49 protein-coding genes and 3 pseudogenes (1 of these 52 cut by a window edge) are annotated in these 57,671 nt (G+C 58.9%); 16 read left to right on the top strand and 36 right to left on the bottom strand.

What is annotated here, in order from left to right:
* The 3 genes in view from rfbD to rfbC are tightly spaced (at most 5 nt apart) and all read right to left on the bottom strand, a layout consistent with a single transcriptional unit that may run on beyond the window.
* On the bottom strand, positions 1–170 hold the beginning of the coding sequence (gene rfbD, locus V1278_RS15870; RefSeq protein WP_334381459.1) for a dTDP-4-dehydrorhamnose reductase. The gene continues 745 nt to the left of window position 1, outside the view; only the first 170 of its 915 coding nucleotides appear in the window; it begins with the start codon at positions 168–170; its stop codon lies off the left edge, out of view.
* Positions 167–1,237 carry a dTDP-glucose 4,6-dehydratase gene (gene rfbB, locus V1278_RS15865; protein WP_334381458.1) on the bottom strand — a complete coding sequence of 357 codons (1,071 nt, stop codon included), beginning with the start codon at positions 1,235–1,237 and terminating at the stop codon, positions 167–169. The genes rfbD and rfbB overlap by 4 nt, the downstream gene beginning before the upstream one ends.
* Positions 1,238–1,242: 5 nt before the next feature.
* The gene (rfbC, locus tag V1278_RS15860; RefSeq protein ID WP_334384187.1) at positions 1,243–1,806 is read right to left on the bottom strand and encodes a dTDP-4-dehydrorhamnose 3,5-epimerase; all 564 of its coding nucleotides are present in this window, start codon (positions 1,804–1,806) and stop codon (positions 1,243–1,245) included.
* 197 nt (positions 1,807–2,003) lie between these two features.
* Here rfbC and V1278_RS15855 point away from each other — a divergent pair, with 197 nt between their 5' ends.
* The 4 genes from V1278_RS15855 (at position 2,004) to kdsA (ending at position 6,910) form a co-directional block, all read left to right on the top strand.
* Positions 2,004–3,320, top strand: coding sequence for a glycosyltransferase family 2 protein (locus V1278_RS15855; protein ID WP_334381457.1), 1,317 nt, complete (start codon positions 2,004–2,006; stop codon positions 3,318–3,320).
* Between the two features lie 60 nt (positions 3,321–3,380).
* Entirely contained in the window at positions 3,381–4,748 is a 1,368-nt protein-coding gene (locus V1278_RS15850; protein WP_334381456.1) for an MBOAT family O-acyltransferase, read from the top strand.
* 2 nt (positions 4,749–4,750) lie between these two features.
* Positions 4,751–5,950, top strand: a complete 1,200-nt coding sequence (locus tag V1278_RS15845) for an alginate O-acetyltransferase AlgX-related protein (RefSeq protein WP_334381455.1) — start codon at positions 4,751–4,753, stop codon at positions 5,948–5,950.
* Positions 5,951–6,025: 75 nt separating this feature from the next.
* A complete protein-coding gene (gene kdsA / locus V1278_RS15840; RefSeq protein ID WP_442893650.1) occupies positions 6,026–6,910 on the top strand; it encodes a 3-deoxy-8-phosphooctulonate synthase in 885 nt (294 codons plus the stop codon).
* Between the two features lie 62 nt (positions 6,911–6,972).
* Here kdsA and V1278_RS15835 read toward each other — a convergent pair whose 3' ends face one another.
* Both V1278_RS15835 and V1278_RS15830 read right to left on the bottom strand, forming a co-directional pair.
* Positions 6,973–7,980, bottom strand: a complete 1,008-nt coding sequence (locus tag V1278_RS15835; protein ID WP_334381454.1) for a KpsF/GutQ family sugar-phosphate isomerase — start codon at positions 7,978–7,980, stop codon at positions 6,973–6,975.
* Between the two features lie 155 nt (positions 7,981–8,135).
* On the bottom strand, positions 8,136–8,978 hold the full coding sequence (locus V1278_RS15830; RefSeq protein WP_334381453.1) for a class I SAM-dependent methyltransferase: 843 nt from the start codon (positions 8,976–8,978) through the stop codon (positions 8,136–8,138).
* Between the two features lie 275 nt (positions 8,979–9,253).
* Here V1278_RS15830 and V1278_RS15825 point away from each other — a divergent pair, with 275 nt between their 5' ends.
* Together V1278_RS15825 and V1278_RS15820 are read left to right on the top strand one after the other, a co-directional pair.
* A complete protein-coding gene (locus tag V1278_RS15825; protein ID WP_334381452.1) occupies positions 9,254–10,228 on the top strand; it encodes a glycosyltransferase in 975 nt (324 codons plus the stop codon).
* A 31-nt stretch (positions 10,229–10,259) separates the two neighbouring features.
* The gene (locus V1278_RS15820) at positions 10,260–11,324 is read left to right on the top strand and encodes an NAD-dependent epimerase/dehydratase family protein (RefSeq protein ID WP_334381451.1); all 1,065 of its coding nucleotides are present in this window, start codon (positions 10,260–10,262) and stop codon (positions 11,322–11,324) included.
* 15 nt (positions 11,325–11,339) lie between these two features.
* Here the strand turns inward: V1278_RS15820 and V1278_RS15815 are convergent, their stop codons facing one another.
* The 5 genes from V1278_RS15815 to V1278_RS15795 form a co-directional block, all read right to left on the bottom strand.
* Entirely contained in the window at positions 11,340–12,341 is a 1,002-nt protein-coding gene (locus V1278_RS15815; RefSeq protein ID WP_334381450.1) for a class I SAM-dependent methyltransferase, read from the bottom strand.
* Positions 12,338–14,578: a hypothetical protein gene (locus tag V1278_RS15810; protein WP_334381449.1), complete on the bottom strand. Its 2,241-nt coding sequence runs from the start codon at positions 14,576–14,578 to the stop codon at positions 12,338–12,340. The genes V1278_RS15815 and V1278_RS15810 overlap by 4 nt, the downstream gene beginning before the upstream one ends.
* Positions 14,579–14,748: 170 nt before the next feature.
* Positions 14,749–16,071, bottom strand: coding sequence for an ABC transporter ATP-binding protein (locus tag V1278_RS15805; protein ID WP_334381448.1), 1,323 nt, complete (start codon positions 16,069–16,071; stop codon positions 14,749–14,751).
* The gene (locus tag V1278_RS15800) at positions 16,071–16,877 is read right to left on the bottom strand and encodes an ABC transporter permease (protein ID WP_334381447.1); all 807 of its coding nucleotides are present in this window, start codon (positions 16,875–16,877) and stop codon (positions 16,071–16,073) included. The genes V1278_RS15805 and V1278_RS15800 overlap by 1 nt, the downstream gene beginning before the upstream one ends.
* A 108-nt stretch (positions 16,878–16,985) precedes the next feature.
* Positions 16,986–17,750: a TylF/MycF/NovP-related O-methyltransferase gene (locus tag V1278_RS15795; RefSeq protein ID WP_334381446.1), complete on the bottom strand. Its 765-nt coding sequence runs from the start codon at positions 17,748–17,750 to the stop codon at positions 16,986–16,988.
* 521 nt (positions 17,751–18,271) lie between these two features.
* Between V1278_RS15795 and V1278_RS15790 the strand changes: the two genes are divergently transcribed.
* Complete coding sequence (locus V1278_RS15790; RefSeq protein ID WP_334381445.1) at positions 18,272–18,892, top strand: class I SAM-dependent methyltransferase; 621 nt, start codon at positions 18,272–18,274, stop codon at positions 18,890–18,892.
* Between the two features lie 184 nt (positions 18,893–19,076).
* Here V1278_RS15790 and V1278_RS15785 read toward each other — a convergent pair whose 3' ends face one another.
* Positions 19,077–20,006, bottom strand: a complete 930-nt coding sequence (locus V1278_RS15785; protein WP_334381444.1) for a glycosyltransferase family 2 protein — start codon at positions 20,004–20,006, stop codon at positions 19,077–19,079.
* A 556-nt stretch (positions 20,007–20,562) separates the two neighbouring features.
* Positions 20,563–23,664 carry a M10 family metallopeptidase C-terminal domain-containing protein gene (locus V1278_RS15780; protein WP_334381443.1) on the bottom strand — a complete coding sequence of 1,034 codons (3,102 nt, stop codon included), beginning with the start codon at positions 23,662–23,664 and terminating at the stop codon, positions 20,563–20,565.
* A 441-nt stretch (positions 23,665–24,105) separates the two neighbouring features.
* On the opposite strand from V1278_RS15780, the pseudogene V1278_RS15775 reads away from it, so the two are divergent.
* Positions 24,106–24,401, top strand: a pseudogene (locus V1278_RS15775) (CoA transferase); the annotation flags it as partial.
* Between the two features lie 35 nt (positions 24,402–24,436).
* Here the strand turns inward: V1278_RS15775 and V1278_RS15770 are convergent.
* From V1278_RS15770 to V1278_RS15760, 3 genes are read right to left on the bottom strand one after another with little or no spacing between them, the layout of a single operon-like run.
* Positions 24,437–25,537: a DegT/DnrJ/EryC1/StrS family aminotransferase gene (locus V1278_RS15770; protein ID WP_334381442.1), complete on the bottom strand. Its 1,101-nt coding sequence runs from the start codon at positions 25,535–25,537 to the stop codon at positions 24,437–24,439.
* An 11-nt stretch (positions 25,538–25,548) separates the two neighbouring features.
* Entirely contained in the window at positions 25,549–26,016 is a 468-nt protein-coding gene (locus tag V1278_RS15765) for an acyltransferase (protein ID WP_334381440.1), read from the bottom strand.
* The gene (locus V1278_RS15760; protein WP_334381439.1) at positions 26,013–27,074 is read right to left on the bottom strand and encodes a Gfo/Idh/MocA family protein; all 1,062 of its coding nucleotides are present in this window, start codon (positions 27,072–27,074) and stop codon (positions 26,013–26,015) included. Before V1278_RS15760 ends, V1278_RS15765 begins: the two co-directional genes overlap by 4 nt.
* Positions 27,075–27,334: 260 nt before the next feature.
* Between V1278_RS15760 and V1278_RS15755 the strand changes: the two genes are divergently transcribed.
* The 3 genes from V1278_RS15755 (at position 27,335) to V1278_RS15745 (ending at position 30,836) form a co-directional block, all read left to right on the top strand.
* Positions 27,335–27,856 carry a D-glycero-alpha-D-manno-heptose-1,7-bisphosphate 7-phosphatase gene (locus V1278_RS15755; protein WP_334381438.1) on the top strand — a complete coding sequence of 174 codons (522 nt, stop codon included), beginning with the start codon at positions 27,335–27,337 and terminating at the stop codon, positions 27,854–27,856.
* A 505-nt stretch (positions 27,857–28,361) separates the two neighbouring features.
* Positions 28,362–29,273 carry an NAD-dependent epimerase/dehydratase family protein gene (locus V1278_RS15750; protein ID WP_334381437.1) on the top strand — a complete coding sequence of 304 codons (912 nt, stop codon included), beginning with the start codon at positions 28,362–28,364 and terminating at the stop codon, positions 29,271–29,273.
* A gap of 219 nt (positions 29,274–29,492) precedes the next feature.
* Positions 29,493–30,836, top strand: a complete 1,344-nt coding sequence (locus V1278_RS15745; protein WP_334381436.1) for a hypothetical protein — start codon at positions 29,493–29,495, stop codon at positions 30,834–30,836.
* 7 nt (positions 30,837–30,843) lie between these two features.
* Here the strand turns inward: V1278_RS15745 and V1278_RS15740 are convergent, their stop codons facing one another.
* The 8 genes from V1278_RS15740 to V1278_RS15705 all read right to left on the bottom strand — a co-directional run bounded on the left by V1278_RS15740 (position 30,844) and on the right by V1278_RS15705 (position 38,891).
* The gene (locus tag V1278_RS15740; RefSeq protein WP_334381435.1) at positions 30,844–31,788 is read right to left on the bottom strand and encodes a glycosyltransferase family 4 protein; all 945 of its coding nucleotides are present in this window, start codon (positions 31,786–31,788) and stop codon (positions 30,844–30,846) included.
* Positions 31,789–32,018: 230 nt separating this feature from the next.
* Positions 32,019–32,948, bottom strand: coding sequence for an NAD-dependent epimerase/dehydratase family protein (locus tag V1278_RS15735; protein WP_334381434.1), 930 nt, complete (start codon positions 32,946–32,948; stop codon positions 32,019–32,021).
* A complete protein-coding gene (locus V1278_RS15730; protein WP_334381433.1) occupies positions 32,945–33,763 on the bottom strand; it encodes a class I SAM-dependent methyltransferase in 819 nt (272 codons plus the stop codon). Before V1278_RS15730 ends, V1278_RS15735 begins: the two co-directional genes overlap by 4 nt.
* 60 nt (positions 33,764–33,823) lie before the next feature.
* Positions 33,824–34,891, bottom strand: coding sequence for a glycosyltransferase family protein (locus tag V1278_RS15725; protein ID WP_334381432.1), 1,068 nt, complete (start codon positions 34,889–34,891; stop codon positions 33,824–33,826).
* Between the two features lie 5 nt (positions 34,892–34,896).
* A complete protein-coding gene (locus tag V1278_RS15720; protein ID WP_334381431.1) occupies positions 34,897–35,487 on the bottom strand; it encodes an acyltransferase in 591 nt (196 codons plus the stop codon).
* A gap of 1 nt (position 35,488) precedes the next feature.
* Positions 35,489–37,324 (bottom strand): asparagine synthase (glutamine-hydrolyzing), encoded by a 1,836-nt coding sequence (gene asnB / locus V1278_RS15715; RefSeq protein ID WP_334381430.1) that lies wholly within the window; start codon positions 37,322–37,324, stop codon positions 35,489–35,491.
* Between the two features lie 3 nt (positions 37,325–37,327).
* Positions 37,328–38,431 carry a lipopolysaccharide biosynthesis protein gene (locus V1278_RS15710; protein WP_334381429.1) on the bottom strand — a complete coding sequence of 368 codons (1,104 nt, stop codon included), beginning with the start codon at positions 38,429–38,431 and terminating at the stop codon, positions 37,328–37,330.
* The gene (locus V1278_RS15705; RefSeq protein ID WP_334381428.1) at positions 38,406–38,891 is read right to left on the bottom strand and encodes a hypothetical protein; all 486 of its coding nucleotides are present in this window, start codon (positions 38,889–38,891) and stop codon (positions 38,406–38,408) included. The genes V1278_RS15710 and V1278_RS15705 overlap by 26 nt, the downstream gene beginning before the upstream one ends.
* Before the next feature lie 427 nt (positions 38,892–39,318).
* Between V1278_RS15705 and V1278_RS15700 the strand changes: the two genes are divergently transcribed.
* From V1278_RS15700 to V1278_RS15690, 3 genes are all read left to right on the top strand, one after another.
* Positions 39,319–40,512 carry a CaiB/BaiF CoA transferase family protein gene (locus tag V1278_RS15700; RefSeq protein ID WP_334381427.1) on the top strand — a complete coding sequence of 398 codons (1,194 nt, stop codon included), beginning with the start codon at positions 39,319–39,321 and terminating at the stop codon, positions 40,510–40,512.
* A gap of 253 nt (positions 40,513–40,765) precedes the next feature.
* Positions 40,766–41,242, top strand: a complete 477-nt coding sequence (locus V1278_RS15695) for a type II 3-dehydroquinate dehydratase (RefSeq protein ID WP_334381426.1) — start codon at positions 40,766–40,768, stop codon at positions 41,240–41,242.
* Positions 41,243–41,257: 15 nt separating this feature from the next.
* Positions 41,258–41,902: a hypothetical protein gene (locus V1278_RS15690; protein WP_334381425.1), complete on the top strand. Its 645-nt coding sequence runs from the start codon at positions 41,258–41,260 to the stop codon at positions 41,900–41,902.
* Positions 41,903–42,034: 132 nt separating this feature from the next.
* On the opposite strand, the pseudogene V1278_RS15685 reads toward V1278_RS15690, so the two are convergent.
* The 6 genes and pseudogenes from V1278_RS15685 to V1278_RS15660 form a co-directional block, all read right to left on the bottom strand.
* Positions 42,035–42,320, bottom strand: a pseudogene (locus V1278_RS15685) (tripartite tricarboxylate transporter permease); the annotation flags it as partial.
* A 297-nt stretch (positions 42,321–42,617) separates the two neighbouring features.
* Entirely contained in the window at positions 42,618–46,364 is a 3,747-nt protein-coding gene (locus V1278_RS15680) for an Ig-like domain-containing protein (RefSeq protein WP_334381422.1), read from the bottom strand.
* A gap of 779 nt (positions 46,365–47,143) precedes the next feature.
* A complete protein-coding gene (locus V1278_RS15675; RefSeq protein ID WP_334381421.1) occupies positions 47,144–48,655 on the bottom strand; it encodes a tripartite tricarboxylate transporter permease in 1,512 nt (503 codons plus the stop codon).
* A gap of 36 nt (positions 48,656–48,691) precedes the next feature.
* Complete coding sequence (locus V1278_RS15670) at positions 48,692–49,234, bottom strand: tripartite tricarboxylate transporter TctB family protein (RefSeq protein WP_334381420.1); 543 nt, start codon at positions 49,232–49,234, stop codon at positions 48,692–48,694.
* Positions 49,235–49,294: 60 nt separating this feature from the next.
* Positions 49,295–50,398 (bottom strand): S-methyl-5-thioribose-1-phosphate isomerase, encoded by a 1,104-nt coding sequence (mtnA, locus tag V1278_RS15665; RefSeq protein ID WP_334381419.1) that lies wholly within the window; start codon positions 50,396–50,398, stop codon positions 49,295–49,297.
* A gap of 41 nt (positions 50,399–50,439) precedes the next feature.
* The gene (locus tag V1278_RS15660) at positions 50,440–51,315 is read right to left on the bottom strand and encodes an S-methyl-5'-thioadenosine phosphorylase (protein WP_334381418.1); all 876 of its coding nucleotides are present in this window, start codon (positions 51,313–51,315) and stop codon (positions 50,440–50,442) included.
* Between the two features lie 91 nt (positions 51,316–51,406).
* Between V1278_RS15660 and V1278_RS15655 the strand changes: the two genes are divergently transcribed.
* On the top strand, positions 51,407–52,057 hold the full coding sequence (locus V1278_RS15655; RefSeq protein WP_213284853.1) for a class II aldolase/adducin family protein: 651 nt from the start codon (positions 51,407–51,409) through the stop codon (positions 52,055–52,057).
* A 75-nt stretch (positions 52,058–52,132) separates the two neighbouring features.
* On the opposite strand, the gene V1278_RS15650 is transcribed toward V1278_RS15655, so the two are convergent.
* Both V1278_RS15650 and V1278_RS15645 read right to left on the bottom strand, forming a co-directional pair.
* Positions 52,133–53,080, bottom strand: a complete 948-nt coding sequence (locus V1278_RS15650; RefSeq protein WP_442893760.1) for a Bug family tripartite tricarboxylate transporter substrate binding protein — start codon at positions 53,078–53,080, stop codon at positions 52,133–52,135.
* A gap of 818 nt (positions 53,081–53,898) precedes the next feature.
* Entirely contained in the window at positions 53,899–54,405 is a 507-nt protein-coding gene (locus tag V1278_RS15645; RefSeq protein ID WP_334381416.1) for a hypothetical protein, read from the bottom strand.
* Between the two features lie 126 nt (positions 54,406–54,531).
* Here V1278_RS15645 and V1278_RS15640 point away from each other — a divergent pair, with 126 nt between their 5' ends.
* The gene (locus V1278_RS15640; RefSeq protein WP_334381415.1) at positions 54,532–55,059 is read left to right on the top strand and encodes a hypothetical protein; all 528 of its coding nucleotides are present in this window, start codon (positions 54,532–54,534) and stop codon (positions 55,057–55,059) included.
* Between the two features lie 772 nt (positions 55,060–55,831).
* On the opposite strand, the pseudogene V1278_RS15635 reads toward V1278_RS15640, so the two are convergent.
* From V1278_RS15635 to V1278_RS15615, 5 genes and pseudogenes are all read right to left on the bottom strand, one after another.
* A pseudogene (locus V1278_RS15635) lies at positions 55,832–56,104 on the bottom strand (DNA cytosine methyltransferase); the annotation flags it as partial.
* Positions 56,105–56,326: 222 nt separating this feature from the next.
* Positions 56,327–56,557, bottom strand: coding sequence for a hypothetical protein (locus V1278_RS15630; RefSeq protein WP_334381414.1), 231 nt, complete (start codon positions 56,555–56,557; stop codon positions 56,327–56,329).
* Positions 56,554–56,877, bottom strand: a complete 324-nt coding sequence (locus tag V1278_RS15625) for a hypothetical protein (protein WP_334381413.1) — start codon at positions 56,875–56,877, stop codon at positions 56,554–56,556. The genes V1278_RS15630 and V1278_RS15625 overlap by 4 nt, the downstream gene beginning before the upstream one ends.
* Complete coding sequence (locus V1278_RS15620) at positions 56,877–57,074, bottom strand: hypothetical protein (protein WP_334381412.1); 198 nt, start codon at positions 57,072–57,074, stop codon at positions 56,877–56,879. The genes V1278_RS15625 and V1278_RS15620 overlap by 1 nt, the downstream gene beginning before the upstream one ends.
* Complete coding sequence (locus V1278_RS15615; RefSeq protein WP_334381411.1) at positions 57,071–57,442, bottom strand: hypothetical protein; 372 nt, start codon at positions 57,440–57,442, stop codon at positions 57,071–57,073. The genes V1278_RS15620 and V1278_RS15615 overlap by 4 nt, the downstream gene beginning before the upstream one ends.
* Between the last annotated feature and the right edge of the window lie 229 nt (positions 57,443–57,671).

Here is a 57,671-nt window from a genome sequence, read left to right as displayed (position 1 = left end):
GAAGGTCGAAGCCTGTCGATTGCAACGCGAACAGCGGCAGCATCGCTGATATCGACATCCTCGTGCGTGAAGCCAACGACAGGCAAGCCGATCGACGGTTGCCTCAGCAGTTCGCGGCCAACCTGCCCCGCCGCGCCAAAAACGGCTACCGGTCCGACAAGACGACTCATGGTGTTGCGGCGGACTCGAGCACGCCTAGCCGCGCGTTGTCGTATCCCCGCGCGCGAACCCGCTCACACCAGTCATGGTTAGCCAGATACCATTTCACCGTGCGACGCAATCCCGACGTGAGGGTTTCGAGGGGCTTCCATCCCAGTTCGCGGCGGATTTTGTTGCAATCGATGGCGTAGCGAAGATCGTGCCCCGGACGATCGCTAACGAAAGAGATCAGATCGGCATGGTTCCGGTGCAGCCGATTGGGGATCAGATCGTCGAGGATCGAGCACAACGACCGAACCAAGTCGATGTTCGTGCTCTCGGCGTTGCCGCCTATGTTGTATTTTTCTCCGGGGCGTGCGCGGTTAAGGACAAGCCAAAGCGCCCGTGCATGATCGTCGACAAACAGCCAATCCCGTACATTCATTCCGGTGCCATAAACAGGCAACGGCCGACCACGCATGGCGTTGGTGACCATCAGTGGAATCAGCTTTTCGGGATGCTGATAAGGTCCATAATTGTTGGAGCAATTTGACATCACCACCGGCAGACCGAACGTATGATGCCAGGCTCGAGCCAGGTGATCCGCCGAGGCCTTGCTCGCGGAGTAAGGCGAGTTCGGAGCGTAAGGTGAGTCCTCGCCAAATGCACCTTCCGCTCCGAGCGTTCCGAAGACCTCATCGGTTGAGACGTGATGGAAACGGAAATGCTCCCGGCGCGCCGGCGGCAACCGCTCGAAATATCGACGCGTTGCCTGAAGGAGCTTAAACGTCCCGACGATATTGGTCTCGACGAACGCCTCGGGGCCGTCGATCGATCGATCGACGTGCGATTCTGCGGCGAGATGCATCACGGCGTCCGGCTGCTGCTCACGAAAGATACGGTCGATGGTCTCTGAGTCACAAATGTCGGTATGCTCGAAGCGATAACGATTGCTCGCCGTAAGCGACGCAACTGCTTCGGGCGATGCGGCATACGTCAGCCTGTCGATATTAACAACCTCTGCGTCAGTGTCCTCGATCAGAAGCCTGCATACGGCAGAGCCTATGAATCCTGCGCCCCCTGTGACCAGTATTTTCATGAGATTCAATTGCGATAAACGAAGGGATCAGCTAGATCGCGAAAGCGCGGTAACGCCAGGTCTTTTTCGGTAATCACAGCAGCGTCAGCTTCAACCGGCCATTTTATGCCAAGATCTGGATCGTTCCATAACACACCACTATCGAGCTTCGGGGCATATGGCGCGGAGACTTTGTAAAGCACTGACGTATCGGGCTCGAGCGTGCAAAAGCCATGAGCGAAGCCTTCGGGGACATAGAGTTGGCTCCACGAATCGCGGCTCAACTCCACCGCGACATGGCGGCCATAAGTTGGCGAACCCCGTCGGCAATCCACAACCACATCCAGAATTCGTCCTGCGAAAACCATCACGAGCTTGGCCTGAGCGGCCGGCGGAAGCTGGAAATGCAGCCCGCGAACAGTGCCCCTGGCGAGAGAGAAAGAATAGTTGTCCTGAACGAAATTCGTCATGACACCGGCTTCGCGCAACGCCGCGCTGTTATAAGTCTCGGAGAAAAATCCTCGCTTGTCGGCATGCCGACGAAGACCAAGGAGTTTCACGTCAGGAACTTCAAGCGTCGCAATTTCCATCACGAAGACAGCCTCAGCGGTTGCAATACTCCGATTGACGGAAAGCACAACTTTCGTTTATCACCAAACCCTTGAACGGGATCAACTCCGCCGCCGGGCTCCCAGATTCTCGAAGGACCGGGGCGGCAGCGGCATGCCGGGCCCGCGCTTCCGACCGACGAACTAACCCATTCCGCTGTCCGAATCAACAGAGTCCAATGAAAAGCCAACTCCGCCGGGTCATAGTCGGCAACGTCGCGTACGCTGTTGAAATCGATCCCGCATATCCGCTGACGGCGGGATGGCAAGTCAGTCTACAAGAGGCCTGTCGCGCCCATCCCGCCGCACTGGTTTGGGACGACCTTATCGTCAAGAAACGGCGGGGGTTTCGTCCCGAGGCGTTTCGGCTCGTGTGGCCAAGGCCAGACAAGCTTTTCTATCAGCAGGTCAATCACGCCGGGCGTTGTGCGGTTCGCGCAGACTTTGTCGGAGATGAAGCGCCGGGAGCCACGTCGCGGGCGCTATTGAGAATCATCGATGAGGAGCGGCCTATCGCATTCTGCTCCGACATTCTTCGCTTCACCCGCTCCGTCAAATCGTCAGTCTACAATCCGATCGCGCCGCCCCCCGCACCGTCCGCACGGGCCGATAAGATATCGGTGATCATCAATTATCGCGATCAGCCGGAGCTGATGGAAGCATGCCTGGAGAGTCTTGCGAGTCAGAGGTTGCGCAGCCGGCTCGAAGTGCTGTTGATCGACAATCAATCGTCCCCCGACAGTCTTGCGCGCATTGCATCTTCAGCGACACGTCTGCTGTCGGCCAAAGCGGAGGTTTGCCATATCCGCTACGACAAGCCGTTCAATAAATCGGCGCAGGATAATCTGGGCGTAGAGACCGCTTCGGGCGACGTGACGGTGATGATGAACAACGATGCCGCCTTCACTCATCTCGATGCGCTGCAAACTATCTCCGATTGGGCCGCCACTCCCGGCGTGGCTTCAGCCGGTCCATTGTTCACCGGCGAAGGCGGACGCCTGGTTTCGTCGGGCGTATTTATACGGCCGGCGCAGAAGAGCAGCCACACCATCATTCGAGAAAATGAACTCGTCACGTTTGCGTCGACCGTTCATTACTCCGCCGGAAGCAGTTTCGGATGCGCTGCTGTTTCCAAGGCGGCTTGGGCCAGCGTCGGCCCTCTCGACACCGAAACCTTCCGCTCGCAATACAACGATGCCGATGTTTTCATTCGCGCGCTACGGTTGGGACTGAAGCACGTGTATGTCGGCTCGGTCACCTGCCATCATGAACCCGGCCGCTCGGAAGCGCGCACCAAGCAGCTTATACAGAATCTCCTGAGGCAACTGATGGAACGTCATCCGGATGCCGCCCAATACGCCGGTACGGATCCCGATCTGATCAAGTATGGGGCTCTCCCGCAATTTGAGAGTGCCAGGGCGAATGCCTGGATGACACTTGTTCACAAGACACGGCAATTGGGCCGCTTGGCTCGCACAATTGGCGGCCGGACTTAACCCGTGGTCTTCAGCTCCGTCACGTTTCTGTTTTACTTCCTGCCGCTCCTGCTTCTCGCCGTGGCATTCACGCGCTCGGTGTCCGCGAGCAATATGGTACTTCTTGTTTTCAGCGTCGCTTTTTATGCCTACGGCGAATTCGACAAGGCATACATCGTCTTCCTTGTCATAGTCGTCAGCTTCCTGTCGGGCCTCGCGATGCAGGAAGCAAGCCTGTCTCGCAGACGCGCGGCATTGGTGGCGGGCATAGCGATCAATCTTACAATCCTGGGCTATTATAAATACTCCGGCTTCGTGCTGACTAACCTGTCGGAAGTTGTTTCGCTTCCGTTCGTTGTGAGTCACGTCCAACTTCCGCTAGGCATTTCGTTCTTTGTCTTTCATGCGATTTCCTACATCGTCGACATCCACCGGAAGGTGGCACCCGCACAACGTCGGTTCCATGTCTTTACGCTCTACATTGTTTTCTTCCCTCAGCTCATTGCGGGTCCGATCGTTCGTTACCATGAGATCGCGGAACAATTTCTGACCCGGCGGATGAGCTGGCAGGATTTCAGCATCGGCGCTTCACGATTTGTGATCGGGCTGGGCAAGAAGACGCTGATCGCAAACCCACTCGCGGTCCCGGTCGATCAGATTTTTGGATTGCAGCAGTCGCAGCTCAGTTTCGAATTGGCGTGGCTGGGTGCTATACTATACGCGCTTCAGCTTTACTTCGACTTTTCCGGATATAGCGACATGGCGATCGGCCTCGCGCGCATGTTCGGATTTCGTTTCCCGGAGAACTTCAACTATCCTTACGTCGCGCAGTCGATCCAGGAATTCTGGAGGCGCTGGCACATATCTCTTTCAAACTGGTTTCGGGACTATCTCTACGTTCCCTTGGGAGGCAACAGGGTATCGCCCGGGCGTACTTACCTGAACCTGCTGATTGTTTTCTTCCTGTGCGGACTTTGGCACGGAGCCTCCTGGAATTTCGTCGTCTGGGGCCTTTGGCACGGACTTTTTCTCATTCTGGAGCGATCATTCTTGTCGGCCGTGTTGCAGCGTACCTGGCGCGGACTGCGTCACGGCTATGCGATGCTGGTCGTCTTGATCGGATGGGTGTTCTTCCGGGCGGACGATCTGCCGCAGGCCTTCAGTCTGATCTCCCACATGTTCAACTTCGCAGAGTTCCGAGGAAACCTGTATCCGCTGGAGGCCTATTTCACCACCGAGATCCTGGTCTTGACGCTGCTGGCCATCGTGTTCAGCGCGCCCCTCGTTCCCTATATGTCCGCGGCGATCGAGCGCTTGCGGCAAGTTTCGCGGCTATCCTGGGGTGTCGCTCGTGCGGCGCAGGTGGCCTTGTCGATATCCTGCTTCGTGCTGTCGAGCATGGCGGTAACTGCCCAAACCCATAATCCATTTCTTTACTTCCGGTTCTGAACATGACGCTTCATGACCGACCGAGGGGGCGCGCCTCTGATTTTAGCGGATTGTTTGCCGCCGCGTTCGTGATCATGATCGCAACGCCGCTTGTGATCCATTGCTGGCAAGGCTCCGCGGCCGTCTTGCGCGACGAAAAGCGAAACGCCGCGGCATTTCCGTCTCTGCCGGGGAAGGACCGTCCCGTTCGGACCTTCGTGCGCGAATTGGATGCATACCTGAAAGATAACTACGGGCTGCGAAACTGGCTGCTCTCTTCCTACAACGTGGTTAAGTATCGCGTGTTCGGCAACTACGACACCGGATCTGGCCGCGCATTATTCGGCAAGAACCGCTGGATGTACTACACGCAATTTGAACAGATAGACGCGTACCGCGGGCGCTACGTCGTACCTGAGAGCCACCTTAAGGAAGTTGCCGATGGTCTCAAGCGCCAATACGACGCTGTCACGTCGCGGGGAATGACTTATGCCGCTGTCATTGCTCCAAACAAGCAATCGATCTATCCGGAAAATCTGCCAGACTGGGCGCAGCGGTCCTTGGGGTCGAGTGCGACCGATCAGATCCTGGCATATGTTAAGCAGCAATACCCCGAAATCATCGTCATCGATACCCGCGATGGCGTTCGCAACGCGAAGCACCTCGCCCCCTTGTTTGTTCCGACCGATATCCATTGGACCATGCAGGCGGGCTATTTCGCCAACGCAGAAATCATTACGTCGCTGCAAAAAGCAAACGTCAATATCCCTGATCCATCTCCCTGGTCGGAATATGCGGTCACCCCGCAGCAGGACGTCGGCGGTGACCTCAGCGCGCTAATCAGTTTGAGAGCACACCTGAAGGAAACAATTTACGCGGTGACGAAAAGCGGCGGCTTCCGCAGCCGAAGGGATCCGACAAGTCCCTATATGCAGTTTCCTACCCTGGATTCGTTTCATCCGACCTTTGTGTACAAGATCGACGATGACAGGCTGCCCAGGGTGCTGGTATTTCGCAACAGCTTCTTCACGTCGCTCATGCCATTTTTCTCGGAGCATTTTCGTGAAACGATTATCTTGTGGCGTGACTTCGATACCGCCTATATTGACAAAGTTCATCCGGATATCGTGGTCCGTCAGTTCTTCGAAATGGAATTGTTTCAGCCTTCGCCGGAGACGCTGAAACAGTTCGTGGAGCGGCCTAGGTCCAGCGAGAGCCGCTGACTTGCTTTGAGTCACTGCGGGACTTTTCAGGGATTGGTGCCTGTAGCCTCTTCAGGCATGGTTCGGGTACAAACAATGGAAAACATTTTGAACATCACTCCTACAGCCGCACCGGCAGTCGCCGCTGGCACGGTCAAATTCGGCAATGACCTACCGATGTCGGTCATCGCCGGCCCTTGCCAGCTCGAGAGCCGCGCACATGCGCTCGAGGTTGCCGGCGCCCTGAAGGAGATCGCGACGCGGCTGAAAATCGGGCTCATCTACAAGACCTCTTTCGACAAGGCCAACCGCACCAGCGCATCGGCTGCGCGCGGCATCGGACTGAAACAGGCGCTGCCAATCTTCGCCGAAATCCGCGCCTCGCTTGGACTGTCCGTACTCACCGACGTCCACGAGGTTTCACAATGCGCCGAGGTGGCGCAGGCCGTGGATGTGTTGCAGATCCCGGCCTTCCTGTGCCGGCAGACCGATCTCCTGTTGGCAGCCGCGGCAACCGGCAAGGTCGTTAACGTCAAGAAGGGGCAGTTCCTCGCACCGTGGGATATGGCCAACGTCGTCGCTAAGATCACGAGCGCAGGCAATCGCAACGTGCTGATCACCGAGCGCGGCGCGTCCTTCGGCTACAACACGCTTGTGTCGGACATGCGGGCACTGCCGATCCTTGCGCGGACCACCGGTGCCCCCGTCGTTTTCGATGCCACGCATTCGGTGCAGCAGCCCGGCGGCAAGGGCACGTCATCCGGCGGCGAGCGCGAATTCGTGCCGGTGCTTGCGCGGGCAGCGGTCGCGGTCGGAGTCGCCGGCGTGTTCATCGAAACCCATCCCGATCCCGATCATGCCCCGTCCGACGGTCCCAACATGGTACCGTTGCGCGAGTTCGAAGATCTGGTACGGACTCTGATGGCATTCGACACGCTTGCCAAGGGTCAAGCTTCGGCGAGTCCGATGAAATCGGAATAGCACTGGACGACGACTTGTTTGTTATCAATGCCTAGAGCATGCTGCAATTGCAGTGCGCTATCCTAGGCAACACCTATTCGTAACAAGTCGTGTATGTGCACGATGCCAACTGGTTTTGCCGCATCAGTCACATAAACCGCGGTGATTTTTGAGGCATTGAGCATTTGGAGAATTTCGCCGGCAAGACAATCGGCGGTGACCGTTTTCGGGTTCTTCGTCATCACGTCCTCTACCCTCGCATTCGTCAGATCTGGACGCATGTGCCGGCGCAAATCGCCATCAGTTATGATGCCGACGATGTCGCCGCAACTGTCGACGATGCCAACGCAACCGAATCCCTTTGACGACATTTCGATCAACGCCTCTGCCATGTTCGTGCCGAGTGGCTTCAGTGGCATAGTATCACCGACATGCATCAGATCTCGCGCATGTTTTAGCATGGCGCCGAGCTTGCCGCCTGGATGCAGCACGCTAAAATCGACTGGGGTGAAGCCGCGACTTTGCAAGAGCGCGATCGCTAACGCGTCGCCTAGCGATAATAACATCAACGACGAAGTGGTAGGCGCCAGATTATGCGGGCAAGCCTCGCGCACTCTAGGCAAAGCCAAGACTATATCGGCCGCCCTCCCCAAGGTCGAACGTTCATTCGCGGTCATCACAATCAGCGGAATCTTAAACCGACTGGCGTAGTTGATAAGGTTCTTCATTTCCTGTTGTTCGCCGGACCACGACAGCGCCAGAATAACGTCACGGTCGGTGATCATACCGAGATCGCCATGGCTCGCTTCCGCAGCGTGCACAAAGAAGGCAGGCGTCCCGGTGGACGCAAAAGTAGCGGAAATCTTGCGTCCGATATGGCCCGACTTGCCGAGACCCGTGACAATCAGACGTCCACTTGTATTGAGAATAAGTTCGACCGCTTCCCCAAAGGCACTACCAAGATCCGCGGCTAGTGCTGCCGCCAGCGCGCGAACGCCCTCAGCTTCTGCCTCAAGCGTCTCTAATGCGGATGTAATCGCCGTGTCATTGCCTTTTGGGGATTTGGATGTCCGGAGTTCGGTATGTGCCATAGCCAGTTCCTAAAGAAACAGTTGGTAACGGAACGCGTCCTGCGTGGTCTGCACCAACCCGCGCTCAGCGAGTACTCGGCAACTGCTTGAAGTTAGAGCCTTGCATGCCATCAATCAGCCGCACAGCAGGTCAGCACATAGACGGCCATTTGCCTTCAATGACTGGCAAAAAGCAGGATACGACGACCATTGCGCTCTTGCCGCTCCTCGGCAATCCTGACCGAGGCAAAGCCCGCTTGTCGGAGCAAGGCCTCGATATCCGACTGAAGCAACCATTTGGCGTGATCATACATGCCTGAAAACACTTCGGCAGTGCCACCTTCCTTGTAATGTTGGTAGCGGTACTGCTTCCCGTCGACCTCGTACACGCTGCGTGCCATATCGGGAATCGCGACGTGTGTGTCAAGCATGATCCCGTCCTTCGCGACCTTACCCAGAGCAAGCAAGTGTCGAACGGGATCCTTGAGATGGTAGAGTACCCCGACATGATGAATCAGGTCTGTTTCAGGTAATGTGGCGAGATCAGAAGATAGATCCAAGTTGCACACAAAGACATTCGGGCAGTAGCCGAACATCGCGCAGCGGACGATGGTCTTCACCACATTTTCAATGCGAGAATCCACGGCGACCACTTTCGCTCCGAAGCCAAGCAGGCCCACAGTATGTACACCCTCAAAGCAACCCGCCTCGAGGACCGTTTTGCCGCTCAGTTTGAATATCTGATTCATCGTTTGAATGCGCCTATCAGGAATGACCTGCGGCGCGTCGCGCTTTCCCTTCCACGCAATGTTGCCGAAGCGGCGGCCATGACTATCAACCGTGAAGCATCTCCATGGAAGCAATGCGTTCAAATGCCTGAGATCGTCGTCGGACATTGCATCGACGTGACGCGTCGGCACGCGATGCCGATCAAAGCCGCCAAATTCGATCTTGTTGCCCGCAACGCCGACGGCCGCAGCCGAAGAAATTCTTTTCCAGATACTCGACCAAAGCGTCATAATGAATTCCAAACGGCTATGAGTTGGGGAGCTTCGCAGGGAAGCGACTGGTGCCATTAACACCGGACCGAAACTATCCAAACAAAGACCTCAGTTCCGGAGCGCGGGCTTTGGACCAGCCGCGTAGAGCAATTCCAAGCCGCAAGACCCTGGGCAGGCATCCTTGTATTGAGTGCCACGCTCAGTTAAAATACCTGCTCGTCTTGCGCTAGGTCAATGCGCGCGACCACGCCCAAACGCCTAGTGTACCCGACCCAATCTGATGGAGACGACGTGTGACGCTTGAAACGCCGGTTCGGATATTCGTTGGCACTGACCGCTCGCAAATGGTCGGCGTCAAGGTGCTGGAATACTCGGTAAAACGCCATACCGATCTTCCAGTCGAAGTCACACCCCTCATCGATGTCAAGCTGCCAGAACCTCGCGACCCGCGGCAGCGCCAACGAACCGGGTTCAGCTTTGCCCGATTCGCCATCCCGAGGCTCGCCAATTACCGCGGCAGGGCACTGTACACCGATGCCGACATGCTGGTGTTCAAGGACATTCGCGAATTATGGTCGGTCGATTTCGAAGGAGCGAAAGTCGTCGTTCAGGAAGAGCTTCCAGACCAACACGCCAAACACCGGAAGGCATTCGCGCCGGGCAAGCGGGTCAAGCAATGCTCGGTAATGCTGATCGATTGCGAAGCCGCAAAATGGGATCCAGAGGAGATCGTGCGCGGGCTCGACGACTCTTATAGCTATGAAGATTTGATGCAGAACCTGTGCATCCTGCGTGAAGACGAAGTTTCCTACCGGGTGCCCTTCCGATGGAATAGCCTTGAACATTACGACGATACCACATGCCTGATCCACTACACGGACATGCCTACCCAGCCGTGGGTTTCCGCGGACAATCCAAACGGGTACCTTTGGTCGAACGAGGTCCGCCGCATGCTTGCCGATGGCGCTCTCAGCTTGGCCGAGCTCGAACAGGAGAAAGCGCTTGGCTTTTTGCGCCCCTCGTTTCTGACCGAGCTCAAGATGGTCGATGACTCCGCCAAGCTGACCAAGGAGCAGACAAGGGCTCTGGTCGCAGAAGACAAAGTTGCCCATTTCGTCAAGCATGCATCGTTGACCGAGGCGCGCGAGCGACGAAGGCAAGAGATAAAGGAGTACGAGAAGCAGGTCAGGAGTGGACAGGTTTCGTCCGGACCGACGTTCCCTCGCCCGGGTCTCTTAGACCGCTTGCGTGCGCGGCTTGCCCGCTGAGGAGTGTCCCCTGACTCGCGATCGTATTCTTGTGACCGGCGGCGCCGGCTTCATCGGTTCGCGGCTCGTACGCCAACTTTGCGTAACTGCCGAAAAGACTGTGGTGTTCGACAGCCTGCACCCGCAAGTCCATGGCGAAGGGGCGACCTTTCCGGACGAAGGGGCAAACGTGATCTGCATGAAAGCGGATATTCGCGATAGCGATGCCCTGAGAAGCGCGATCAGCGATCACGCTCCGACACTTGTATATCATCTCGCCGCGGAAACCGGCACCGGACAATCCTACGATCTCATTTCGCGCTACTGCGATGTCAATGTCGGCGGCACGGCCCGCCTTATCGAGGCATTGCGTCAAAGCAGCTCCCCACCACGCCGGGTCGTGCTCGCCAGTTCCCGTGCAGTATATGGCGAGGGTGCGTTCCAGACCGACAACGGGTCGCTAATCATCCCGGCTCCACGTCGCGAGGAACGGCTAAAGGCGGGCGATTTCGTGCCACGCGATCTCGCCGGTAGAGCCTTGAGGCCGGTTCCAACGCCGGAAAGCCTGCCTCCAGCGCCCGCTTCGATCTATGGCTCCACGAAACTGATGCAGGAATACCTGCTGGAGCAAGGTCTTGCCGGCATGGCCACTGAGCTGGTGCTGTTGAGATTTCAGAACGTGTACGGGCCAGGCCAGAGCTTGCGTAACCCCTACACGGGCGTGCTGTCGATCTTCTGCTCGCAGATCCTCGCAGGAAGAACGCTCAACATTTTTGAAGACGGCGAAATCGTGCGCGATTTTGTCTTTGTTGATGATGTGGTTGAGGCGTTAGTGAAGGCCGGCGCCGCCGCAGCCCCAGGCAGCACGCCGATAAATATTGGCAGCGGCACGCCAGCAAGTATCCTTGGCACCGCGCAATTCTTGCTAAAAATACTTGGAGCGCCGGAGGATAGATTTTTGATCTCCGGCGACTTCCGCGTCGGCGATATCCGCCACTCCGTAGCCGATATCGCGCGCGCGCGCGAGCGTCTCAATTGGAAGCCGCGCTTTTCCCTGGAGAAAGGCCTTGAGGCATTGGCGGATTGGGCACGCCAAGAAGCCTCCTCATCGCGCTAGACTGATAGGGCGAGATCAGAGGTCGCGATCAACGCGGCAAACATACATGACGCGGAAATCTCCGGCCGCGTCGCCAAACGGATTGGGATGTAGTTGCCGAGCAATATAGGGAAAGCCGACGGCCTTCAACGCGCGAAGAAGCTCCGCTTCCTGGGCCCAAAATGAGAAAGTGTTGTCGAGCGAGCTACGGACCCTGCGCTCGAGTTCCTCTGGAGTGAGCCCATCCGGATGCTCTCGATACAATCGCCCGGCATAGCCGTCTTTGTTCGTCATCGGCTCGGAAAGGCGCTTTCCGAACCGCACGTCGGCGCCGTTTTCGGCCGTGTGCGTGTAGAGCATCAACGTGTCCGAAGTGACTTCGCGCAGAAGGTTGAGCATCGGCAGAAAGTCATCGGCCCCCAGATGATGCAGAATACCGAAAAACAACACGAGTTCGAATTTGCCCAACTCCGCTGGAGAGATCTTCCTGACGTCGCCGTGTTGAAAATTCGCGTTGCTTGCACCGAAACATCTGGCGATAAACCGCGAGCGATCGACATAGAGCTTTCTACCTTCGATGCCGAGGACCCTGCCGGCGCCAGCCATAGCCAACTCAATCGAATGCTGCCCTTCCGCGCTGGTCAAATCGAGTACTGAAAGGCCCTCGACCCGGCCGCGGCGCGTAACGAAGGGAACCGAATCGACAACCTGCGTTCCAATGATCTTTAGGCCCTTTGCTTTGCCGAAATAACGCTCGTTGCTAGGTGTAATTGTTTCTCCGGCTTCGCCGAGATCATAATAATGCGCCCAAGGCTGCTCCGGCGAAAGCTGTGCAAGGCCCGCTCGAATCTCGGCACTACTCAAGACAGGCTTAAACTTCTGCATCGGCATAGGATGGCCGATCATCTGCTTGGCCGCGGCTGCCGCATCAACAACGCCGCCAACCGTTGGACCAGCGACCACCGCACGGGCTGGATTACCCGGACTAGCAGCAGGTTTGACTGCGTCACGCACGCTCTTCAACAGACCTCTAATCATGCAAAACTCCTCCCGGAAGAGAGCCGGCGCGCTTTGTCGAGACTGTCGACGTTCGGACCTTTCGATACCCCAGCGCCCGCCATATCCGCAACAACCAAATCCGTTACGCGCGAGATGCAGTCGCCATCGAGGCGGGTACGCTCCCGGAAAATGGCATTTTGGTCAATCAAAGCGGCTGGTTCGGTCAGGGCTAAATCGGCAAACGCGAGCCAATCCGCGACATTCCGAATTTGCGGCAATGGGCGGTAGACATCAAGGTTTAGGCCGTACGCCGCCATCGCGACTGGCACGCCGAGCTCGGTCGCATCCAGCGCTACTGTCGATGGTGTCGTTATTACACATTTGCAGTGGGGAATGACCGCTGCTGCTGTATACGGCTCCCACTTCGGATCGTCGGGATCGGCAATGATCACGTTACTCCCATATCCCTCAAGCCTGCCAGGCTTCGCAAGGTATTTTCCGGCGTGATGAGGCTTGAGGAGAAATACAAACTCCGGCCGTGTGGCAGCCGCCGCCAGAAGATCCCGAACAAAGTTGTCGCGGTAGGACTGCGGATATCGCTCCCAGTGCAAATTCTCGAACACGCCGACCACGTTACGACCGGACAATTCGGGAAAGTCGACATTAATTCGTACGATCTCAGCCGACCGGCCGACAGCAAATGCCTTGCGGCGCGTCTCCTCCGCGGTGGTTTCCGGCAGGTTCTCCGGCGCCGCCCAAATCAGGACGCGATCGGAAGCAAACCTGATTTCGGGGCCGTGGGTTTCGTCGAAGTAGGTGAGACCTATATTCTCTAGTCCGTGCTGGAATGTGTAGGTTCGAACGCCATTGGCGTTCGCCGCGATTGTCAACTTATGGTTGAACAGGTGTGCGCGCGCGGTCGATTCCGACGCGGAAACCAAGACGTCCAGACCGCGGACACTTTGGTCGTTGCCCAGCAGAACCTGCTCGCGTTCGACGACGGATGGAACCACGGCAAGTTCTACCAATGCCCTCCCAATTCGCGGCGACCTCGATAGCGAGGTATCGGATAAGAGAACCCTAAGCTCGAAACGCGGATTTTTCCGCCAAGCGTCGATCAGAGGGCGCAGGACGTCGAGATCTTGCGTCAAATCGAGCAGAATGCCTGCCTTGATGCGTCCATTCGCGCTGCCGCGCGTCACCTTCGAATGCGGAGCGCACCGCAAGAGATGGTCCCATTGCTGGCCGATCGCTTTGGGCGAATACAACGCATCGAGAATAGGCGCAGCCTTGTCGAGACACCGCTTTGCCGTCATGGGATCTGTCAAAAGTTGTCGAAGATTCTGCTCCCAATTTTCGAACAGAACAGCCTCGCCCAGTGGTTCGAGTGCCTTCAGCGGTGAAGCGACCGCCGGCACGCCATGTTGAAGGGCCATGACTACGCGATTCGCCGATTTGGTCTCAGAGAAGTCATCTCGCGTTGAGGGAAATAGACAAGCCGTAGCCCTCTTCAGACTTGAAAAGATCACAGAGGGCGACCACCCGAAGTAACGCGACCGAAACCTCAGCGGCGCGATTGCTGATTCGTATTTCTTCTGATGGTTACTGATAACCCACACTTCGAAGTCGTATTCTTGCGCAAGCCGCTCCAGGGCCGGAGCAACCTGGAACAGTGAAAGCATCCCGAAATTGCTGTGGGGCGAGCCGTGATTGCCGAACCAAAGAAACACCGGACAATCCGAACGCGCTGGACCGGGAGCAGCACCATCGTTGGTGCGAGGCAAAGTCCGTTCCTTGCGCGAAGCGGCTAGCCTCAGTCGGTCCCAAGCGATTCTGGACGCTTGCTCCGGAGATTTCCGAAAATGATTCGCAAACACCAAGCCGCGCTTCACCATGGACGATTTCGACGGCCTGACCATATTGGCATCAAGATAAGCAGTCGCGGCCCCATACGACTTGGCTGTTTCGATTTGGTCCGGGATGATCTCGAAGCGCGTTCCCGGAAACATGGTTGGGCGGATGGCACTCGCCATGGCCTCAGTCGTAACCACCACCGCGTCGACGAGCGCACTAGCTGCACTGAGCCACATGCGCTGAAGCTGCGACGCATGCTTTTCGTATTCGATGACGATCGTATTGTCGCACAGGTCAATGAAAATAAGCTTATTGAGCAGCGCAGCAGCGTCGATGAGACGTAGGGAATGCGGATCAAGCCGTTTTACCAGGACAATGGCATCGAGTTCCTGCACGTCACGCAGAGCGTCGAGCGAGTTCAAGTATACTCTGCTCTTGTGCCCCAGTTCGTCGATTGCGAGTGCCGGATAAAGGACGCGGTACCGCGTGCTTGCGATCCGGACATGGCCACCCTGTACAATCCAACCGATTAGCATCTTTAATCTTCAATCTTCCGCTGTCCGTAACCATCCATAGTCCAGCGCGGCCCGGTCTAAAAGGCCTCAAGACCCTCCGCTTCGTCGAAATCATCGATTTTTCTGTTGTTTTCAATTGAAACGCCAGAAAACGTCCATTCTCTCGGCTGATAGAACGCGCAATGCTTGGTTTTGCCGCTGTCGATAACGACCAACCGCAGCTTTTCGACCATATCGACGAGATCTTGAAGATTCCCCCGCGTGATCGCGATCTTGAGATTATATATCCCAGGGGGAAGGGTTACCGGAGCAAATGCAACCTCGATCGTCGCCTCGGTTCCATCCGCTCGCATCGTGCCGACGTCAGCGGACGAGGTTATGACTTGAACGTTTTGGGGCGTGCCGTGGCTTAGGTCGGCAATCACCAGAAGAATACTAAGTTCATCCTCAGAAGCGGTCGTCCTGACGGAGATGGAGAGTGAACCAGGTTCTCCACTTCGCCAATGGCCTGCATCGCTCATCCCCGGCATTTCCAATTTGGCGCCCGTGATGGCTGTCTTCTTGGTAGCCTTTGCTATCGAGATATTTCCCGAGTCGGGCTTAGCCGCAATCTTCGAATTGGCGGCCCTGGCAACGCTGATGGAGTCGGCCTCATATGCTTTAACGACCTCGTCGGATGGTCCGAGCGCCGCTTCCTTGCCTTCCTTGAGATACAGGCATCGATCGGTCAGCATCTCGATCGTGACAGCGCTGTGAGATACCAGCAGCATCGACGTCCCGGCCCTGCGAAGCTCATTGATTCGGTTGCGGCATTTCATCCGGAACGGAGCATCGCCTACGGCCAGCACCTCATCGACGATCAGAATTTCGGGTGACGTGTGTACTGCACATGCAAAGCCGAGCCGCATCTGCATGCCCGTGCTGTAAGTACCCAACGGCGCCTCGATCGCGTTATGCAATTCGGCGAAGTCGACGACGGAGTCGTAACGCCGGTTGATCTCACCAGCAGTTATGCCGAGAATTGACATGTTCAGATAGATATTCTCGCGTCCCGACAGTGACTGCTTAAAGCCGGCTCCGAGCGCCAACATCGGTGCGACCCGGCCCTGCAAACAGACTTCCCCCTTCGTCGGCCGCAGAATTCCCGCGATGATCCGCAAGAGCGTTGTTTTCCCGCTACCGTTCAGACCAATTATTCCGATTGCAGAACCACGCTCAAGATCGAAAGAAATATCCTGCAAGGCCCAGAATTCGCTGGGCCGCAACACGGGATTAGGCGAGCGCCCGGTCACAGCCCGCGCGATATCCTCCGCGCCATACACAAACGATCGCTTGAGCGATCGTGCGAATTTTTTCGAGATGCCACGAACGGAAATGCAGATGTCTTTTTCCGAGGCCATCACCGTCCTCCAATCAGCATTCGCTCAACCACAATTGGCAATGCGATGCGGATCAGGATCGTGCCCACAACAACCAAAAGAACGGACACAAGTACGACGGCGAGGAATGCCGGCGCCACCGACGTCAGGCCGCCGGTCTCGACGCCTTCACGCGCCGCCGCCATTACGATCGAGAGCGGATTGATCTGGATCACTCGGCCAAATACGCCGCTATGCGGTGCATAAAAGGCCGCAGAGACGAAGATACCATAGGCAATGAATAGCCTGACTGTATTCCGGAGATCCTCAAACAGGATCATGAAAGGGGCCAACAACATTCCGACGCCGAGCCCCATCAACACCGATGTCACAATCGAAACCAGCAAGATCAGCGCACCGGCAAACGACAATATCCCATACGCCGCGATGACTGCGCACAGAAAAACATATCGGGCGGCAGCGCCGACAAGCGCTTCGTAGACTTGCACTAGCACGATGGCTTCCCGAGGGAAATTGACCCGGGTCAGATACGACCGCGCGTTGTCGAATGCCTGATAGGGGACATCGAGAAGCTCAACGAAGATCATCCAGATGACGACACCGATGAAGACGAACAGGGTGTAAGGAAGGCCGGTAACGCCAGGGTTGATCGTACCTGCCATTTTGGCCACGGAGACACCTCCGGCGATCACGACCACCGGAACGATCATCCAGAAATAGCCGAGGAACGATTTCCGGTATTTGGCCCCGATAGTCCGCGAGAAAATCTGAAGGGAAAGCACAATGGCTTCCCGGGCACTACGAATAAGGCCGGTTTGAATGAACACGTCGGTTCCCCTGGCAGCAACCGTCTGAGAGCCCCAGCCGCGCCAACGCAGATTGCGCCTATCTGCCCAGCGATTCTCGTAATGAGCCCGCTATTACAGGAACTCCAATTACTCTTTCAAGATGAAAGCCTTTGTCTGGTTTTCTCCATCATCCCCCCAACGGACATGAAAGAGGATTTCGGGCCGATCCTTCAGAAAGTCGTCGATCGCCTGATGGGCCATCGGGAACACCTTGGAATGATAGTCGTCAAAAAAAATCGTACCACCCTGCTTCATTCGACCGTAAAAGTACTCAAGGCACTGCATATGCCCTTCATAAAGATCACAATCGATATTGACGAAATCATATTGAAGCTCGGGCAACGTGGTCAACGTGTCACTGAAGAGCCCTTTGACCAGTTCAATCGAGGCCAGGAGTCCGGCCGCTTCACATCGTTCCCTGACATCTTCGAGGGACGCATCTGCGAACAGCGTGCGCGCCTTGTAGGCTGCCTTGGGCGGTGAAAGGTCGGCATCGATCTCGGATAACGTCGGCAAGCCGCTGAAAGTGTCTAGGCCAAAAAACCTGATCGGCACCCCGAGATCCCGCGCGATGCGGGCGCACGCAATCAACGAATGTCCCTTATAAACACCGCACTCGGCCGCCACGAAAGGGCGGGGGTGGCGAGCCCCAGGCCCTGCCTGCTTGGCAAGATGTTTGTAGAGACACTGCTCAAACGCGACCAGCAACGGAATCTTTTCCTGGTAAAACGACGTGCGCGGCAACGGATGGGGCAGCGCGAGCGCGGTATTGTAAGTCGTGGGACTGGTCGAAGACCCGGAGGGCTGCTCCTCAGCCGTGCTTGTTACTGTTTTGCTCTTCCCAGGAATCAAGACGAATGCTCCAACTGCTCGATGAATGCTCAGGTATAGATGTCGTACAACCGCGGGATAGCTCCGAGCAAGAAGTGAGGCAGAACAAACAGTAAATCCTTGGGTTACTTACTGTTGAACCTTTCCTCAGAGGTGACGCCGCCATGAAATGTTTGCGCTCGTGTTAGCCCCTGAACGCTATTCCTGAAACGTAAGACCACAACTAACTCCAGAAACCCCAAAAATTCGGAGCGCGAGTTCAAGCCCCGCCGCGACCGAATGTCCTCCATCATCAATGGCTTGGGCTGTAAAGCTGCACGTGTCAAGATTGTCAAGACGGCATTAGTTCCGGGCCGCCCCCTCCGCCTTTATCTTACCAACCAATTTTCTTTCGGGCCAGGCGAGTTCCTCAGGCGCTCGGATAAGGATCCTGCCGCCAATCGATACGCATCGCCATTGGGCAGACACGCGATGAGGCAGCCAAGCCGGCAATAGAGCGGGTCGGTATTGAAACTGAACCGCTGGTTGGCTAAAAGCGTTTTATGAGTGAGACTTGGGACCAGACCGACGGTATTAGACAGCGTCAATACCGAAATTATCAAGAGTATTGCGAGCATCAGGTTTCGAAGCTCGCAACCCTGGACCTCAGCAGGTATAGTGCCCAGTTTCGAAGCGCTTTAGCAAAGCGCATCGATGCATTGTCTGCTCTCCCGCGAGGGTCGACGGTTCTTTGCCTTGGAGCTCGCAACGGCGCTGAATGCGAGGTTTTCATTGAAAACGGCTTCTTTGCCGTTGGGATCGATCTGAATCCAGGACCCAACAATCAAACTGTGCTTACGGGCGACTTTCATCATCTGCAATTCGCAGACGGGACGGTCGACGTAGTTTTCAGTAATGCCCTTGATCATGCATTCGATTTCAAGGAAGTCATGAGCGAGATTCGGCGCGTTCTAAAACCAACTGGTCTGTTTGTTGCTGAGATCGTTCGCGGTTCTAAAGACGAGGACGGGCGCGAGCCAGGCGCGTACGAAAGCGTTTGGTGGGATTACGTCGATGAAGTTGTGACTCGCATTCAGAAACATGAATTCAGAATGTTGAAGCGAACGCGCTTTAGCTATCCCTGGAATGGCGATCAGTGCATTTTCGAGCAAGGTAACCGCTGATTTGGGTGGTCGGCCGGGTAAACCTTAGCGCAGCTCATGATCGGCTTAAAATTTCACAGCCTCTAAACGGACCACCGAACCCCTCGCTCGTAAACGTCAAAAAAGGTTGCGCCACCTGCCATCGAATTGGAAGCCGGACAACAACCCTTTCCCCAATTCGCAAGGACGTGCAGGTGCTGACTTCCTAAAGTCGGCCCAGCAAAGCCGCGAGGAAAAGTCCGATATTGTCGATGAGGTTTTGTCGATACACGCCCGATTTCCAGAGTAGGATCAGACGCTTTACGCGCCGCGACTGCCGGGCTGCGACAAAATTATGGAGAACGGCTGCGTTGTCCGGTGTCAGCAGGTCCCGCATCCGGCCGAGACGCTCGAGATTTATGTCATTCCATGTCACGACGCGGCCGTTGAGGAACGCAAGCAAACGCTTAGTCCGAGCGCGAACACCGATATTCGAGCCGATGATATTCTGATCGTGCTGTCTGTATTTAAGGCTCGGCCAAGGATCATAATGCGCGACTCCGCCTACTCCGGTCACGAGCTGATAAGTCCACCAATCGTGCGCAATCAACACTGCGTCCACCGGCGTTGCGCGCAGCTTCAGCCGCGCCTCGCGATTGAAAACCATCGTGTTGCCGCCGCCGATATTCTGCACCAACGCATTCCTGAATACCGGCGGCCGAGTGAAGAGCGGTGAATGTCCACTGGAGGTACCGTCTGGCCCGATGAGTTCGGTACGCGTGAAATACAAGGCAGGCCGCCTCGCATCGTGCGTTCCGAACCAGGTCACAGCGCTAGCAAGCTTCTCCGGAAACCAAATGTCATCCTGATCGCAATAGGCGAACAGGTCACCATCGATCTCGTCATTTCGAACCAGCGACATAAAGTTCTGCCAAAATCCCTGCCGCGGGCCATCGCGCACGGCCACGCGTTGAGAGACGCTCTCAGAAAATGATCTGACAATCCGGATCGTGTCATCCGTCGAGCCATCATCCGAGACCTGCAACTCCCAATTGGAATAGGTCTGAGCGCGTAAGGAAGCGAGCTGCTCCTGCAAATATTCACCACCATCTTTGGTCGCAAGCAGTATGATGATTTTGGGTTGTGCAGGGAACAAGATCCAAGGGCCTTTTGGTCTAGGGTGTGTGTTTGTTTGAGCGTCTGGACGAAAGCTTTACTACTATCGCTCTGCCCGTGACGCAAAGCCGCTTTCGCAGCACTATAGCGACACGTCACCGTTTCGTGTGAAAAGACCAGAAAGTGGCTGAGGCGGCAGCCAAAAGAAAGAGGCATAGGCGATTCCCGCTCCGGACGCGAACCGGTGGTTGGCCCACAAGTGTTGTGCGCTTTTCTGGGTTAAGCTATCTCACTTGCATGATCCGGCACTGGATGACGAAAGGCATGATCAACGATGATCCGCGTACGCGGGAACGCCTCCGATGGGGAATCCTAATTGGTTTTCCTATCGTTGTCTGCTGCGTCTCGCTGAGCCTGGTACTCGCTAATTGCTCGTTGATTAGTACAGCTGGTGCCAAACGGAAAAATTACCAGAGCCATTGATCGACGTCACAATCATGAACACGCGGACGGCGACAAGCTCGCTTTAAATTGCGCAGCGCACGAGCCCGCGGGTGTAACCCGCTCAAACCGCAGCCGGGCCAACGCGCACCGCGTCAATGAACGATGAAACCATGCACCACGGGGTCAGCAAGAACAGCTTTCGAACCCTCATGGCCGAGATCGACGACTGGATCGTAACCGGAGCCGAACAGCCGCAATTGATCGGAGTGAGGATCGTTCGCAAGCGTTGCTACCTCGTAGTTGAAGGCCACTTGTGAAAATTCATCAAATCCAACCTGGCCCATGTTTCCGCTTGATAAAGGTGACTGAATTCCGAGAGCTGGATCGAAGAAGAATGGCTCGTTGCACACTTGGCCAAAAGCCGGACTTGAAAGAGTGGCTGCAACCCGGACGTTGGAGACGCCAACGGTCCCGTCGCCGTTCAAGTCCTGGTGGAAACCGCTCTCGGCTGACTCCAACATTAGGCTCGCTCCCGACACAGCGCCGCCATCTGACAGGTAGTTGCCATTGCTGTCGGTATACCAGACTATGTATCGATCGGCGCCGGTGGCCTTCCAGGCCACCTGATATCCGGTTGCCGTCTGCTCCGCTCCGATCGGCGCCCACGGGGCAAACTGACCCGCCACGACGGCCCCGCCGGCATATTTCAACTCCGGACCTACGCCGCCATTGTAGAGATAATAGTTGCTTCCGACCTGGGTCAGGCTGGTCACGCCGGCTGCTTCGATCACCGCGGTGGGCACACCGATCACCCCGTCGCCGTTCAAGTCCTGGTGGAAACCGCTCTCGGCCGACCCCAACGTCAGGCTCGCTCCCGACACAGCGCCGCCATCTGACAGGTAGTTGCCATTGCTGTCGGTATGCCAGACTATGTATCGATCGGTGTCGGTGACCTTCCAGGCCACGTCATATCCGGTTGCCGTCTGCTCCGCTCCGATCGGCGCCCACGGGGCAAACTGACCCGCCACGACGGCCCCGCCGGCATATTTCAACTCCGGACCTACGCCGCCATTGTAGAGATAATAGTTGCTTCCGACCTGGGTCAGGCTGGTCACGCCGGCCGATTCGATCACCGCGGTGGGCACACCGATCACCCCGTCGCCGTTCAAGTCCTGATGGAAACCGCTCTCGGCTGACTCCAACATTAGGCTCGCTCCCGACACAGCGCCGCCATCTGACAGGTAGTTGCCATTGCTGTCGGTATACCAGACTATGTATCGATCGGCGCCGGTGACCTTCCAGGCCACCTGATATCCGGTTGCCGTCTGCTCCGCTCCGATCGGCGCCCACGGGGCAAACTGACCCGCCACGACGGCCCCGCCGGCATATTTCAACTCCGGACCTACGCCGCCATTGTAGAGATAATAGTTGCTTCCGACCTGGGTCAGGCTGGTCACGCCGGCTGCTTCGATCACCGCGGTGGGCACACCGATCACCCCGTCGCCGTTCAAGTCCTGGTGGAAACCGCTCTCGGCTGACTCCAACGTCAGGCTCGTACCCGACACAGCGCCGCCATCTGACAGGTAGTTGCCATTGCTGTCGGTATGCCAGACTATGTATCGATCGGTGCCGGTGACCTTCCAGGCCACGTCATATCCGGTTGCCGTCTGCTCCGCTCCGATCGGCGCCCACGGGGCAAACTGACCCGCCACGACGGCCCCGCCGGCATATTTCAACTCCGGACCTACGCCGCCATTGTAGAGATAATAGTTACTTCCGACCTGGGTCAGGCTGGTCACGCCGGCCGATTCGATCGCGATGGGACCCACGATGATCCCGAGCAGATCGGCCGCATTGACCGTTACATTGCCGCTAATATCGACTGCGAAATCTGCAACACGGTCGCCGTTGGTATCGCCCTGCAGCGTGGTGACGCCGAGCGCGCTGTTAAAGAAGTAATTGAGTTCACCGGCGGAGCCGTTGAAAGTGCCGGTCGCGATAAATCGGAAGAGGTCATATCCGCCCGTGCCGCTGATCGCATCGATTCCGCTGAGGTCGATGTGGTCAGCGCCAGTCGCAAAATCGATGATCTTGTCATGCTGGCCGCTGGCAGCTGTGCTGTCGCCAAAGGCAAACACGAACGTGTCGGCGGCGCCGCCGCCGAAGAGTGCGTCGATGCCGGTGCCGCCGATCAGCCAGTCGTTTCCTGCGCCGCCGACCAGCGTGTCGTTACCGCCGCGGCCCGACAGCGTGCAGCTAGCGTCACTAGCAGTCAGCCTGTCATTGCCGCTGCCGCCGATCGCATTTTCGATGATTGCGTTGAGGGCGATCCCGATATTGTTGGTGAGGCCGCCTACGGAGGAGAAGGAGCCCGCGCGCAGATCGATGGTCTGCGCCGCAGAATAGCGGGAGCAATCGAGCGTGTCGTTGCCGCCGCTGTCGTAGATCGTCAGTGCCGGCGCCGAAGTGTAGTTGCCGAAATTGAAGACCGCGCCCGCATTGCTGCTGAAGCCATAGACGGTGTCGCCGGTTCTGGTCGAGGTCGCCGGCCCGTAGATCGAAGCCATGGCGTAGATGTCCGCCATCTGCGGCGTGACGACGTAGCGGTACGAGCTCCCGGAATAATTGTGCTCGCCGAAATACGACATGATCGAATATTGCCAGGTATCGTTGGCATAGAGCGCATTGGCCGAATACGAGGCGCTGCCATTGTACGGCCCCTGGTGGCCGAGCCCGAGGGCATGTCCGATTTCGTGAATGTAGGTCTGGTACGCGTAGCTATCGATGCCGGTCTTTCCGTCATTCGCGCCGCCATCGGTCGTGACCCAGTCGGAGCTGATGTTGACGGTCGCGTATGCGATCGCACCGGAGCCGTACCAGCTGGCGCTGGTGTAGGCCTGCATCGTGCCGTTATGGGCGAACGTGAGGTTCGCAGAGCCGGAGGTCTGGACGAACTTGATGTTGGCAACTTCGGACCACGCCTGCAGCGCAGCTAGCGCGAGGAACTGCTCGGCCGAATTCAGCCCGTTGATATTGTAGGTGATGGTGTTGGAAGCCCAGTGATGGGCGATCGTATTGTTGTATTGCCAGAAGCCGTTGATGAGGTAGTCGGCAAGCTGCGCGATCGATGCGACTGGTTTTGGAGAACCCGCGCTGACGCTGATCGGGCTCGCTGCCTCGACTGCCAGCGCGTAAGGGTCCCCTTCGTCGACATAGAGGGTGTCGGCCGCAGTACCAGGCGCGGGCACAGCCACACGGTCTCCAAGGCCGAACCGCCAGGTCGCCCAAATATCATCGGCAAGCAAATGGCTGCGCTTCATGGACTAGACCCTGTCCGCAGGTACATCGTCACTACGAAATCGGAAGATCCGGGGCGACGCCAGAATCGGCTCGTAAGGGCACAATTACCAGCCGTATTTGCTCTGAACTTCCTTTAAGAAACGATTACGGCGGGAAACGGAATCGCGGACAGAAGCAGCGCCAAGCCCGTAGTTTTGCGGACCCTCGCATTCGGAACCGACCCGGGCGGAACAACTCGAGATAGCTTCACTCTTGACGGGGCGCCAGCCTCGGCGGAGGCGCAGTCCTGCCGTATCGAACCGGCAGTTGGAAATCCGGGCCAAATGATCTAAGTCAGATGACGGCTGCGCTTACCCCCGTGAAAATCCGAAAAGAGAGGGTTTCTCAATTCCTTCCGCGCTTCTGAGGCCCTTTCCCGTTCACCGTGCTCGATCTCACCCGCGTTCGCTCCGAGCCCACCTGCTTGCGGCACTGGCGGATTGGGCGCCAATGTGATCGACGCGCTAATGGAAGACGCCGGCGAGCAATCGGGCGGTCCGCGGCAAGGTTCCGATTTCCAGAATCTGCACCGGACCAAGCGGGTGATGACGCTGAACCTGAAGGAGCCGAGGGGCCTCGACGTATTCAAGCGCCTTGTCGAGAAGGCCGATGTCGTGGTCGAGAACACCGTCCCGACGTCAAGACCAAGCTCGTCAGGCGGCTCTCGAAGGCCACGTAACTTGCCGCTCAGTCGAACTGGCAAACAAGGTCGATTACCATACGTTGCTGGTCTGGAGTGATCTCCGCGAACATCGGCAGCGACAGGATACGTCCCTGATCGCGATGCGCATTCGGAAACTGCTCCGGGCGATGGCCGAACCGCTGATACGCGGCAAGGAACGGCAGCGCCGTCGGATAGTTGATCGCGGTCTGCACGCCGTTCGCGTTCAGATGCGCGGCCAGCGCGTCGCGGCGCGGATGCTTGATCGTGTAGAGATGATAGACATGGGTGCGGTCAGGCGCGACCTGAGGCACGATCATATCCTCGATCTGCTTGAGGCCGGCATCGTAGGCTTTCGCCGCATCCTGACGCGCCTTGGTCCACTGCGCGAGATGCGGCAGTTTCGCCGACAGGATCGCGGCCTGCATGCCGTCGAGCCGGCTGTTGATGCCTTCGATATGATGCTGATGCTTTACCAGACCGCCGTGCCGCGCCAGCATCGTCATGTGCTCGGCGAGCGCGGCGTCATTGGTGACGACGGCGCCGGCATCGCCCATCGCGCCGAGATTCTTGCCAGGGTAGAACGAATAGGTCGCGGCCGCGCCGAACGTACCTACCTGCTGGCCCTTGTAACGCGCGAGATGCGCCTGCGCACAGTCCTCGATCACCCAGAGCTTATGCTTGCTCGCGATAGCCATGATCGCATCCATGTCGGCCGGCTGCCCGTACAGATGCACGGGGATGATGCCGACGGTGCGCGGCGTGGTCGCGGCCTCGATCGCCGCCGGATCGATTGTGAAGGTCGAGCCGTCGGTGTCGCAGAACACCACGGTGGCGCCGGCATGCGTAATCATTGCAGACGTGCTGATCCAGGAGTGCGCCGTGGTGATCACCTCGTCGCCCGGCTTGACCTTCAGCGCGGCCATGGCGAGATACAGCGCATCGGTGCCGTTGGCGCAGGACACGCAATGCTTGACGTCAACGGCAGCGGCGAACTCTCTTTCGTACGTGTCGACGTAGGACCCGCGAATGAATGCATTGTCGCGGATGACGGAGGCAATTGCGCCATCGATCTCGCTCTTGATGGTCTGATACTGCAGTTGCAGATCCGCAAAAGGCACCGGCATCGGTCGGCTTCCTACTTGTCCGCCAGCAGCCGACGCGCCGGGTTGCCGGCATAGGTCCCTGGCGACGTGATATCTCTGGTCACAACAGAGCCTGCGCCGATGACGACGTCATCGGCGATCCTCACCGGCAAGATGGTGGCGTTGGAGCCGATCGAGACGCGGTTTCCGATCACGGTCTCGCGCCATAAATCCCTGTTGCCGCGGGCCGGGCCGCCGGTCGAGAACGTATCGTTCACGAACATCACCCCGTGGCCGACAAAACAATCTTCGCCGACCGTGACCAGTTCGCAGATGAAGGCGTGAGACTGCACCCGCGTGCGGGCGCCGATCACGACGTCTTTCTGGATCTCGGTAAACGGCCCGACAAAGCAATCGTCGCCTATTTTGCAGCCGTACAGATTGCACGGATCAACGATCCTGACGCGCGCGCCGAACTCGACGTCGCGCACGCCCGCCTGATGTATCTCCGGCCGGTTCACGACACGACACCAAGCCGGCCCAGCCGAGGCGCGAAGCGAAGCGGCACCTCGGCGCCTGTCTCGATGGATTCGTAGAGAGCCGAAATCAGTTCCAGGCTCTTGCGCCCTTCGAGACCATCGACCAGCGCCGAACGCTGGTTCACCAGACAGTCGATCACGTGCTGGTAATAGGCCTGGTGACCGAAGCCGTAGACGTTCGGCGGATTGACGGAAAACTTCTCGATTACGTCCTTGTCCGAGGCAAGTTCCTCGACAAAGCGCCAGTGCCGGATCTGGTTGACGGCGAAACCCGCGATCTCGACCGTTCCTCTCTCTCCGAGGATCGACAGTGATCCTTCGAGGTCGGTTGGACGCACGGCCGTTGTCGCCTCGATGATCCCGACCGCACCGTTGCGGAACTTCAGCGTGGCGACAGCCGTATCCTCGGCTTCGATTTTTGCCAGCGCCGTCACCGCGCGGGCATGAACGCTGATGACGTCGCCGAAAAACCATTCCAGCATGTCGACGTGATGACTGGCCTGATTCGAGAGCACGCCGCCGTCATAGGCCCAAGTGCCACGCCAGGCATCCTGGTCGTAATAGGCCTGGTCGCGGCACCAGCGGACGCGCACGGTGCCGAGTATTAGGCGGCCGAAGCGGCCGGCCTCCAGCGCCTCGCGCGCCTTCACCACCGGAACGTTGAAGCGATTCTGTTTGACGACGAACAGCTTGACGCCTGCCTCGTCGCAGGCGCGGATCATGTCGTCGGCGTCCTGAAGCCGCAATGCCATCGGCTTCTCGACGATGACGTGCTTTCCGGCCCTGGCGCAGGCGATGACATGGGCGGGATGCATCCCGCTCGGCGTCAGCACCGCCACCGCGTCGATATCCTTCCGGGCCAGGAAGGTATCCATGTCATATTCCGCGGGGACGCCGGATCTCGACGCAATCCCGTCGGCACGGGCGCGAACAGTGTCGCATACTGCGACAAGCCTGGCTCCGTCGACATGATTGCCACCCAAAAGGTCGGCGTGGCGCTTTGCGATACGCCCGCATCCGAGCAGGCCGAATCTGATCATGGGGAGCCTTATTCCGATTAACCGTCTGGATTCACATTAGCCGCCCCGTCGACCGCAGCCAACCCTTCAAAAGGGCTGCCTTCCAAATCCCGGAGGGGACTGATAGATTTCGCCCCTCTCCGAAGCGTTGACGATCTCCCAACTGCCCCCTACGACAACGCGCCAAACGGCGAGTATCGACCGAACCGCACATTTGCGCTGTGGTCTACGCTTGCCTCATAACAAAGCAAGCCATCGAAACTGCCATGTGAAGGCGACGAATGAAGAGACCAGCAGTTTTCTTTGATCGAGATGGCGTACTCAATGAAGACCACGGTTATGTTTACGAGATCAGCAAACTGAAGTGGATAGATGGCGCACGTGAAGCTGTAAAGGCCGCCAACGACGCTGGGTATCTTGTCTTCGTTATTACGAACCAGTCAGGCGTGGCTAGAGGTCTTTACGATGAGCATCACGTGCAAGCTCTGCATGAATGGATGGCAGGTGACCTGGCCAAAATCGGAGCTCACATAGACGCATTCGAATATTGCCCCTATCATCCGGATGCGGTGATAGAGCGATATCGCAAGGTAAGTCATCGACGAAAGCCTGCTCCAGGAATGATCACCGATCTTCTTGAGCGCTTCCCGGTAGATATCAGTCGGAGCATTCTCGTAGGAGACAAGCCTACTGATTTGGAGGCAGCGCGGGCCGCTGGCGTTCGAGGGCTTCTGTTCTCGGGTGGCGATCTGGCACAACTGCTGAGGTCAGTCTTACACCCAAAGAAGAACGTGAGCGGCTGAAACGTCAGGCGGGCACGTTATCCCTTGCTGCAGCACACAGCGACGAACGACCTCTATGATGTAGCCCTGAGTAGCTCGATCGAGATACGGATGCATCGTAAGCTGACCACCCGTTTCGACAATGCCTCGCTGACCGGCACCAACTTGGGATAGCCACGACAAGCGGTCTACTGATGCATAGGTCTCTCGTAATACATCGTCGTGGGAATGTTGGACGTGTTCAGGCCCTCCATGAAGTTTCTTTCGATCAAGCTCCTGAATGCTTCGCGCTGTGTTGACCTGCATCAATCTCGACTCGATTTTCGGACCGCGATCCTGAGCAACTACTGGCCAGAGGAAGACATTCTCATTCTGCTCACAGATTTTTACTGATATTGTCTACTACTCTGCTCTTCGTTGCGGAGGCGCAGTCAGGGATACGGTAGAAATAGCTTACTTCCCAAGCCGCCGGAGTTCGGGTACATGTGATCCATGTGGTTTAGCGCCTTCGTTCTGTGACAGTTCCATGGCTATTACCGTCCTCGTGACCGGCGCCGATGGTTTCATTGGACGCAACCTCATTCACTATCTCGCATCACGAAATTTCAAGGTCATCGCTGCGTCCAGGACGGTTTCCGACTTCAAGCATCCGAGCGTTGTCTCGGCGCCTCTTCCCGACCTGGCTACACCGTTCGATTGGCAGCCCCTGCTGGAAAAGTGCGACGCCGTCGTCCACCTGGCCGGAATTGCGCACCGCTTTGCTGACGAGGAGCAGTACAACCTAGTCAATCACCGGGCCACCGAAGCGCTGGCGAATGCAGCTTCCCGCCAGGGAAAGCATCTGGTTTTCGTTTCATCGATTGCCGCGCAGAGCGGATCATTCTCGCAGGCGGAACTAACCGAAGATGACCCGCCCAAACCTACCAATTCCTATGGGCGCTCCAAACTGGCGGCTGAAGAATCCGTTCGTGCGGCCCGGGGTTCCTTTACGATTCTTCGTCCCGTTGTAATTTACGGACAAGGTGAGAAGGGAAATTTTTCCGTCATACACAGGATATCAGGTCTGCCGATACCGCTGCCGTTCGGAGCATTGAAGGCGCAGCGATCGGTGCTGTCGGTTGAAAATTTCAGCTCGGCTGTCGTGCTGGTGCTAACCGAGCCGCGAGCCCGCGGGGAGATGTTCATCGTATCCGATCCCACGCCCCTCACCGTTCCGGATCTAATTTCGCGGCGGCGGGCCACGTTGGTTCGCGCACCCTGGCTGCTGTCAGTTCCCGAGAACTGGATGAGAGTGTTTTTCGCGGCAGCTGGTTGGACCGGGCTTTGGCAGCGGATCGGCGAACCGCTCATTGCGCGCCCCACAAAGCTGCTCGCGCTCGGCTGGAAGCCGACCCTGAGCGATCCCAACTCCGACCTTATGAACGCGCCCCGCAAGTAATCTTGCCGAAATCGCCCATGCTATTTTCAGCCTAATCGTTACTTCCGTCGAACTACCGGCGAATCGTAGCGCAATCTCGGTTGGCCCTTAACAACTGCCACGAACAATTGAGCTTTATCGGTATTATCAATATACGGTTTTTCAGCGTATCTAGCCCTGCGGCGCCAACAATTCCACCAAAAGCACCTGTCGTCGTCACCTAAGCATCAGTAAGGCATCATGATCGAGCCGGACGCCCATCACACGACGATATCCGCACGCCTGCAGTGCTGGCGCAGATTAGCGTGGCTCCTTTGCTGGCATGTCGCGGCATGTTGCGTCTCGCTTTCCTACGCCGCAGCCTCCTTTCCTGGCATCGTGGGGTTTGACAAAGCAAACATCCTGACAGCGATACTGCGGATACTACCCTTCGTCGCGGTATCCGCCGTTTTCATAGTCAGCCGATTCAGCTTTGGCTATTTCGTCGGATTTTACTTCTACACGATGATCCTTGGCTATCTTTGGCTGATCGAGTTTTCGCTCCTCCCTTACAATCACTCGTTGGCGATAATTTCCATTTTCACGTCCGCGCTGGCGTTCTTGGCGCCTGCGCTGTTTGTCACTTCGCCGGTCAGGACGCGATTGGGTTTGTCCGCAAGGGGCTTCGATCTCCTGTTATCGGCTATCTTGATTTTCGCTGCGATTTCTATCGCGGCCGCCGCCTCTTACAATTTCAAGCTTGCCGGCCTATCGGAAATCTATCGATTTCGCGAAGAACTCGCGTTCCCTGCCGCGGTGAGGTATTCCCTCGGCATCACATCGAACGCGTTGTTGCCGTTTGCATTTGCCGGCCTCATTCTGCGTGGAAGTCTTTTGCGGGCAGGAATCGCACTCGCCCTGCTGCTGCTGCTCTATCCCGTGACATTGACCAAACTAACGCTCTTTGCGCCGTTCTGGCTCCTGTTTCTCGCTTTCTTGTGCAGACTGGTTGAAGCGAGGAGCGCAGTCATTTTGTCGTTGTTGTTACCAATATCGATCGGAATAGCAGCTCTACTGCTCGCCAAGGCAGGGCTAATTCCCTTTGAATGGTCAGCGCAGTACTTCGACATAGTCAATACCAGGATGGTCGCCATCCCATCGATCGCGCTCGAAGTGTACAACAACTTCTTCTCGACGCATCCGTTGACGCACTTTTGCCAGATCAACGTCGTGAAGCTTGTCATCGACTGTCCGTACAATGAACAGCTATCGATTCTCATGAAGGTATATAACCAAGGCGCATTCAACGCATCGCTGTTTGCGACGGAAGGCATCGCTTCCGTTGGCCTTAAGCTGGCACCGCTTTCTGCATTCGGTTGCGGCCTTGTGATCGCAATTGCCAACCGCTTGTCTTCTGGGTTGCCGTGGAGATTTGTCTTGTTATCAGGTGGGATGCTTCCGCAGGTTCTTCTTAACGTGCCACTTTCGACTAACTTACTCAGCAACGGCGCCGCTATCCTGTTCTTGCTTTGGTTCGTTACGCCACGCACCATCTTCGACGGCAAAAACCAAGCGGTCTCTCAAACCGCAGCAAGTACGACTTAGCCGAAATCTATCCCCGATGTTGCGACGATTTCAGCGTATTCTCAATAACCCTCGCAAAGCCCGTGGCAAAGGCAGCGACGCGGTCATCGTGGCCGGGAACAAAACTTCGAACTGACGGTGCGCCGGAGTCCTGAGAGACCCGTACAATGTGATCGGCCAGAGTCGCGGGATCGTCCGTCCCGAAATAGCTCGCCGTGTCGTTGGTCTGTTCGCGATGGACGTCCAGGTCAGACAATATCATCGGCACGCCAAACGACTTCGCCTCCTCGACGGTTGTGCTCCATCCCTCCGATCGCGACGGATTGATCAACCCGGTGCACGCCCGCAGCAACGCGTAAACGTGCGAAAGCGGAATCATTCCCAGATGACGGAAGCGCTTTTCGAGCCCGCGACTTCGGACGCCCGCCATGACCTCGTCGAAATAGCCTCGCTCGCGCCGATCTTCGGTGCTGCCCGAGGCGCACACGACCGCATCGAACCCTCGCTCCGCCAGGATGGCCAGCGCATCGACGACCACCTGGTGATTCTTGTGCGTGTAGAACTGATTTGGCAGGTAGAAATATTTTTCTGGCAACTGATACTGCGCAACGATCTCGGCCGGATTTGCGGTCAGGAACGCCGGCGATGGCCCGGTCGCGAAACGAACCACACAGACCTCGTTCTTCGCGCCGGGATAGAACTTCCGGAAGTCGCGATGCGAGCTTTCGCTGCTCAGCATGACGGTGCGCCCCGATGCGATCTGCATTCGGAAACCGGCTTCGCGACGCCACCGCGCCGCCGCCGGAAAAAGCTGCGGCAATCGTCGATGCTGAAAATCAGGAAACCAGGCCACTGCGGGATAAGGCAGTCGCCAGCCAAAGAAGCGGGCAGCTTCGAAGACGGCGTCTACGCGATGCGTCCGGAATTCGGCTACCGCCTCCCGGTCCAATCCCCATGCCAGCGCGGCAGCCAAACCGGCACGGCCGTCGAACGCCGGCGATCGCACCACCTCCACACCAGGTATCGCGGCAAGCGGCGCAAGATCGGCATCATCGTCACCGGCCCCGGCAAACAGGATGGGCGCAAACTCGCCGGTGCGGAACTTGCTCAGCGCCTGAAATAGATTGCTCTGATAGTTGTAACCGCCGGCCCAGAGCCTGCGGGGAATATGCGTAAAAGCGAGACGCAGCGGCGAACCCTCGTTCACCGGCTCTGACTCTTGAACCACGAGACATAGTCCGCGAAGCCCTGTTCAGCCGGGATCGTCCACTCGAAGGGCAGAGCGCGGAGCGTTGCGTCGTCCGCCAGCAGACTTGACGGATCGCCAGCGCGCACAATGCCCGAAAATTGTACCGGCACGGTTCCGCCCCAGCATTCTGCAAGCATGGCGGCAACCCGTGCCACCGTCGTTCCGAGACCGGAGCCAGCGTTGATCACTTGAAAGGTCTCCGCCTGCGGCGTTCCGCCGATCACGGCCAACAGCTGGGCGACGTCGCGAACATCGGTCCAGTCCCGCACCTCCGCGCCTGTTCCTCCCAACACCAGGTTCCGCTCACCAGCTTGCAAGCGGGAGCAGATGTCCCATGGCAATTGCTTGCGCAAGTTTGGGCCGTAGACCGAGAACAGCCGCGCCACCGTGCTGCGTATGCCAAAGGTGATGGCATAAGTTCGGCAGAGCTGCTCCATCATCAGCTTGTGCTGCCCATAGGGCGACATCGGAAGCGTTGCGGCATCCACCGCAATCGCTCCCCCATGACTGTCTCCATAGACTGCCGCGCTCGACGCGACAATCAAGCGACAATCCCTGGCGGCACCGCGGAGCCACTCCAGCAGCCTGGCCGTGCTCGTAACGGTGCGCGAAAAATCCTCAAACGGCTGCGCGATCGACAACCCGACCGACGACCCGCCGGCCAGATGGAAAATCGTCGACGGCAGTCCGGAGTGCTCCGCAAGTGCGTTGAGATTGGCCGCATCGATTTCGCCGTTCAGCCAATGCCCGAGACCGATGCGGTGCCGTTCGGCGTCGCCGATCGCACCGTGACCGATGCCGTGAACGCGATGACCTCGATCGGCCAGCACCCTGACGAGATGCCGGCCAATGAAGCCGTTGGCGCCGGTAACCCAGATGATCATGACCGCGCCTTGTGACAGACGAACGAGTAAAGTCGGCCGGGCCGATGGTCAAAGCGCTCTGCCATCGAAAGCAGCGCGGTGAGGACGCTCGTGGAAGCGAGCGCGGCGCGCCAAACGGGCTTGACCGGAATCTTGTCCGTCAATCTCTCCACGACGGTCGCCCGCAGCGTCTCGATTGTATGGGGAAACAGATTGATCGGGCTCTTGAGCGGCGAGAGCACCTCGATCGCAGCAAATCCCGCATTTCTCAACGCGCCGGTATATCGATCGAGAAGATACGCGTGCTCGCCGCCATAGAGGTGATGCAGGGGATGCTGATCGAGGAATGCCCCGAGATCGGATTCCCTGCTGATCACGTGTTCGCGCGCGGCGATGAGCATTCCGCCCGGGCGAAGCACGCGGAACATTTCCCGGCAGGCGCTGTCGAGATCGCGCATATGGTGCAGCACGGCGCGCGCGAACACGACATCGAACACGCCGTCAGCGAACGGGAGACGCTCGGAAAACTCCTCGACCACCTCGATCGGCAAGCCAGCCTCGGCCGCAAGCCCGCGGATCGCCGCCGTCCCGACCACGCCGCTGGGGTCAGGCTCGAGCGCAGTGACCGCAAATCCGCTTCGCGCCAGCGCGTAGCTCGCAATTCCGCGCCCGGCGCCGACGTCGAGCGCCTTACCGGTCCGATTCTCCAAAAACTTCGAAACCGCCTGCCATTCGGCACTGGCAAAATAACGCTCGGCCGCATCGATCAGAGGGTCGTCATAGAACGCGTCGAGGACAAGCTGACGCTGGTCCGGCTGGTTGCGCAGCCAAACCACGGCATCTTCCCACGTCGTGAATGGCTGCTCCACCATAAATTAGCTAACCCAGCACGCCATTCAGATCAGATCCTGAAATTTCGCCCATTGCAGTTGTTTGCTATAGCGCTCCTTTACCATGGCGCAACCCGCCTGAGCGATGGATCTTGCCAGGGTTTCATCTCTCATGAGCTTGTCGATCAATTCCGGTATTTGTTCGGGCGAGGAATATTGCAACATGGTTTCGCCATTAATGAAGCCTTCCGGATAGCGCCCCGCGTCGGTCAGAAGGACCGCTCCGCCCCCCGTCGCCTCAAAGCATCTCATATTGCCGCGATCCTCCCCCGCCATGTCCACGGCGCCATTGAAAACGATCCGGCTCTTGGCGATCGCGGCATAGGCATCGCGGCCATACAATGGATCGGCGCGAATCTTCCGAATTTCGTCCGGATGACGGTATGAGCGCAGCGCCGGCAGAGGAGGAAGAAAATTTGCCAATCGGGTAAGACGCGAATCTTCGAGGTAGAAGCGTGCCCGCACACCGGGCGCTGAAGCCGCCGCCCGAAGGGCTTGGCTACGCTTGACGTGATGGCGCGAGAATCCGCCGATGAAGATGAGATCGAGTTCATCACTTCGAGCTGCGGCATAGGCATCCATCACCGGATCGTGCGCCGGGAAAAAATACGCTACTCGACAGCCCTTTTGTCGCCAACGCTCGAGAATTGAAGGAAAGTTGCATACGATCAGGTCGTATTTCGTCAGGTCTGCGTTTCCGGACGGCGCAGCGCGCCAGCCAACCGATTTCTTCACGCAACCCGGCAATTTCGCGACAAACTCGCTGCCGTAACGGATCGGGTCGAGATTGTAGAACACTTCAGTGCGATGTTGCTCGATCTGCGCGAGTAGAATTTGCTCCAGATTTTCTGTCTGCAGACCGTTCTCTTTCGCCCAGAGCAGTTGCAGGTCCTTGTCGTCTCCGTTGGTATAAAATGCATCCGGGCCGTTGGTCAGTACGGGCAGAAGGATATGGGAAGCCGTAAATCTGGTATCCAGAAACTGCGCTCGTCCGGCGGCGAAACTTTGATACGGCAAGCGGCGTCGATGGGCCTGGAATCCGCGAGACAAACCGTTGTTCTGGAAGACACGCATGACACTCAACCCTCGGCACTTGCATCTGGCGGGGGGCTTAATGTCCGGATCACTCTGGCCGGATTCCCGGCAGCCAACGTGTACGGCGGAACATCCCTGGTGACGACCGAACAGGCCCCAATTGCAGCGCCCTCTCCAATCGTGACTCCCTTCAGCACACTCACGTTGAATCCGATCCAAGCCCTATTGCTCACCACCACTGGCGCGTGCGCGATCTTCTTCCAATCTTTCCGGCCGGCACTCCATTCGCGAACGTCGTTCCGGCGGTCTTTCCAATCGACGCTGTGGGAATCGTGGTCCACAATCGTAATCCCCCATGACATGATGACATCGTCGCCGATGGAGAGGCTTCGATAGCAGACCAGATGACTTCGTCCGATAAATGTGCGGCTTCCGATCTGAATTTTGCCTCCCGTTTCCTCGAAACTGATATCAGCGTGGACGATCGAATCTTCTCCTACCGACAAAGCGTTGCCTGCCGCCCGCCTGATGCGGCGCCATGCGATCGTCGACCCACGTCCGATACTTACCGCCCCGGAAAGCCGGCTCTTCCAGCCCAGGATGGCGTCGATTAGGCCGATCAGGATGCGCCGCATGTTAAGACCTCGCCAGCATCCATTTCATGTTCAGATACGGCCAGACGCGGCCGACCGACTCCCAGTCCCACTGTTTCGAGGAGGTCAGATGGCCAACGGTCCGGCGCAAGCGTTCCTCATCCACCAGTTCGGCAAACGCCGGCACCTTCTGGTCGAGCAAACCCGCGGTCCAGCCGGCCAGAGGTCCGTTCAACCATTCGGGCATCGGCGAATTGAATCCGACCTTTCGGCGTCCCATCCGGATGGATTCCGGCATCAGGTTAGCCATCGCCTTTCGTGCAATGACCTTGGTATAGCCATTCGATGACTTGCTGGATTCCGGCAATGCCATCGCATAGGTGACCAGACGCCAGTCCATGAACGGCATGCGGACCTCAATGCCGTGAGCCATCGACAGGCGGTCGAAGTTTCGCAGGATGGTCGGCAGCACGGTGCTGTGAAACATCCGGTAGAGCCGTCGATTCAATGCACCCCAATCGCGCGGCAGAACGTCGTCTTCTCCAACCAGCGGAAGCTCAGCCGGCACGTCGCGCAGACCACCACGCAGAAAATAGTTTCCCTGGCGCCGGATCATCAGAGCCCGCAACAGATCGGTGCCTCGCCGCGCCGGTGCCGAATTGGAAGCAATTCCGGCGAGCAGGTTTCGCACCCAGAACGCCCCTGATTGCCCCTCCTGAAGATAGGCCCCCATCAACTCGTCCGCGCCATGGCCGTCCAGCGACACTGTCACGTTGTGACGCCTGAGTTCTCGATAGATCAACCAGGCCGCGCTTGGAAGTCCGATATAGACGTCATCGTTGTCGTCGAGGATCTGGTCGAGTTCGATCAGCGCGTCGGCCCGCCCAATCTCGAGGAAGGTCGGCGCGACATCCGCCCACGCCGCCGCCTCCTCCGCCATCGGTCGCTCGTCATTCGAGGCGCCGGGAAACGTCGCCACAAAAGCGTGGCGCCACGAGGTGCTGTCCCGCGGACCCATGCCGGCCTTTTCGTGCGCGGCCATGGTGCTGATCACAGCCGACGAATCGAACCCTCCCGACAGACAGGTCCCGATCGGCACGTCGCTGCGCATCCGAAGCGCGACCGCGTCCTGGAACAGTTCGCGAAAGCGTTCCACCCGTTCGGCTTCGGTGCTCGGGACCACCGGCAGGTGGTCCACCGTCCGCCACCAACGTCGGACCTCCAGTTTGCCCTGGCGCACCCACATGCAATGTCCGCCCTGAAGGCGGCGCACCTCCCGGCAAAGGGTCCGCTCGCTTCCTTCGACTCCGAAGGCATCAAGCATAAGTCGCCGCGCCACGTCGATATCCAGCGACACGTTGATCAGGCCGCTTCGCACCAATGCGCGCTGCTCGGATGCAAAGACAAAGCGCTCCGATGTCAGCGCATACAGCAGCGGCTTGATGCCGAAGCGGTCGCGCGCCAGAAACAGTTCTTCGGTTTTGGTGTCGAAGATCGCCAGCGCCCACATTCCGTTGAAGCGCGTCAGCATACCTTCCCGCCACGCTTGCCATGCGGCCAGAATGACCTCCGTGTCCGACTGGCTGTGGAAAATTGCCCCCTGCGCCTCGAGCTCGCGCCGAAGCTCAAGGAAATTGTAGATCTCGCCGTTGAACACGATCACATGACGGCCGTCGCCGGAGACCATCGGCTGAAAGCCTCCCTCGCCAGGATCGATAATGGCAAGCCTGCGGTGGCCGAACGCCAAATTGCGGTTCGCGCTGTACCAGCTGCCCTCGCCAAAGGGTCCGCGATGGGCGAGGAGATTCGTCAGTCGCGAGATTTCCGCCGGTTCGACCGCGTTGCCGCGGAGGTTCACGATGCCTGCAATTCCGCACATTCGTCAGATCGCCTTGAGGGGCAGGAAGCGGCCGGCGATGACGCGGAGATCCCGCCAGCAGGCCGCACGGTAGCGGCCGACCCGCGAAGCCGCGACCGCGACGATGAAGATGATGCCGGCCGCCAGTAGATAGAGGCCCCCCACGTACCACCAGCCGATTGCCTGGTCGACTTGCGCGCTGCGGAAGCCATATCGCAACGCCAGCGCGGTTGCGATACCAACCCCGATGGGCATCAACACGAAGTGGATCAGACGCAACCACATGCCGGAGAGGCTAAAACGCCGCTGCAGCAGGATCACGGCTGTAACCATTTGCGCGATCATGCCGAAACAGGCGCTCCAGCCCGCCGCCTGCCATCCGAAATATGGCAGGGCGATCGCGCTGGTCGCCAGCGTGAACACGCCCGTGAGCAGGGAAATCAAGGCATTCGAGCTCGACCGCCCTTGGGCCAGAAGGTAGAAGGCAAAGACGTTCGAGCTCGATCCAAGTACGCCAGCGATCGACAGTATCACCAGTACGCGCTGCGCTTCGGCGGCCACTTCTGCGCCGGTCCACAGATGAAGCAACGGGCCGGCGACGGGGATAAGGCCGCCAAGCGCACTCGCGGCGAGCACATTGAGTATCCAGGACGAGCGGAACAGGAGATCGGCCTTGCGATCGTCAGTCTCCTTCTGTAGAGCGCTGAAGAACGGGAAGAGAATTTCGCCGACCTTCAGGACGCCGATATACACCGCCTCCTCCAGCCGCTGCGCAATCGTATAAAAGCCGACGAATTGCGGCTGCAGCAAAGCTCCGAGTAAGTAACGATCCGCCTGTGCGGCAATGAGCGCGCCACTCTGTGCGGCCAGTTGCCAGCCACCCAGCTTGACGAGGCTGCCGAGCGACCCGCGATCGACCGTCGGGCGCCCGAGCCACTCGCCTACGACACGTCGGGACCATCCGAAGGCCAGAACAAGGCTCGTTGCAAAACCCAACGCCTGACAGCCGAGAAACGTCGAGGCTTGAGGCCAGCGCGGAATCAACAACAGCATGGAGCTTGTTGCGACCACGGTACTAATGATGCTGATCGAAGCAACCCTTCTATAGTCCTGGCGCGCCGTGAACAAGGCCAGGAAGACAGCGGACAGGCACTGGCACAGCCAACCCGGCACTGGCCAGCACAAACGCGAGTCCCAGATCATCCGCGGACGACCCGCTCAAATGAAATCCAAGCCGCGCGAGCGGCGCCCCGGCCAAAGCAAACAGCATCGCGATCGCGCCGCCGACTGCTAGTGCCAGCACTGCCGCCGTGGCGAACATTCGTCGCGCATCGTGGCGCTCCGACGGCTCCAGCCGCAGGGCGAGCTCCCGCGTCGTCGACAATGCAAGCGCGTTGCTGAACGCCAGTGCGGGCGCAACGCATGCCGTAACGAGACCTGCAACACCGAAGGCGGCGACGCCGAGGCGAAAGACCACAAACGGTAGGACCAGGAGGTTGAGCGCCACGGCTACCGCAAAGGCAATCGCGTTCCAGGCAGAATTACCCAGCACATCGACCGGACTTTTTCTTGACGCCGTATCAGCCATCAGGCCATCGCACCCTTGCTCAAATCGCGCATCCCGTTAGACCGAGCCTGCCCCCCGGGGAGCGCGACACGGATCGGCCAGTCGGCGCAACCGTCCGACAGCCAATGAAGTCCCGGGGAACATGTCACATGGCCTGAGGGCAATTAGCACGGCCGCGAAACGGATCGAGGTGCCAGAAGCCTGATTTGTCCCTAACAACTCAACTACAGGATCAGCCGGAACGCCGCAATGCAATCCACGTAAGTCGTTGAAATAATGGGATTAACGGATGGATCGGTGCGCAGGTTTGCGTGGCCTTATCAGCACTGATTTGCGTTCGCCCGCCGGCCCTGCGGGCATCGAACCAGGAGTTGGAAACCTGCGCCAGATTGTCTAAGTCAGACCGAGGCTGCCTTTCCGATGCAAAATCCAGAAAACGAAGGTTCTCATGCCCTTCCCGCGCGCTTCGCAGGCCCTTTCCCGCTTCACCGTGCTCGATCTGACCCGCGTCCGATCCGGGCCGACCTGCGTGCGGCAGTTGGCGGACTGGGGCGCCAACGTCATCAAGATCGACGCCCTCTTGGAAGATGGTGGCGGCGAGCAGCCGGGCGGCCCGCGCCATGGCTCGGATTTTCAGAATCTGCACCGCAACAAGCGGGCCATGACGCTGAACCTGAAGGACCCGAAGGGCCTCGAAGTGTTCAAGCGCCTCGCCGCCAAGGCCGACGTGGTCGTCGAAAATTTCCGCCCCGACGTGAAGGCAAAACTCGGCATCGATTATGAGAGCCTGCGCCAGATTAACCCGCGCCTCGTCTATGGCAGCATCTCCGGCTTCGGCCAGGATGGCCCCTACCACAAGCGGCCGGGTTTCGATCAGATCGCGCAGGGCATGGGAGGGCTGATGTCGGTCACCGGCGCGCCGGGCCAAGGCCCGATGCGGGTCGGCATCCCCGTCGCCGATCTCACGGCCGGGCTGTTCTGCGCCCTCGGTATCCTGACGGCGCTGCTGGAGCGCGATGTTTCCGGCGAGGGTCAGTGGGTGCAAACCTCGCTGTTGCAGGCGCAGATCTTCATGCTGGATTTCCAGGCCTCGCGCTGGCTGATGGAGAAGGAAGTCGCCAAGCAGGCCGGCAACAACCATCCGACCTCGATCCCGACCGGCGTCTTCAAGACTTCCGACGGCTATATCAACATCGCCACGACAGGCGGGCGGATCTGGGAACGCTGCGCGCAAGCGATCGGCGCCCCCGAACTGATCACCAACCCCGATTACGCCACCGCGCCCGCGCGCTCCAAGAACCGCGACGCGCTCAACGAAGCGATCGGCAAGCTCACCGAGAAGAAATCGACCGAAACCTGGGTCAGGGAATTGAACGAGGCCGGCGTGCCCTGCGGCCCGATCTACTCGATCGACCAGATGTTCGAGGACGCCCAGGTCAAGCACCTCGGCCTCGCGCAACACGTGCCGAACGACGAGAACCGCCAGATCCAGCTCGTCGGCCAGCCGGTGACGCTGTCGCGCACGCCAAGCACGATGGCCGCACGCCCGCCGGAATTCGGCGAGCAGACGGAAGAGGTGCTGGCGGAATTCGGCTTCGGCCAGGCCGAGATCGCGGAGTTGCGCCAGCGCAAGGTGGTGTAGGCCTCCGCCGTCATTGCGAGCCAGCGGGTCGCGCGAATGCCCGCCCGATGACAGGCTCAGTGAAGCAATCCATCTCTCGGCTTGCGGGCACGATGGATTGCTTCGCTTGCGCTCGCAATGACGCGGTGAGGCTCCTGCCTCACTTCAGAGATCCGCCCTGCCTCCACTGCCGTGCCGGCGAAATGGTTCGGCGGCTGACATGCCGTCGCGATTCGCTACACTGTCTTGTCACTAATCCCGTGAAAGGCATTCCATGCGCATCATGATCCTCAATGGCCCGAACCTGAACATGCTCGGCATCCGCGAGCCGCATATCTACGGCTCGACCACGCTCGATGCCATCAAGGCCTCGTGCGAGGAGTTCGCTGCCTTCACCGGCACGGAGCTCGCGTTTCACCAGTCCAACCACGAGGGCGAGCTGGTCGATCTGATCCAGTCTGCGCGAAACTCAGCCGACGCCCTTATCATCAATCCCGCCGCCTACTCCTTCACCTCGATTGCGATGTTCGATGCCATGAAGATCTTCGAGGGACCGATCTACGAGGTGCACATCTCCAACATCCATGCCCGCGACGAGCTGCACCGGCACTCCAAACTCTCGGCTGCCGTGAAAAGCGTGATCGCGGGCCTCGGCCCCTATGGCTACATCGTCGCCATGCAGGCTGCGCTGCAGGCCGCAGGCGAACTGCCCGCCTCGCTGCCAGCGGCTGTGCGCATTGGCCCGAAATGAGGGATGGAGCGTGAGATGCAGGGAGCCGGCTATCTTGCCATCTGGAGCGATCTTGCGCCGCAGGACGAAACCGACTGGGCGCACTGGATCACCCGCGAACATGCCGCCGAGCGCGTCGGTATCAACGGATTTCTGGCGTGCCGCATCTTCCGCGCGCTGGGCGCGTCGGTAAATCGCTACTTCATCCTGTACGAACTCGAGGATGAAGGGGTCGTCGGCAGCGCTGACTACCTGGCGCGACTGAACGCGCCGACGCCATGGTCGCAAACCATCATGCCCCGGCTCGGCAATTTCGCGCGCGGTGGCGGTCGCATCGCAGCCTCAGCCGGCATTGGCCAGGGCGGCATTGTCGCTCCGTTGCGTCTGGATGCCGTTCCATCCTGGGACGCCGCCGCGCTCGTCGCCGAGCTGGCCCATCTCGACAGGATCGTCGCCGCGCGAATCTTGCTCACCGACGTCGCGCAAACCTCGATCAAGACGCGCGAGAAGGGCATGCGAAGCAATGACGGCTCGTTCGCCACCTTGCTGCTGATCGAGGGACTGGAGGAAGCCGCAGTCCGCGACGCGGTTCATCACCTGCGCAAGACGCTTCCCACGGCGGATTGCGATAGTGTCGACAGACTGCCGCTTTACCGGCTGGCATTCAGCCTGCCGAAATGACTCCTGCCAGGCTGACGGCGCCCCGGAGGCGTCTCCACTGTCATTGCGAGCGAGGCAATCCATCTATGCATGCGTTGTGACACGGATTGCTTCGCTGCGCTCTTAATGATGACTGAACGTCTACCAGTCGGATCACGCCTTCGCCGGCCGGAGCATGCGGAAGACGCTGCCAAAAGCCTTGTCTATCACAGGCCAGAACAGCAGCACGATCGCCAGCGCCATGATCGAACCGTACGAGGCGTTCGACCAGAACACCTTAGATCGCCGCAGAGCCGATCATCGACAGGCCAAACGCATCTCGGCGCGATTGCCGAGCACGAGCCCCAGCGCAACGGCTACAAGGTAATACCGATGTTATTGAAAACGTAGCCGACGACGCCAAAGCCACCATCAGCCAGATATCGAATATCGCGTTCTGTTGCTGTCGTTGGCTGGACGAAGCTCGTTGAAAAACAGCGCCGCCGAATGGCTTCGATCGAACGCTCCGCCCACCCATTCACTTCAGGAATGCGCAACCACGACCGAGCTCGTTGCGCCAGAATTGCCAGGGCGGCGACAAACACCGCCCATCTTGAAACCTCGATCTCGTCAAGCCTTTTGGGCGCGGGGATTCCCCCGCCTTCCGAAATCAGTCATGGCACTCGCCCCTTGAACCATGCCCTTTTGGGAGTGTCCCCAAGGCAGATGTTACCAACTCCTTTTACAAACCCCCAGCTCACGCAAAATGGAAGTCGCTACTATTAAGCGCGCCCAGTTTGGTGTTCTTCAGCGTGAGCGCATCGCTTCCGGTGGAAATGACGATATCCTGACCAACTTGGCTCGCATGCGAGAGAACGCTCGCAAAGCTGTCGAATACTGTCTTGCTGAACTGTATCGTATCTTGCGCAGTTCCGCTCGCCGCGAAATCCTTGATGACGTCGCGGCCGAAATTTGCGGCAAACACGAAAGTATCGTGTTGGCCGCCGCCAACCAGGATGTCATTGCCAGAGGTGCTCTTCAGCGTATTGCTGCCTGTCGAGCCAAGAATCGCGCTGCCTGAAGTACCAACGACCTGGCCAGCGCTATCGATCTGCTTGGCAGTATAGGTGTGTAACGTATCGGACACGGCCGACGATGTCTGGAACGACCAGGTACCATCGGCTGCCGCAGTAACTTTTCCAATCGACGTGTTGCCATCGTACAGCTTGACCTGACTGTTGGCATCGGCGAAGCCTTTGATGGTGACGATGTCGTTCCAGTTCTTGTACATGGTGGTCAAACCAACAGACGAACTCGCACTGGAAGAACCAATGACCCCGTCGCCATTGAGGTCCTGCTTGAAGCTCGTTTCGAAGGACTTCAACGCCGACGCCGACATGCCTGTCACGTCTGAAACGTGGTTGCCGCTGCTATCAGTATTCCAGACAACGTATTGATCCTTGTCTGCGAACTTCCAGGCAATTTGATACCCCGTTGCCGTCTGCTCAGCCCCGATTGGCGCCCAACCGCCAAACTGACCCTCGACTACGGCCGTGCCGTTCATCTTCAACGTGGGACCCGACCCGCCGCTACTGCTGAATTTATAATTCTCGCCGATCTGAATGAGGCTAGTTAACCCAACGGACTCGATTGCATTGGTTACGATGCCTGTGGTCCCATCGCCATTCAGATCCTGCTGGAAGCTAGCTTCGAAGGATTGCAACGCAGGCGCAGACAGGCCTGTCACGTCTGAAACGTGGTTGCCGCTGCTATCAGTATTCCAGACAACGTATTGATCCTTGTCTGCGAACTTCCAGGCAATTTGATACCCCGTTGCCGTCTGCTCCGCCCCGATTGGCACCCAACCGCCAAACTGCCCCTCGACCACGGCCGTGCCGTTCATCTTCAACGTGGGACCCGACCCGCCGCTACTGCTGAATTTATAATTCTCGCCGATCTGAATGAGGCTAGTTAACCCAACGGACTCGATTGCATTGGTTACGATGCCTGTGGTCCCATCGCCATTCAGATCCTGCTGGAAGCTAGCTTCGAAGGATTGCAACGCAGGCGCAGACAGGCCTGTCACGTCTGAAACGTAGTTGCCGTTCTTATCAGTATTCCAGACAACGTATTGGTCCTTGTCTGCGAACTTCCAGGCAATTTGATACCCCGTTGCCGTCTGCTCCGCCCCGATTGGCACCCAACCGCCAAACTGCCCCTCGACCACGGCCGTGCCGTTCATCCTCAACGTGGGACCCGAATCGCCGCCACTGCTGAATTTATAGTTCTCACCAATCTGAATGAGGCTGGTTGACCCAGCGGACTCGATTGCATTGGTTACGGCGCCCGTAGTCCCATCGCCATTCAGATCCTGCTGGAAGCTCATTTCGAGCGACTTAAGGGCAGCGTTCGTACCTGACACGGCGCCGCCCGACACGGAGCCGGTCAGGGCGCTGACGTGGGAAACGTAGTTGCCGTTGTTGTCGGTGTTCCAGGCCGTGTACTGACCGGTGCTCGCCTCCTTCCAGGCAACCTGATAGCCCGTCGCCGTCTTCTCCGCACCGATCGGCGTCCAAGTGCCATCTTGCCCGTCCACAAAATCCGCACCGCGATACTTCAACGTGGGGCCGGATCCGCTGCTGCTGTTGAGGTAATATTTGCCGCCGCTCTCAACGAGACTTGTCGACCCAGCCGACTCGACTAGCTCACCCGGAGTTGGCGTTGGCGACGTCCCGCTGATCACGCTGCTGACCGACTGCGAGGCGGCGCTGACATTGCCGGCCGCGTCGGCAGCCTTGACCGTCAGCGCGTGCGTGCCGGTCGACAAGGCGTTCGTCGTGACGCTCCAGGCTCCGGTCGAGTTTGTTGTCCCGGTTCCGACCACCGTGGTGCCGTCGTAGACCGTGACCGTGCTGTTGGCCTCGGCGGTCCCCGACAGCTTGACCTGATTGGTATTGACGATGGCGTTGCTGCTCAGGGCCGGGGCGGTCGGCGCCAGCGTATCCACCGTCACGGTCACCGCACCGGATGCGGCACTGGTCTGGCCGCTCGAGGTGGTCGCGGTCGCGGTCAGCACATGCTTGGCGTTGGTCAGGACCGAGGTGATGTAGTCCCAGCTCCCGGTCGAACTGGCGGTCGTCGTGCCGATCTGGGTCGAGCCATCGTAAATCTTGACGGTGCTGTTGGCGGCCGCGGTGCCCTTGAGCTGGAGGGTATTGTCGCTGGTGATGCCATCGCCGGCCGCTCCGGTGTCGTTCGAGAACGACGCGATGGTCGGCGTAGCCGGCGTAGCCGGGGGTGCCGAGGTGCCGGTGCTGGCCGTGACCACGGCAGACGCCGCGCCGGTGTTGCCTGCCGCATCCGTCGCCTTTGCGGTGAGGCTGTGCGAACCGGCCGCAAGGGCACCGGTGGTATAGTTCCACACGCCACTGCCGTTGGCCGTCGCGGTCCCGATCTGGGCCGTGCCGTCGAACACCTTCACGACGCTGTTCGCTTCCGCCGTGCCGGTCAGGTTCAGGCCGCCGTTGGCGTTGTTGGTGGGCGTCGCCATCGTCGGGGCCGTGGGCGCCACCGTGTCAATTTTCACGGCAAGCACCGATGACGTCGAACTGGTGCCCGACGTGGTGGTGGCCGTGGCCTTGAGGCTATGATTGCCGTTCGATAGCGCAGCGGTCGTGTAGCTCCACGCGCCACTGCTGTTGGTCGTGGTGGTCCCGATCTGGGTCGTACCGTCGAACACCTTCACCGTGCTGTTCGCGGCCGCGCTGCCGCTCAGGGTCAGCGTACTGTCGTTGGTGATGCCATCACCGGATGTGCCGCTGTCGTTCGAAAAGTGGTCGATCGTCGTCAACCCAGCGCCACCACCACCCCCTTCCACCGGGAAAGGCGGCGGGATAAGTGGACCTGGAACGAGTTCACCATTTACGATCGTTGCGGAGCGGACATTTTCCCACTGAGTAATGTTTATGTCCGCATTGACTTGCTCAAAGAGGATATCGTCGTAACCAAACGGCCCGACAAAATACACGTCCTTGAGCGATACCGAGATATCGTTCGCATCCGCGGCAATACGCAAGCCAAACGGACCACCTTGGAATACCACGTTATCGAACGTGAGCGTGCCACTCCAACCATCCGCAACGAACATACCTGCAGTTGCAGCGGTGGTGTGGGCGACGATCGTCGTATTCGTGATCGTCACATTCCCGGTGCTGCCGGGGGCATAGATCTGGATAGTATCGGCGTGATCGCTCCCTTGTCCCGTCGACTCGATGTACGAATTGCTGATGGTGACGTCACCGTCACCCCCGATGCGCACACCTTCCCTCGAACTTATCCGGAGATGGTCGAGGCTGAACGAGCCAAGGCCGACAACGGACGCCGTGGAGCCAGTGTCGGTAATGCTCTTGTAGGAAAGCGTCCCGCCATCTCTAAGCGTGACCGAACTCGAACTCGTAACCCCGCTCAACAACGGGTCGTTCCAGCTCAGAGGGATGGCTACCATCTAGTTTTCTCCTCGTAGCTTCGATCTAGTTTGACCCGGCACGTACCGAACTTCGAATTGCGGTGGCAACTGAAACGCGACATCTATTTCTTCCGGTCCCCGCATGCAGGGTAGAGGGAAGCTTCAAGAAGCCCTTCCTCCGTAAACTCCGGGAGACGATACCCCAAGTGCGACTCTGGGACCCCAGGTGCTACTCTGCTTGCGCAGCGCCGAGGAATTCGTCTTGGCCGATTGGCGGAGGCTTTTTTTAGACCATATCGGGGCTTGGCTAAGGTCATTGCCCAAGTCAGAGGAGCATACCTCTACGTGCTCCACTAAATGGCTGATCCCGCCGTATTTTTTGCGTTGTTGCAATCAGGCTACACTCGACAGAAATCTGCAGATCGGCTTCCAGCAATGAGCCGCACGATAACCCCACCACCTTAAATATCGCTTTCAACATCTTTCTTATTTTAAATAATATATTCCCGATGGCGGGAGTGATTTAAATCGCGCGATATAGTTGTAATTGCTACGCGACCTCAACGAGTTGAGCCTTCGAGAGATCTAGTAAGCAGCCCTGGAATCGCGCGCTTGTTGCTCAATCTGTTATTGGATTATTTGCCGTCAAGTGAGGTTCTGGTGATGCCGCCAACATCGTCCTCTGCCTCTCGGCAACAACTCTGCACGCTTCCTGCTCCCTCTGCTGTTTAGAGTAACAAGCACTGTGCGAACCTCGGCCAAACCTTGCCGAGAGATTCGAAAGGCCGTGTTCTGCGACTGTTCCAAAAACGAACCGGCTACGCCTTCGCCGGCCGCAACATGCGCGTAACACTGGCGAAGGCCTTGTCGATGACGGGCCAGAACAGCAGCACGATCGCCAGTGTCGTGATCGAGCCGACCAGGCCGTTCGACCAGAACACCTTCAAATCGCCGCCGGCGCCGATCATCGACAGGCGGAACGCATCCTCGGCGCGGTTGCCGAGCACCAGCGCCAGCGTGAACGGCGCGAGCGGAATGCCGATCTTCTTGAAGACGTAACCGACGACGCCGAAGCCCAGCATCAGCCAGATGTCGAAGATCGCATTCTGGATCGCATAGGCACCGATCGCGCAGGACACCACGATCATCGGTGCGACGGCGGCGAACGGCACGCGCAGGACGGATGCAAAGATCGGCACCGTCGTCAGCACCAGCACGAGGCCGACGACGTTGCCGAGATACATCGACGCAATCAGCCCCCAGACGAAATCCTTGTGCTCGACGAACAGCAACGGCCCGGGATTGAGCCCCCACACCATCAAGCCGCCGAGCAGGATCGCCGCGGTGCCCGAGCCTGGGATGCCGAGCGCGAGCATCGGCAGCAGCGCCGCGGTGCCGGAGGCGTGCGCCGCGGTCTCCGGCGCGAACACGCCCTCGATGCGTCCTTTGCCAAAGCTGTCCTGGTCCTTGGAAAAGCGCTTGGCGAGGTTGTAGCCCATGAAGGACGCGGCAATCGCGCCGCCCGGCGTAATGCCGAGCCAGCAGCCGATGAAGGACGAGCGAAACAGCGTCACCCAGTATTTCGGCAGGTCCTTCCACACCGACAGCACCACGCGCAGGGAGATGCCGGCGGCGTGGCCGCGCAGCGCCAGGCGCTCCTCCATCGTGAGCAGTATCTCGCTGATGCCGAACAGGCCGATCACAGCGACCAGGAAGTTGACGCCGCGCAGCAGTTCCGCCGAATCGAAGGTCATGCGCAACTGGCCGGACACGGTGTCCATGCCGATGCCCGCGAGCAAGAGACCGAGCGACATCGAAATGACGGTCTTGTGCTTGGCCTCGCGGCCGAGCCCGACAAAGGAGCAGAAGGTGAGCAGATACACCGCGAAGAATTCGGGCGGTCCGAATCTCAGCGCGAACGAGGAGATCATCGGCGCCAGGAACGTGATCAGCATCACCGCGACCAGCGAGCCGATGAACGACGAAGTGAAGGCCGCGGTCAGCGCTTCCGCCGCCCTGCCCTGCTGCGCCATCGGGTAACCGTCGAAGGTGGTCGCGACCGACCAGGCTTCGCCCGGAATGTTGAACAGGATCGAGGTGATGGCGCCGCCGAACAGCGCACCCCAGTAGATGCAGGACAGCATCACGATCGCCGAGGTCGGGTCCATCGTGAACGTCAGGGGCAGCAGGATCGCGACGCCGTTCGGACCGCCGAGGCCGGGCAGCACGCCGACGAAAATGCCGAGCACCAGCCCGGTCATCATCAGGAGCAGCGTCTTCCAGGTCAGCAGCACGGCGAAGCCGTGCATCAAGAGGCCCAAGGCTTCCATTTACGGGGCTTCCATGGCGTGTGTCCCACCGACCGGTTAGCGGCCGAGCGCCGCTTCGAGCGGGCCCTTTGGCATGATGACGTCGAAGGCGACGTCGAAGGTCACGAACATCGCAGCGGTGAACACGACGGCGGTGAGCAGCGACTTCCACCATGCGATCTTGCCGACCAGACGCATGAAGCAGGAGATCAAAAGGAAGCTTGCGACATAGAGCCCGAGGAATTGCGTGGCGAGGCAGAACAGAACCGTCGGCACGAACACCGCCATCACGCGGCGAAGCTGCGCTTGCGTCACGAAGGATTCGGAGGCTTCCCGGCGCGACAGGAACGCCGCAACCAGGCCGTAGAGGCTGGCGCCACCGAGGATAATCGACAGATAGAACGGAAAATAGCCGGGCTGCGGACCGGTGGATTCCCAGCCCGCGCCCGTCCGCCAGTTGTCGTACCCGAGCGTCAGCGCAAGCGCGAGAAGCAGAAGGCAGACGGCCACGTCGACCACCCGAACGCTCGCCATCTGAGGCGAGTCCGCCTCCGGCGCGGTCGGATCCTCGACGACGATTTCGATGTCGGTATTGGACATGGAGACGGTGCCCCCCGGTACGACAGTCCTAAACGGGGATACGTGCCGACGTCGCCGGCGTCAATGTCCGGCGCTGCGCTCCGGGAATGCGCTCGCAAGTGCAGCACGATCGGGCCGCAACAGGCCGCGTTCGGTGATCAAACCCGTCACCAACCGCGCCGGCGTGACGTCGAAGGCGTAATTGGCAACCGGCGAGCCGTCGGGAACCACGCGCACGGTCTCGACGCGCCCGTCGGTGGTGCGGCCGGTCATGGTCGCCACTTCCTCGGTGTTGCGCTGCTCGATCGGAATCTGCCTGATGCCGTCGTCGATGCTGAAATCGATGGTGGGCGACGGCAGTGCAACATAGAACGGGACGCCGTTGTCGTGGGCGGCGAGCGCCTTCAGATAGGTGCCGATCTTGTTGCAGACATCGCCACTGGCCGTCACCCGGTCGGTCCCCACGATCGCGAGATCGACCATGTGGTGCTGCATCAGATGGCCGCCGGTGTTGTCAGGGATCACCGTGTGCGGCACGCCGTGGTGTCCGAGCTCCCAGGCAGTCAGCGAGGCGCCTTGATTGCGCGGCCGGGTCTCGTCGACCCAGACATGGACCTTCAGGCCGCTATCATGGGCAAGGTAGATCGGCGCCGTGGCCGTGCCCCAGTCCACCGTCGCGAGCCAGCCGGCATTGCAATGGGTCAGGATATTGATCGGCTCGCCCGGCTGCTTCGTTGCCGCGATCTGTTCGATCAACGCCAGACCATGCCGGCCGATCCCCTGGTTGATCGCGACGTCCTCATCGGCGATTTCGCCGGCGCGCTGGTAGGCTGCCGCGACGCGTTCCGACGCCGGCAGCGGCCGAAGCAATCGCGCCATCTCGTCGAGCGCCCATTTCAGGTTGATTGCCGTCGGCCGTGCCGCCAGCAGCATGGCATAGGCGCGATCGAGCGCCGCATCGGAAGCGTCCGCGCGCATGGCGAGTGCCATGCCGTAAGCCGCAGTCGCACCGATCAGCGGCGCGCCGCGCACCAGCATGGAGCGGATGGCCTCGGTCGCATCGGCGGCGTTCGCGATACGCGCCACCACGAATTCATGCGGCAATCGCCGCTGGTCGATCGCACCGACCGTCCAGCCGTCGTCCTCGAGCCAGATGCTGCGAAAATGCCGACCATCGACCTTCATGTCCTACGCCCTTCGCGTCGTGCGCCCGCTGGAAGACATCCTCACGACCGTAGCACCCTTCCGGCCACGGCATCGAGCTTGGCGAGCAATTCTGCATCGCGCGCTTCCGGCGCCGTGATCAGGGCGGTGTCGAGCGCCTTGTCCGAGCCGATCGGGCACGGCTCATGCTCGCGCGGGAAATCCCGGGCGAGACGCGCAACCAGCGCCTTGGCCTTGCCGGCATTCGAGTTCAGCACGCGAATGATATCCTGCACGGTGACCGCCTCATGATGAGGATGCCAGCAATCGTAATCGGTGACCATCGCCACGCTGGCGTAGCAGATCTCGGCCTCGCGGGCGAGTTTTGCCTCGGGCATGTTGGTCATGCCAATCACCGAATGACCCTGCGCCTTGTAAGTCTGGCTCTCCGCGAGGCTGGAAAACTGCGGCCCTTCCATGCAGACATAGGTGCCGCCCCGCACCGCCGCGATCCCCTCAGCCTCGGCCGCTGCCGCCAGATGCACATGCAGCCGCGGCGAAACCGGATGGGCCATCGAGACATGGGCGACGCAACCCTTGCCGAAGAACGAGTTCTCACGGCGATAGGTGCGGTCGACGAACTGATCGACCAGCACAAACGTGCCGGGCGGCAGTTCCTCCTTGAAGGAGCCGCAGGCCGACAGCGAAACCAGGTCGGTAACCCCTGCCCGTTTCAGCACGTCGATATTGGCGCGGTAGTTGATGTCGGAGGGCGAGAGCACATGCCCCTTGCCATGGCGCGGCAGGAACGCGACCGGCAGCCCGGCGATGATGCCGCGCATCAGCGGCGCGGACGGCTCGCCCCACGGGCTGTTGATGGTTTCCTCGCGGACATCCTCCAGCCCCGGCAGGTCGTAGATGCCGGATCCGCCGATGATGCCAAGCACGGCACGCGTCATGACTTCTCCCACTTACGATTACACGGAAGATGTTCGACTATACTGCGCCGCAATAATCAAGCATTGTCGCACGGTTGCAAGAGGCCTCAAAATGCCGACCAGGAACGACCGGGAAAAACGCCAATCCATCATCGATGCCTGCCTGCGCATGACTGCACTCGGCATCAACCAGGGGACGTCGGGCAATATCAGCCTGCGCCATGGCGATGGCATGCTGATCACCCCGACCAGCACGCCCTACGAGGCGATGAAGCCCGAGCAGATCGTCTACATGCACCTCGACGGCAACCACGATCCCGCCCAGCGGCCATCGAGCGAGTGGCGGTTTCACCGCGACATCCTCAAGGCCCGCCCGGAGGTGCAGGCGATCGTCCACGCCCATCCGCCCTACTCGACCATGCTGGCGATCATGGGCATGGAGATCCCGCCGGTGCACTACATGGTGGCCGTCGCCGGTGGCGACACCATCCGCTGCGCGCCGTATGCGACCTTCGGCACCCAGGAGCTCTCCGAACACGCCGTCCGCGCGCTAGAGGGACGGCTGGCCTGCCTGCTCGAACATCACGGCATGATCGCGATCGGGCCGTCACTGGCAAAGGCGATGTGGCTTGCAGTCGAGGTCGAAACGCTGGCGCGGCAATATCACGGCTGCCTGCAGATCGGCACGCCGCCATTGCTGTCAAGTGCGGAAATCGAGAAAGTCCGCCTCCGCATGGCCGGATACGGCCACGCGGAGGAGTAACGATGCCATAGCGTTTTCGAGCGAAGTGGACACCGGTTCGCGTGAAGAAACTGCGTCAAAAAACAACAAAGCGGGTTACTTCGCGACGAAGCCCGCTTCCTTCATCAGCGAGGCATTCAGCTTGTCGTCCTCTTCGAGGAATTTCAGCATGTCCTTGCCGGTGAGGAAGATCGGCTTGAGCGCCTGCTTCTCCATGTAGTCCTTGTATTCCGGCGTCTGCGTCACCTTCTGGAAAAGGTCGACATAGAACGCCTGCTGCTCCGGCGTCACCTTGCCGGGCAGGAACATCGCGCGCAGCATCAGGTACTGCACGTCGAGCCCTTCCTCCTTGCAGGTCGGGACGTCGTTCCAGGATTGCGTCTCCGTGACCTTGGTTTTGTAGGAAATGCGCTCCTTGTCGAACACGCACAGCGCGCGGACCTGTCCGGCGCGCCAGACTTCGAGGTTTTCAGACGGGTTATTGACATTGGCTTCGGTGTGCTTGCCGACAAGCTGCGTCGCCGCCTCGCCGCCGGACTTGTAGGGCAGATAGGAGAACTTCGCGCCGGTCTTCTGCTCCATGAAAACCGTCAACACATGGTCCTCGCGCTTGGAGCCGGTGCCGCCCATCTTGAACGGCGAGCTCGCCGCCTTGGCGGCGGCGATGAAATCCTTCACCGTCTTCGGACCCTCGGCATTGTCCCACAGCACGAACTGGTCGAGCGCGACCACCGACACCGGCGTCAGGTCACGCCAGTTGAACGGAATCTTGGCCGACAGCGGCAGCATGTAGATCAGGGAATAGGCGACCAGCACCTTGTTGGGATCGCCGTCGCTGGATTTCATGTACATCAGCGCCTCGGCGCCGGACGCCCCGCCCTTGAGCGACACAACCATCGGCTGCTTCATCAGGTTGTTCTTTTGGATCGCCGCCTGCATCATCCGCGCCATCTGGTCGGAGGCGCCGCCGGCGCCGGCCGCGACCACGATTTCAATCGGTTTGGTCGGCTCCCAGGCGGCAAAGGCAGGTGCACCGGCGGTCATGGCCGCCAACACGGCCGCGGCTTTCAGGATATGTCCCACGTGCTTCTTCCCTATGTACTTGTTGTATTTTGACAAATTGGAGCTTCCCGCCGCTGCATTGTGCGGGGTAATGCGGGCGAGTTCAAGCCGGACCACGGCCATACCGCTTATGACTTTCGCATGAGATTGCAGGTTCTGGCTGCAATCTGCCGGCTTTCTACATTCGTAGAAAAGTGCGGGCTGCTATCACCCATTGCCTCATGCGATCAGGAGATTGTTCGGCCGGAGGTGCACGAGATGGAGATACGGCACCTGATGACGATTTCGAAGCCCGCGTTCTGATCGGAGTTCATCTTTCGTTGCACCGCCGCAACGCTTATCAGCAACGACCTCTGCGAAGCACAGATATCGTCTAGTTTCTGCTGTCAGCGCTAGAGCGCGTCCAACTAGTCGATGCGCTCGCAACTGTTCGCTGTGCGAGGGGAGCGGCCCCGCCCCTGCGTGAGCCGGAACTCGCGGGCAACAAGGGGAAGATCCTCGCTCTCCCGTGACACAGAAGAAAGACAGGCCTTCAAGGAGGGGTGATCTCAGGCAGACGACTTTTTATTGCCGTAGATGCATCGATCTTGGACCGGCACACAGGTTCACACCGCACGCGACTGTCGGAGTCATGGTCGATGCCTCGCTAAACGGAAAACAGGCGCTGCAGTCGCCCGCCAATCCGGAACTTTGTCTTGATATGTTTTCGTCGTCGATCTTCTCGCCCATACTTTCTTCTCTGCGATAACGTTACGGCACTTAGTGGAATTAAATCTAGCCGCGCTTCATCAGACATGGACTTAAAATTTGACTCCGAACTTGGCGAACCGGGCTTCGATCGAGTTATGAACGTTGGACTGATTTTCCATGATCTTGAAGGGTAGTTGATCGCCCCACAATCTCATCTGCGCGGGCGTCAACGGGACTTCATCGTCGGAAAGCGAAATAATCGGAATGTAAGACCTGAGAGCATCTTTCGCGAACTCCTCGATCAGAGGATTTCGTGCGTCGAAGAGGTGATCAAGATGCGGTATGACCAGAGACTTTGGCCTGCCTAGGCGCAAGAATCTTTGGAATACCGTCCGCTCACTTTCATCGGTCTCAAACAAGATATCATCGAATGCATGATCACGATCGAAGTTCTTCGGGGTGAGCACCAACTGATCGTTTAGAAGCGTGCGCGGCACGTCACGCATAAATTGAAAGAACTCACGTATCTTAGTGATGTTCCCGGTATTGTACTTCCCGCCAGGATCCATTCGAGTACCGCGCGTTCCGCTCGGCCTGACATATCCAACAAACGGCAAGTGTATTCCCATCGTCCTTTGTGTCCTCGTCCAGGCCAGTTCAAGAGACGCTGCATCAAAACCTTACCGACCACTTGCCTATGTTTTCGGGGCAAAGTCCGTAGAAGGGCGACGCAGCAATTCGCTGTGATCGATCGGGTAGCTGAGCTACCTCAAGAAAGGGTTTCAGTAATGAGTACGTTGGACCACTTCCTGCAGAAGAAGCACGTCAATCATGAACAGGCGCTTAATGCTGTGGCAAACCGCTTCGCGGTCCTGATCGTCGAAGCGGATTTGGCGGCGATCCGTCTCGACCATTTCCGCACGCTCTGCCAGCTCTTGGACGGTTCCGACACGCTCGCCTACGTCAGCGGCAAGGCTCTTTTCGCGTCAGCCATCCAGAATGCTTTGAACGAGCAGCACGATTTTCGGGAGGAAATCGTCGGCGTCAAGTTCGCCAACGATACTCCCGAGAACCGCGCCGCCTTCATGGCGAAGCTGGATGTCGAGCGTGAGCACCTGGAAGAGCTGATTACCCTTGTCCGCATGTTCTCGGAAACGCAGGCCTTGGCTCTCCTCGAACGTGTCGAGGAAGTTCTGTCCACCTCGGACGAGCTCCTCGAGCACAAGTGCAACACCGTGTTCAAGAAGATGCAGACGCGTTCGCAGCTCTAGCCTGCCACGTTAATGTATGGCCGTCGTGAGACATGACGGTCATACATTCTGCTTCCAGCGAAAATCGAGTGATTGCTGAGACGAATTGCAATTCTCGACGAAAGCAATGGTCGAATGGCAATACGGAAATGGCCATCGATCGACATTGGTTACGGAGCAACAAGCAAGACGCGAAGGGATTCTTGCTGAGTAAGGCGGAGTTTTCTTGCATGAGCTGGGTCACTACGTGGCGGCGAACGAATCCGGACTGGCCCCCGGTCACATCGTGCTCGAGCGTCGGATTGCAGGACGACGAGCGGCCGGTTCGTGATCGCAACGAGCACCTGCGGGAGCTCGGCATTGATCAGTGCGCGTTCATCTCCGCAGCGGGAGCGCTGGCCGAACTTCACTTCTGCGATCTGACCAATCAGCCCGCCTCCACCCAACCTCGCGGCTTTCTATTCGCTGTTGACGTGGAAATATCCCGAGCTCACCGCGGCCGGCGTGATAGGTCTTTGGCAGGATCGGTACTCCGCCCGCTTCACCGAAATCGAGAGCGCCGTTGAAGTCAACTTTGCGAGCGCGGCGACTTCCTCCTAGATGGCGTGCGCGTAGTACCAACCTATGTGCTCTCCCCCCTTCTGCGAAACAGGCACGAGCAGGATATGGAGATCGTACGGACTGCTTCTTTGTCCGTGAGGAGAAGGTGCGTCAGGAGTTCTTGAATACTGCCAGCCCGCAGTAACTCCCTGGAACATTGACGCAATTCGGCGCGCATTGTCTTCGCCACTGGCTATTCGGCGATTGTGGAGACGAACAACGAGGGGTGCGTCTCGCCGGTGAGCGACAAGTCCTCGCAAGGAAACGACGCCCAGGCCAAGTCCAGCTTTCCGGGAAGGTCGCCGGTCGTCAGGGTCTTCACGTCGGCCGTTTTCAGGGCCTTAGGCGAGCTCTCAGGCTCCCAGTTCGTACGGTAGGCCGCGCCCTTCTTGTGGTCGAAACCTTTGGCGAAACGGCAGGTCCAGCTCTCGCCCAAGCCCGCGCGGACCATGCCGCCACCGGCGAAAAATTCAAGAACTCAAGCATCGGTTGACTCCGCCCATCGAGTGCGGCCTGGCTTTCCGCCTATAACTTCTGCATAGTGATCCAAAGTCGAAGCGATTCTCTACGATCGCCATGACGCTGACGCCACCTCCGGAAGCCGAAGGCGATGTGGGTGGATCCCAAGCTGGTCGTGAACGTCGAGTACGCGACATCACGTCGGAGGGGTATCTGCGGCACTCGTCGTTCAAGGGGCTGGCGAAGAAATGAGCCTGTACCTGTCCGGAGTCGCCTCCGCGTAATCGCCCGGCTTGCACCAGGGGTTCTCGCCGTCTGGTGCCCTGATGCATTCCACATAGACGAGGTCGGCGACCTCCGTCTCCGTGGCGTTCGATCCGAAGACGCACCACCGGTCGGTACCCAACCGGGTGACGATCGAGCCTATCGGGTGCTGGAAATCGTCGTAGTAGCAGCTCACGTTTCGCCGCTCTTCGCCATCTCGACGGTCTGCAAGCTGTACACAGCGACGTCGACCGGCAACTTGACCGCCGCCGCGTGCTTGGTCCCTCGCTTAATCAGCCCAACGATGACGCCGCCGACCATGGTCTCGGCGATGCGAGCGTCATTGATGCCGGCGACGATCTCGTCGCGCAAGCCGCCAATGTCTCCGACGAAGATCACCGTGTCGCCGCCAAGCTCCGCCGCGGTGTCGGCCGCGATGTACGGGATCGCAAGCCGCGGGATCCTGATTACGATGTCGCCGTTCTCGACCGTGGCGATGACCTTGCCATCCGCCATCACGCCCTCCTGCTCTTGAACCTGCCGTCCGGCCCCCGCGTCGTCGGCGGCCTGCGCGACAGCAGCTTCAGCGTGCCGGCGTCGACGGTGATCTCCGGATGCCGCAGCATGACGGCGAGCGCGTCGGTGAGGTGGCGCTGTAGGTCGGCCTCCGGATCAGCGAATGCATCCTTCAGCGTGGTCGCCACAGAATTCATGATCTTGGCCTGGGCCTCTTCGGTGACCCTGCCGCGGACCTTTGACGACTGCGCTGCCGGTGGTCGGCAGCGGCCTGCCCCCCGGCGGGAAGGTAGAGACCAACCTCGCGGATGACAGCGGCGGCGTTGTCTTCATACTCCTGCAGCCGCGCCACCCGCCGCTTCCGCCGCCAGTCTGCGATCATCCAGACGCCGAGGATCATCAGGATCGACGCCAGGTAGAGGCCGATCGTGGCGGTGATCTCGTTCTGCGGGAACAGGTGCCGGTTCGGCGCGACGTGGATCATACCGAACGCAGCGACGGCGACGAAGAGGGCGCCGGCGAAGGCGACCCAGAGGCGCTCGGGGATGGTGAAGGTGGTGGTCATCTGATGCTCCTTATTGCCTTCACGGCGTCATTGATTCCGTTGTCGTGGTTGGCAGCGTCCTCCCGCGTGCATCGGTCATCGCGATGCCATTCTTTCGGATTCTTTCCACCCCACGATGATGGAGCACCGAACCGGCCTTCCCGACACGACTGATCGCCGCGGTGTCTATAGCTACCGCCAGCGCGACTAGGTCGACGTAACCGTCCACCAAGAACTCCGTCGGCTTGTC

This window comes from Bradyrhizobium sp. AZCC 1577 (assembly GCF_036924575.1).
Lineage (GTDB): Bacteria > Pseudomonadota > Alphaproteobacteria > Rhizobiales > Xanthobacteraceae > Bradyrhizobium.
This window is presented reverse-complemented; position numbering and strand designations above follow the sequence as displayed.

Coding starts and splice junctions, on each gene's coding strand:
- rfbB (WP_334381458.1), bottom strand. CDS start 1,237: ATGAAAATACTGGTCACAGGGGGCGCAGGATTCATAGGCTCTGCCGTA.
- rfbC (WP_334384187.1), bottom strand. CDS start 1,806: ATGGAAATTGCGACGCTTGAAGTTCCTGACGTGAAACTCCTTGGTCTT.
- V1278_RS15855 (WP_334381457.1), top strand. CDS start 2,004: ATGAAAAGCCAACTCCGCCGGGTCATAGTCGGCAACGTCGCGTACGCT.
- V1278_RS15845 (WP_334381455.1), top strand. CDS start 4,751: ATGACGCTTCATGACCGACCGAGGGGGCGCGCCTCTGATTTTAGCGGA.
- kdsA (WP_442893650.1), top strand. CDS start 6,026: ATGGAAAACATTTTGAACATCACTCCTACAGCCGCACCGGCAGTCGCC.
- V1278_RS15835 (WP_334381454.1), bottom strand. CDS start 7,980: ATGGCACATACCGAACTCCGGACATCCAAATCCCCAAAAGGCAATGAC.
- V1278_RS15830 (WP_334381453.1), bottom strand. CDS start 8,978: ATGACGCTTTGGTCGAGTATCTGGAAAAGAATTTCTTCGGCTGCGGCC.
- V1278_RS15815 (WP_334381450.1), bottom strand. CDS start 12,341: ATGATTAGAGGTCTGTTGAAGAGCGTGCGTGACGCAGTCAAACCTGCT.
- V1278_RS15805 (WP_334381448.1), bottom strand. CDS start 16,071: ATGGCCTCGGAAAAAGACATCTGCATTTCCGTTCGTGGCATCTCGAAA.
- V1278_RS15790 (WP_334381445.1), top strand. CDS start 18,272: ATGAGTGAGACTTGGGACCAGACCGACGGTATTAGACAGCGTCAATAC.
- V1278_RS15770 (WP_334381442.1), bottom strand. CDS start 25,537: ATGCCGGTGCCTTTTGCGGATCTGCAACTGCAGTATCAGACCATCAAG.
- V1278_RS15760 (WP_334381439.1), bottom strand. CDS start 27,074: ATGATCAGATTCGGCCTGCTCGGATGCGGGCGTATCGCAAAGCGCCAC.
- V1278_RS15755 (WP_334381438.1), top strand. CDS start 27,335: ATGAAGAGACCAGCAGTTTTCTTTGATCGAGATGGCGTACTCAATGAA.
- V1278_RS15750 (WP_334381437.1), top strand. CDS start 28,362: ATGGCTATTACCGTCCTCGTGACCGGCGCCGATGGTTTCATTGGACGC.
- V1278_RS15745 (WP_334381436.1), top strand. CDS start 29,493: ATGATCGAGCCGGACGCCCATCACACGACGATATCCGCACGCCTGCAG.
- V1278_RS15735 (WP_334381434.1), bottom strand. CDS start 32,948: ATGATCATCTGGGTTACCGGCGCCAACGGCTTCATTGGCCGGCATCTC.
- V1278_RS15725 (WP_334381432.1), bottom strand. CDS start 34,891: ATGCGTGTCTTCCAGAACAACGGTTTGTCTCGCGGATTCCAGGCCCAT.
- V1278_RS15720 (WP_334381431.1), bottom strand. CDS start 35,487: ATGCGGCGCATCCTGATCGGCCTAATCGACGCCATCCTGGGCTGGAAG.
- asnB (WP_334381430.1), bottom strand. CDS start 37,324: ATGTGCGGAATTGCAGGCATCGTGAACCTCCGCGGCAACGCGGTCGAA.
- V1278_RS15705 (WP_334381428.1), bottom strand. CDS start 38,891: ATGGCTGATACGGCGTCAAGAAAAAGTCCGGTCGATGTGCTGGGTAAT.
- V1278_RS15700 (WP_334381427.1), top strand. CDS start 39,319: ATGCCCTTCCCGCGCGCTTCGCAGGCCCTTTCCCGCTTCACCGTGCTC.
- V1278_RS15695 (WP_334381426.1), top strand. CDS start 40,766: ATGCGCATCATGATCCTCAATGGCCCGAACCTGAACATGCTCGGCATC.
- V1278_RS15690 (WP_334381425.1), top strand. CDS start 41,258: ATGCAGGGAGCCGGCTATCTTGCCATCTGGAGCGATCTTGCGCCGCAG.
- V1278_RS15680 (WP_334381422.1), bottom strand. CDS start 46,364: ATGGTAGCCATCCCTCTGAGCTGGAACGACCCGTTGTTGAGCGGGGTT.
- V1278_RS15675 (WP_334381421.1), bottom strand. CDS start 48,655: ATGGAAGCCTTGGGCCTCTTGATGCACGGCTTCGCCGTGCTGCTGACC.
- V1278_RS15670 (WP_334381420.1), bottom strand. CDS start 49,234: ATGTCCAATACCGACATCGAAATCGTCGTCGAGGATCCGACCGCGCCG.
- mtnA (WP_334381419.1), bottom strand. CDS start 50,398: ATGAAGGTCGATGGTCGGCATTTTCGCAGCATCTGGCTCGAGGACGAC.
- V1278_RS15660 (WP_334381418.1), bottom strand. CDS start 51,315: ATGACGCGTGCCGTGCTTGGCATCATCGGCGGATCCGGCATCTACGAC.
- V1278_RS15655 (WP_213284853.1), top strand. CDS start 51,407: ATGCCGACCAGGAACGACCGGGAAAAACGCCAATCCATCATCGATGCC.
- V1278_RS15650 (WP_442893760.1), bottom strand. CDS start 53,080: ATGACCGCCGGTGCACCTGCCTTTGCCGCCTGGGAGCCGACCAAACCG.
- V1278_RS15625 (WP_334381413.1), bottom strand. CDS start 56,877: ATGGCGGATGGCAAGGTCATCGCCACGGTCGAGAACGGCGACATCGTA.
- V1278_RS15620 (WP_334381412.1), bottom strand. CDS start 57,074: ATGAATTCTGTGGCGACCACGCTGAAGGATGCATTCGCTGATCCGGAG.
- V1278_RS15615 (WP_334381411.1), bottom strand. CDS start 57,442: ATGACCACCACCTTCACCATCCCCGAGCGCCTCTGGGTCGCCTTCGCC.